The organism is Paenibacillus sp. Y930 (assembly GCF_056786375.1).
In genome coordinates this window covers 57,672-115,342 of record NZ_JBXCIX010000005.1, presented here as the reverse complement: position 1 = coordinate 115,342, position 57,671 = coordinate 57,672, and the positions used below count along the sequence as shown (strand labels likewise).

Here is a 57,671-nt window from a genome sequence, read left to right as displayed (position 1 = left end):
GAGCCTGGCTGCACTTATAGATCATTATATGGAAGTTCAAAAAGCAGACTTTGATAACGAAGCGATGCAGGAAGGTTAATCGGTATCACTATTATGATTTATATGATAGTAAAAACGCTCTAGCGATCAATATCTCGCTAGAGCGTTTTTTTGCTATTTTGAAAAAAAGCGGCAACGCACCGTTACATGCCACGTATATAAGGAGTGGGCGGATCGATATGACCTGTAACTTGCTTGACCGCATGCAATGCCCAATAAGGGTCATTGAGCATGCCACGTCCGATCGCAATTAGATCGGCGTCACCATTAGCGAGTACGGACTCAGCGATTTCAGGCTGTTCGAGATTGCCTACAGCAATAATAGGGATGCTTGGGAAGGCTGCTTTGAAAGCTCGCGCATAAGGGACTTGGTAGGCAGTATCATAGCTCGGCTTAACTACGGATGCTGGACCTTCGCCGCCTGTAGATACGTGGAAGCAATCTACGCCAGCTTCATAGTAACGTTTTGCTAACGCAAGGGAGTGCTCCAACGTATAGCCATTCTTCATATATTCAACTGCTGAAATACGGAATAATAACGGCATACTAGCGGGCATCACTGTTCGCGCAGCTTTTACGATTTGTTCGCCGAATAAAGCGAGATCCAAGCCGTATTGATCTTCACGCTGATTAATATTAGGTGAGTGGAATTGATGAATTAAGTAGCCATGCGCACCATGAATTTCGATACAATCGAAGCCACAAGCTACAGCTCGCTTAATTGCTGCTGCAAATTGTTCAACGATCACTTCTGTTTCCGCAGTAGTTAATGCATGAGGCTTGGGTGAAGTCTCATCATGTGTGACAGAAATAGCTGATGAACTAACTGGATTAGGATCATCCGTTGCTTTTCTGCCAGCATGAGCAATTTGGATACCGATCTTAGCGCCCTGCTGATGTGCAGCATCAACGATTTTTTTGAAGGCAGGGATATGTTCATCGGACCATAGACCAAGGCAACGATCAGAGATTCTACCTCTAGGCTCAACATTCGTCATCTCTACAATTATAAGTGCAGTGCCGCCGACGGCACGAGACGTATAGTGGACATAATGCCACTCATTAGGTATACCATCCTGTTCTTCAACAGCATATTGGCACATCGGAGCCATAACAATGCGATTTTTCAATGTCATATTTTTTATTGAAAGTGGTTGATCTATATAAGTCATCTCTCATCATCCTTTGTTGATTAATGGAATTATTCACAATAGTGACAAATTATTGACAATGGGCTTTGGGCGAGCTCAAAAGCAAGATCAAAAATTTCCAATTAGAAGTTGCAGTTGTTACAATGAAGTTATACATCTGAATGGTTTACTTTGCAAGGAGCTGTTCAAGACTAACGATAAGTAATCTGCAACGTGGATATTTTTTCAGTGTATTCATCATTCCCTTCATTATTGCTTGACTAGGGCTTTCTGTTTGGAGTTGTTCCAGTAAAATGACAAGCGAATCCGTTTCTAGTTGGTCTTCATTTGTACTCAATAATTGATTGATTTTCTCCACAGCTTGTTGCAATGTCATTGTATGTTCAGTCGAAGCACAATGATGATTGAACATCTCTTTAGTTACAAATCCCGTTGTTGCGTTATAAGCAATGGCATTCGTTTTATCAACTAGGCTATGAGATAGTAATGCAATATCGATCGGTAATTTATTCAGAATTAAGAACTCAGAATGACTTTTCATATTGCCTTTAATACATAGTAACAGATCGTATTTTATGGCTTCAATCGATGAACCATATACGTTGTCTATTAACTTTAATAAAGATATTGAAAACTGCGCATCATAAGCAGCCATCTTTGCATATAAATTTTGATTCATTTGATGCATTTGCTCCATAGCAAAGATTAAAGCAAATTTACGATGTTCTTGTAAAAATTCAAAAATAATGGAGTATAGTGAAAATAATTTGTGATCGCCAGGATAATCACTATTGACTACCTGGTCAATATCAGCGGATAATTCTGCCATGAAATGCTCGATTATTGAAATGACTAGCTCGTCTTTGGATTTGAAGCTAAGGTAAAAAGCACCTTTAGAGATTCCGCATTTTTCTGTTATTTCCTGTATAGACGTGGATTCAAAGCCTTTATCTGCGAATAATTCGATGGCGTGCTTTATAATTATCTTTCTTTTTGGCATGAAATAATCCCTCGCTTTTAGATTAGGTTGACATATGACCCATTAGTCATTATTATAAAAAATATAAGATAGAGAGTCAAGGAAGGATAGGTGTGCAAGTGAATTCGATCGTTAATTTTGTATTGAAAAATAAGTTAGCAGTATGGTTACTCACCATAATTATAACGTTTTCTGGTGTGTATTCGGCAACAAAGATGAATATGGAGACAATTCCAGAGATATCCATTCCGTATTTGATGGTTATGGATGTATATCCTGGGGCAACTGCTGAACAGGTAATGGATGAAGTTACCATTCCGTTAGAAAAAGTTCTGGAAAATTTAAGTGGAGTGAAAATGGTTGCGTCTACTTCCTATTCTAGCATGTCTAGTCTTCAAGTGGAGTATGACTATGGAACCGATATGGCTGAGGCAAAGCGTGAAATTCAAGCGGCGCTTGATGGAGTGAAACTGCCAGCTAATGCTCAAGAGCCGATGATTACGGCAATCAGCTTCAATATGATGCCTATTCTAGCACTGAGTGTAAGTAGTGAAACAGAAGACATTGTAAGTTTAACAAGTACAGTTGAAGATATTCTCCTTCCTAAGGTTGAAAAAATTGAAGGTGTAGCTTCGGCAACGATAACTGGTCAACATATTGAAGAAGTAGAACTTACTTATAACACTGACAAAATGGCTAGCTTAGGTGTTACAGAAGAGACGATCTCTAATCTCATCAAAGCAAGCGATATGTATACTTCTCTAGGTATTTTCGAATTTGAAGAGGCTGAACAGGCCATTGCAGTTGATGGTAAATTTATGACAATGGATGAGCTGAGCGATATGCTTATTCCAGTTACACCTACTGAGCAGCAACCATCTCCATTTGTGAAGTTAAGCGAGCTTGCTGAAATTGAGTTATTAGGTAAAGTTCAATCGCTATCGCGTACTAATGGTGAAGATGCTATTGCCATTCAAATTGTAAAGGCGCAAGATGCTAACACGGTAACTGTAGTTAATGAATTAAAAGAGTTAATGAAAGAAGAGCAAGCAAGCATCGAAGGGTTAGTTGTTGAAACAACATTAGACCAAGGTGCACCGATTGAAGAATCTGTACTTACCATGGTAGAAAAAGCAGTATTCGGTGGATTAATCGCCATTCTTATTATTCTATTATTCCTACGTGATTTCAAATCAACAGTTATATCTATCGTATCTATTCCGGTATCATTATTTATGGCATTACTAGTACTGAACTGGCTAGATATTACGTTGAATATTATGACATTAGGTGCAATTACGGTAGCGATTGGTCGTGTTATTGACGACTCCATCGTCGTCGTCGAAAATATATATCGACGATTGCATCTGAAGGATGAGAAGCTGTCAGGTCGTGCGCTTGTTCGTGAAGCAACACTTGAAATGTTCAAGCCAATCTTCTCCTCAACAATAGTAACCGTTGCAGTATTTGCTCCACTTGTGTTTGTAGGTGGAATGATTGGCGAACTATTCTTGCCATTCGCGTTAACGATGAGCTTTGCGTTAATTGCATCATTAATTGTTGCAATTACAATTGTTCCAGCGCTGTCTCATTTCCTATTCAAGAAAAAACTTTATGCTCCGAAAACAGAGAGCAAGCATAAAGAAGTTGGCAAGCTAGCATTGAAATATAGAGGCGTACTAGAATGGACGCTTAAACACAAAGCGATTACGTCTATCATTTCCCTTGTTATATTAGTAGGTAGTTGTTTATTAACTCCATTCATCGGAGTAAGCTTCCTGGGCAGTGAAGAAGAGAAAGTAATGTATATTACGTACTCTCCTAAAGCAGGCGAGCTGAAGGAAGACACGATCAAATACGTAACGGAAGTAGAGCAAAAGCTAATTGCGCGTGATGATGTTGATATCGTTCAACTATCTATTTCTGATAGTGCAGATATGATGTCAATGATGGCAGGCGGAGCAGGTGGATCGTTAATGTATGTGATCTTCGATCCTGATATGAAGAACTTCCCAGAGGTTCGTGAAGAAATTGAAGAGTATGTGAAAGATATTGGTCACCCTGGTCGTTGGGGAAGTCAAAACTTCTCAATGGGTGCGATGTCTAGTAACGAAGTAACTTATACATTGCATAGTGAAGATTTAGATACAATGAACGAAGCAGTTCTAATGGTTGAAGAAGTGTTACAAGGAAGTTCCTTGCTAGCAGATGTTTCCTCAACGAAAGAAGCAAGCTATGAAGCTTATACATTCCATGTTGAGCAATCTACGTTGCTGCAATATGGCTTAACAACGGCACAAATCGTGATGATGCTATATCCTGACACATCGCAGCATGTGTTAACAACGGTTGAAAGTGATGGGAAATCCATTGAAGTCATTGTACAAAAAGAAGCAATAGCTCCAAAATCGTTGGAAGATATGCTGAAATTACCGGTACCAACAGCGCTAGGCACTACTGTTGAACTTGGTGATATTGTGGAGATTGAAGAAGGTTATGCGGTCAATAGTCTAACTCGTAGCCAAGGACAATATACAGCTACAGTATCAGGTACAATTATTGGTGAGGATGTTTCTAAAGCATCTAAAGATGTAGGCAGTAAGGTAGAAGCTCTGAACTTACCTAAAGGTGTTGAGCTAGGTGAGGCAGGAGCAATGGCAGATATTCAAGATGCATTTATGCAGCTAATCGTAGCTATGCTAGCTGCAATTGCTATTGTATACTTCATTCTAGTTGTAACATTTGGTGAAGGACTTGCACCATTCGTTATTCTATTATCATTACCGTTTATCGTTATTGGAGCATTCGCTGGATTATTCATAGCGGGTGAAACCATTTCTGTACCGGTTATGATGGGACTACTGATGCTCATCGGTATCGTCGTCACGAATGCGATCGTATTAGTAGACCGAATTATCCGTATGGAGCGTGAAGGACTTACATTACGTGAAGCAATATTAGAAGCTGGAACAACTCGTCTTCGTCCGATCTTAATGACGGCGATTGCGACGATTGGTGCGATGATTCCGCTAGCAATTGGTGGCGGAGGTGGAGGCTTTATCTCGAAAGGTCTTGCGATTACCGTTATCGGTGGTTTGGCGAGCTCCACAATACTAACACTAATTATCGTTCCTGTTGTATATGAAATGCTATCTAAATTATTGAAGAAAAATCGTCGTGAAGTGTTAGATAACTAAGCGATAAGAAATGAAAAAGCAGTTTGCGCTTGAACGTAATGTTCAGGTGCAAGCTGCTTTTTTATTGAGTGCAAGCTATGCGAAGTATAGCGGTCTGCATCATAATCCGAATGTAATCGTTAACGTAAAGATCGATTATATGACGAGATTAAGCTCACTAGCAACAGAACGGATATAGGTTGCGGCTGCATCATATTGCTCATTAGTAGATAGATGTTCAATCATAATCGGAATATCTCTTTGCAACAAACTTAACTGCTGTAGCAGCACTGCGTAATTAAGCTGTCCTTGTCCAGGGACGACCTCATCAAAGTGTAGCGTTAGATGAGGCTGTAGCACAATATCTTTGGCATGGACATTTTTAATATAAGGACCAAGCTTTTGGATAAAATCAATAATCAGTTGATCGTTATGATAGTAGGTATGAGGCGTATTAATAATATTGACAGGGTCAAAATGAACGGCAAAAGCTTTACGATCAATTGCTTTTACTAGCTGTACATAGCTGTCTACACTATTAGGAAACACCCAAGGCATCATTTCCAAAGCATAGAACGTACGAGTAGGCAAGGCAGCATCAATAATGGTACGAACGGTATCTACAATAAGGGCGAATGTATCGTTAGTTAGATTGTCTCGATGTGGTCCATCCCATTGCTCACCACGTGAACCTGCGATATTCACACATACTCCAGCACCTATTTCATTAGCTAAATTCAACCGTTGTACACAATAATCAATGGCGCTTTTGGCAACTTGCTCATCAGGACTTATTGGATTACTCCATGCTCCAACTTCGGCAATAACAATATCATATTGCTTAGCGACGGCAAGATACTGTGAAGCTAGATTCATATCACTACCGTCAAAGGGACAGGTTGTTGCGCGAAAACGAGCTTTAGATAACGCTTTACCCCAAGCTTCTGGAGTTTCTTGTTCGATAAATACTTGACCACCCAAACGCATAAGTCAGCCTCCTAAAACTTTTCATCAGCTACTTGATATACTTCTCGTTAATGAAAAGTTACTTCGTAAGCAGAAACCAAACTTTTCATCAGCTACTTGATATACTTCTCGTCAATGAAAAGTTACTTCGTAAGCATGAGTTGTGTGCAGCTACAGATAATGATAGAGTATCATGAACACGTGTTTATGTAAACGGGTAACATGAGTAAGAAGTACGCTACTTTATACAGCGATAAATGTTGACAATGGTGGAATTTTCACTATATGATAGACTTGTGAACACGTGTTTACATGGAGGTAGATTAATAAATTGAAAAAATCAGAAATTAACAGTATAGAGGTTGCCCGACTTGCTGGCGTGTCGCGCAGTACAGTAAGTCGGGTTGTCAATAATTATGCGAATGTCCCCTTTGAAACGAAAGAGAAGGTAATGAAGGCGATTAAAGAACTCAATTACTTTCCTAATGTCTCAGCTCAAATGCTAGCAGGGAAAAAATCTCGTACCATCGGATTATTTATGGTGAGTTCAGGCGAAGTTTCTGTAGACGTCCTGACGAATATGATGATTGTAAGTGTAATTGAAAATGCCTCGGATTATGACTATTACGTACTAACATACATCATTCGTGACACAACCGACGTAGCTACGATTAACAATGTGAAAGAGATATTTTACCAGCGAAGAATTGACGGTGGTATTTTTATCGGTACGGAGCATTATGAGCCATTTGTCGAGGAATTGATTCAAGAAGGTTTTATTATTGGTGTATTTGATCAAGAGCATCCGGAGTCTACAACAGGCAATCGGATCGTAGCAAATTTCAATAATGAATCAGGTATGAAGCAAGCGACTGATTATCTTGTAGGCCTTGGACATCGTGAGATCGGCGTTATTAATGGAAACATAAAGCGATTATCCGGTGAACGCAAATACGAGGGTTTCATGCAAGCGATGGAGCTGAATTCATTAGTAGTTAATTCAAGCTGGGTTGTGGCTGCTGATTTTACGGATGAGGCAGGATATAACGCTATGAAACAATTACTTGAACATCAAGAGTCATTACCAACGGCATTCATTGCAGCTAATGATAGTATTGCATTCGGGGCAATTCGCGCGCTTCGTGAACAAAACATTCAAGTGCCAAAGGACATCTCAGTCATGGGCTTTGATGATCATGTATTAAGTGAAAAGCATTCTCCACCACTAACTACTGTTAAAGTAGATTTTAAGCGTCTGTTCAAAGAATTAATGAATGTCTTAATTGCTAAAATTGAAAAACCAACAGATGAGATTAGGCAAGTTAGTGTGGATTGCTCATTAATTATCCGTGAGTCTTGCTTGCGTAAGGAATAATATAACGAATGGGATTTCGATGTGTTTTTCATTGCGAGAAGTATAAGAAGAGGTTAATGAAAAATTTTAGGAGGAATGAACATGGCAAATTTATTAGGCAATAAAGTGATTACGCAAATCGGAATATTAGTTGAAGATATTGAAAAGGTTAGTCAAGCGTATGCTTCCTTTTTTGGCGTAGAAGCACCACCGATTACCGTGACAGATGCCGTAGAGGTGTCACAAACAGAATTTATGGGTCAGCCTAGTGAGGCTCGCGCGAAATTAGCATTTTTTGATATGGGTTCTTTGCAATTGGAGCTGATTGAGCCTGACCATCATGAAAGCACTTGGCGTAATTATTTGAATGAGCATGGTGAAGGGCCGCATCATATTGCTTTTGAGATTGAAGGAATGAAAGAGAAGATTCAGCTGCTGAATGAGCAGGGCTTTGCACTACAGCAAAAGGGTGAATATACAGGTGGTCGTTACGCTTATATGGATACCTTCAAGGAATTGAAAGTGCTTATAGAATTGTTAGAGAATGACAAATAGCGTTAAATCGGCAGTTTTGAATATAAGATAACAAAAAAAGGAATAAGCAGAACGGGGGATGACGTAATGAATATTTTAATAACTGGAGCTAATCGAGGGCTCGGCTATGAAATTTTAGTTGAGGCATTGCAACGTGGGCATCATATTTATGCTGTATTACGTAACGAGCAGGCTGTCAATCAGTTAACCGCGTTGATGGAGCAGCGATTGGATGAAAGTCGAATTACGATATTATTATGTGATGTAACGAATGAGACTGAAATTTCCCAAGTCGCGCTGCAGCTAAAGCGTAATAAAGTAGAACTGCATAGCATTGTTAACAGTGCAGCTATATTAGTTGGTCGTGAGACGGCAATTGTTGATTTGGATATAGATGATGTGGTCAATAGCTTTGATGTAAACTTGTTTGGCCCGATGCGTATTGTGAAGCATATGCTACAGCTACTATCACAGCAAGAAAGCTCAATCATTAATATTTCTTCGGAAGCAGGGAGCATTACGAATGCTTATGCAGGAGATTATCCTTATTCTCTTTCTAAATGTGCGCTGAATTTGTTCTCAGAACAGCTGAAACGATGGCTGCATGCTCATGATACTCATGTATGGAGTATTCATCCAGGCTGGATGCGCACAGATATGGGAGGACCATCCGCGCCATTATCTCCGCAACAAAGTGCACAAGGCATTGTGGACATTATTGAACGTAAAGTTGCGATAGATTCCGCTTTTGCATTTATTAATTATAAAGGTGAAGCTATGCAGCTATAATACTGTAAATATATGATAAAATGATGAAGTTTTATTAAAAACTATCCAGTAGCATAAAATTTTTAGAATTTAGTCAAAAAGAATGCGATTACATTGTGTAATGTTACAATTTATACTCTATTACCATTTGTAATTCTAGTCCAAAATGGATATGATAAATAGGTATAGTTAACGAGATCGTTCTAGATTAACTAGTTATCATTAAGGAGGAATTATAATGGCATTAGAATCAATGAAAGATATGTTAAACAAAGCACTTAAAGAAGGTTATGCTGTTGGTCAATTCAACATCAATAACCTAGAGTGGACTCAAGCTATTTTGGCTGCTGCTCAAGCAGAACAATCTCCGGTAATTTTGGGTGTATCTGAAGGGGCTGCTCGTCACTTTGGCGGTTTCAAAGTTGTAACTGCAATCGTTTCTTCTCTTATCGATGAAATGAAAATTACTGTTCCAGTTGCTACACACTTGGATCACGGTTCTAGCTTTGATAAATGTAAAGAAGCAATTGATGCTGGTTTCACATCAGTAATGATTGACGCTTCTCATCATTCATTTGAAGAGAACGTTGCAATTACTAAATCAGTTGTTGAATATGCACATAGCAAAGGTGTTTCTGTAGAAGCTGAGCTTGGTACTGTTGGCGGACAAGAAGACGATATTATTGCTGAAGGCGTTATCTATGCTGATCCTAAAGAGTGCTTCGAGCTTGTTAAACTTACAGGTATTGATTGCCTAGCTCCTGCTCTTGGTTCTGTTCATGGTCCTTACAAAGGCGAACCAAACCTTGGGTTCAAAGAGATGGAAGAGATTTGCAAAACAATCAGCCTTCCTCTAGTTCTTCACGGTGGTACTGGAATCCCAACTGAGCATATTAAACGTTCTATCTCTCTTGGAACTTCCAAAATCAACGTAAACACTGAGAACCAAATCGAATTCACTAAAGCAGTTCGTGAAGTTCTTAAAAATGATCTTGAAGCTTACGATCCTCGTAAATTCTTGGTTCCTGGTCGTAACGCTATTCAAGCTACGGTTGCTGGAAAAATGCGTGAATTTGGTTCTTCTAACAAAGCATAATATAATATTCAATGATTTCAAAAAAGCCATCTGCATGCAGATGGCTTTTTTGATGTTGTTTAGTTGGTTTTTAGCTTGAAAGTAGCAGTTACAGGATTATGATCACTATGTGCAAATTGTAAATTTTCCGTTGAAACTTTGATGACTTCAACATTCGGTGAAACTAAGAAACCATCAATTACAGCTAAGAAATTAACCCCTGCGCTATAAGGGATATCTAGCGTACGAACCGTTGGAACGTCGCTATTCACTGCCCATTGGAAGCCTTTAGGCGTGAAATCTTTCGGGAATGGCTGCAGCCAATCTGGCCATGCTTGCGTTGTAGGGAATTTGGTTGAATCCGTTCCTGGTAATGCATGATTCCAATCTCCACCAATAATTAAGTAATGTCCAGCGGCTATTTGCTGCTCAATATACTGACTAAGAAAATCTAATTGCTGTTTGCGGATCGTACCATCCTCGTCAAATGCAGACAGATGAAGATTCAATAATATTAACTCTTTTCCGTTGCTAACAGGAAGTCTCATTTCTACGAAAGCGCGATCTAGCTCGACTAACTGAACAGGCCAGCTTTCTTTACCGGGAAGATCATATCTAGTTTGCGAATCGATATGGAATTTACTAAGTGATAACAGACCGCTTTCAGCTTTACCCATTGGTTTCGTAAGCGGAATTGGCACCCAAGGTGTTTTATAATTATAGGCGAACACGCTGCTATACTCTGGCAGCTTGTCGATAAAATAATTGACCTCATTTATATGATAGGATCTCGTAGCTGCAACATCGACCTCTTGCAATAGGTAGATATCTGAATTCAATTGATTCATCGTAGCAGTAATAGCTTCCATATTACGTTCTGTTTGCGTTAAGCTGCTCGATCTTGACATTGTGCCTCCATCCATGAAAAAATCTTGGTTAGCATCTAATCCACCATAGCCAATATTGAACGTCGTTATTGAAAATGGTTTTGCGAAGTTAATCGTTTCAGATACAGGATGACGTATTAATAAGGGCTCAACAGCATTTGGTTTGTAATCCGTAAGCGTGACATATCCAAGAAATCCGCCGATAACAATAATGGCGCTACTTACAATGAACAGTACGATACGCAGAATCAATCTTTTCATAGTCACACTCCTCAAATAGTAAATGTAAAACAAACTGTTGATATTGTAGTGAATAACTGTAAAATATAACTTAACTAAGTGGCGTTCATCGATTAGATGAATCAAATTAATAAAGTGAGGATGATCTAATTGAATTGTGTAAGCTGTGGAACTACAAATTTGGAAGGTGCGGTTCATTGTCATAATTGCGGGGTGAAATTAGCTCCAGCAGAACCTGCAAATCATTCTCAGGAAGTAGCACCAGTTGCTACCAAAGATCAATTGAAGGTAGTCAAAGAATATTTCAAGTATGTATGGGTGATTCTAAAAAAACCACATATCGAAGCCTTTGCAAAAGATAAAACTCATTTATTATTCGGAGCTATTAACATTATAGCATTTGCAATATTGTTTGGGTTAACGACTTGGTTCTTAATGGACAATTTATTAGATATATTCGGTGAATCAGCTTCATTCATATCAGCATTTATCGTACCAGTCATCGGTTCGGCATTTTTCTTAGCAATTGGCGGATGTGTAGCGTTTGGATTGACTAAGCTGAATAAATTAACGACTAATTTTGTCGATGTATTGTCGCAATGGTTTGCTTATATGGCGATACCTGCAGCAATTATGCCATTAATTTTCATAACTGCATTAGTTGGCTTATCGAAATTTTCAATGGTGCTATTAGCTGTTGCATTCATTGCTGTATTTGCAAGTGCAGCGTCTATTGTGAAACATTATAAGCTAGGCGAATCGAATGTCATTGATCCTATGTATTCCACTGCAATATTCTTTGCAGTACAAGGACTTGTATTATACTTTATACTTAACCAATTCGTAGCTTCATTTATAAATGCTATCGGAAGTGGATTCGCGAATATGTTTGGTGGATGGTAGGTTATTCTTCTAATTTGCTTAATATTCGTTCTCACGGCACATTATAAGGTACAATAGGATATAGAAGCATAAAGGAGTGTACGAAATGGCAAATGAAGAAGTTGTACTTACACAAGACGGACATGATCAATTAACGGCCGAAATTGAAGAGTTAAAAGGAACGAAACGCCGTGAAATAGCAGAGCGTTTGAAGCAAGCGATTAGCTATGGTGACTTGAAAGAAAATGGTGAGTATCATGCAGCCAAAAACGATCAAGCATTTATGGAAACACGGATCAAACAAATTGAAGCGATGCTGCGTGTAGCCATTATTGCGAAAGCTGAAAGCACATCAATTGCCTCTATAGGTTCAACCGTTGTCTTATATGATCAGGAATATGATGAAAATGTTGAATATACGATCGTTGGACAGGCAGAAGCAGATGTTATTAACTTCAAAATTTCTTATGAAAGTCCACTTGGCAAAACAATTATCGGTAAAAAGGTCAACGATACTATTAAAGTTGACGCGCCAATGGGAATGATTGAATATAAGCTTTTGGAAATAAAATAATACATTGAAATAACGCTAGTCTGCACGAACTAATCATACCACAACAAAAAAGGGTCATCGATATTTACAGTAGCTGCTGCAAATATCGATGACCCTTTGTAATAACTAAATTACAGTTTAGATGTAAGCATGCGAACCGCTTTGAATAGCTGGGATCGAGAAAATCTAGCCAAAGTACGCATTGATTTGGGAATAACTTTAATCGTTATATGTTCATGTAATGTATTGTGAACTAGTGCTGCAATAATAAGTATAGTACCAATAATTTCAAATGTACTAATCGTGTAGCCTTGAATAGCTATAATAATAAACGTCGTAATTGGCACGAAATTAATAAATAGTACGCCGTGAGTGGAAGAAAGTAACTGTATCCCTTTGTTCCAGCTTAATAAAGCAACAAGTCCAGGTAATAGCACCATAAATGCCATTTCGTATTTAATAGTCGATAGTGTTGCTAGTGTAGGTATTTCTAACATTCCTGTAGCCGTTCCTGATGCGACTACAAGCAATGCTACACCATTACCAAGCAAGCAAGTTAATGTAGAATAGCGAAGAATTGACCAACCTTTAAAGCGAGAACCGCCCAATGAATAGACAACCCATCCAGTAACGGCGATAAAAATTAATAATAAAGGTAGCAGTTGATTACTATTCATGAAGAAGAAGGAAAAGTTACCTTTAGTAATGACAAGCATTGCCCCGACAAAGGCGATAACAATATTACGAGTCGTAGTTGCCGTTGGTTTTTTACGTGTACCTAGCCATACTAAGACGATTGTAATAATTGGCATCAGCACTTCCATAATAGAAGCAATAACTGTTCCGGCTTCACCCATCATCTGCTGCCCAAGAAAAATGCACATATTGTAGACGACAAATGCCATCGTTCCGAAAAAGGCTAAAGCAAGTCCACGTCCCTCAAGCTTGAACGCTTTCCGCCCTTCCTTAGCAAGCAATATGACCGTTAATAATATACTAACAATGAAATATCTAATAAATGAAAAGTAGAACGGATCGATATGCTGTAAAGCCAAATGTGCAACTGGAAACATTGCCCCCCATGAAACGCTTGCAATAAGACATAGTAATGCGCCGAACACTACATTCTTTCTAATCATCTGGTAACTCTCCATTCCAATATTTCTCTATAATGCTACTATAAAATATTTTATACACTATGTAAAATGATTGAAAGTAAACAGTTCCATCATTTATAATGATATTACTAATAGTTATCACTTTGGCATGTTACGAAAGAGGGGTCAATATGGAACTTAATGATCTAATTATATTTCAAAAGGTAGCTGAATGTGGAAGTGTAAGTAAAGCTGCGGAGCAATTGAGCTATGTACAATCCAATGTAACGGCTCGAATTAAAGTGTTAGAGAAGGAATTGCATACGCCATTGTTCAGTCGCCACAAGCGTGGGATGATTATTAACTCAGAAGGTAAACGGCTTTTGGAATATGCGAAAGAGATTACAGCGAAAGTGGAAGAAATGAAGCTGAGCTTTCTAGATCAAGATGGGGCGTCGGGGATGCTGAAGATTGGAATCGTTGAGACTGTTATTGCGCTCCCACATATTCTATCGTCATTCAACGACCAGTATCCAAATGTAGAATTATCGCTAATTGCAGGGGTTACAGATCAACTTGTTCAAGATGTCATTGATATGAAGTTAGATGGAGCTTTTGTAACAGGTCCGATTCGTCATCCGAATGTTGAGCAGTTAGCTGTTATACAAGAAAAGCTTGTCTTAGTATCTAAGCGAGACAGCTTTACGATGGATCAACTGACAACGACTCCATTTCTACTTTATCATAAAGGCTGCGGCTATCGAGGACGATTAGAAAGCTGGATGAAGGTCGAAGGCATTATTCCTCGTAAAATTATGGAGTTTGGTACGTTTGGAACGATTATCGGAAGTGTTGCAGCAGGTATTGGCGTGACTATTATTCCGCAATCTAGTGTTATAGATCTTGTCGCTAGTGAGGTTGTGGAAGAACATCAATTGCCAGATCCTTATTGCGATATTACGACGATTTTTGTATGGCGGAAGGATTCATATATTACGAATACGCTGTCACATTTTATTGATGAAATTCAACGGCATGCGTATTTACTAGAAAAAGTTAATGATAATAATGTGTGATTAATATGTTTATTATCAACATTTACAATAAATAAACAATTGAAAATGAATATTTATTAATTATATGTTGATCTCATCACCTTTCATTCTTATAATAAGTTAATACATTACTATACTAAAGTAATGTATGTCATCTAAGAATTAGGGAGTGTACTTGATGAAGGTTGCGATATTAGGTAGTAGTGGTGGTAATTTGTTCAATTTGGGTGGTCGAGACCCAGAGAAGTTGTTGGGTGAAATTCTCGTGCAATGTCAAAGCGCTGGCATTGAAGTTGCAGCAGTTCAATTTATCGCTGCGCAGGAGTCAATGGATGTAGCGAAGGGTAAAACATTAGCATCTCTATATAGCTGGAACATCGCGGAGCAAACATTCGTGAAAGGCCAACAAAATAATTTAGCTACTATTAATGATCAAGCGAAATCAGCCGACGAAGCGATTGCAGCGCTTATAGATAAAAAAGAAGTTGATGGCATCATTATTATGAGCGGTGATCCTGGAGGAACGAATAATGCGGCAATAACAGCAGCGGCTAAGTTCAAATTGCCGATTGTAGGTACAGGTGGAACGTCGATGGCAATGATTAGTACGAAAGGTGCTAACGTGATCGCTACATCTGGTACGACCGGGACAACGAACCGGACAAGAGCAGTTTCCTTCGTCACTTCATTAAGTAAACAATGGAATATTAAATATATGCCTGTGCTTGGCCATCAAGGCAATAATGGTCAAGGCTCTTCTATAAGTGTATGGAAACGAATTAACTTCAAGGGAATTATGCAAGCCTCTTTACCAGGATTTATTGCAATGGCCATTGTACTGGCTTTGAGTAAAATTCCTGCTTTAGCAGTTATGAGTGATGTGTTTAACGTTATTATTGGTGCATTGCCTATATTAATTGCAGTAATTGCAGCGAAGCAAGTGTCAGAGCTAGATGAGGTTTCGATTGTAGCTGGTGTAATTGCAGGTATACTATCGACTGAAGGCGGCATTATCGGCGGTATGATTGGTGGTATTCTTGCCGGTATATTCGTCCAATGGCTGTTTACCAAATGCGTTCAGTGGCGCTTCCCGATGACAACAGTCAATATTGTTGCTGGCGGTGTCTCGGGTCTTGTTGCAGGTCTACTTATGTACTTCCTTGTATCCCCAATTGCGCTACAGCTTGGTGAATGGGTGAAAATTCTCATTAATGCAGCTATTGACTTCAATCCGATATTAGCAGGTATATTAGCAGGCTTATTGATCTGGCCAGCAATTTTAGCAGGTGTATATCATGCAGCTATTTTACCTATCGTATTACTTGAGATGGAGACAACAGGAAACAGCTTCCTTGGAGCTGTAGATATGGTTGGTCTAGTGATGGTTTCTGCTGGTATTACATTAGCTAACATTATTAGTCCGCGTGACAAAGGAGAAGCAGCGGTTGCAACACCAGGCTTCTTAATTAATATGGGCTTTGGAACATTCGTTGAGGCGGCGTATCCGTTCATGTTCTCTAATAAAATCGTCTTTGCAGGCGCAATTATTGCTTCTGGTATCGGTGGTGGTCTAGTTGGTTTGTTCGCTATTCGTGGTACAGCGTATGTTCCATCCTTTGCGGCTCCATTCTTGTCTGATAATCCATTAGGCTTTGCCATCGCGATGATTGTATCCTTACTCATTGCTTTCGCGATAACGATAGTTGCCAATAGGACTACAAGAGCAAAATAATCAATTCATTCTTATATAGAAGCTATGAAGTAGCTGATGTGAATAGGTGATACACCTTAAGCGAAGTTACTTCATAGCTTTTTAATGTATATACACGTTAAAAACTAAAGTTACTTGCAAATTTAAGGTGTTTTAGGCACAATATAAGTAAGTATATGCAAATTTCCACGAAGTGGGCAAAATAACGTGAGCGAGCTAGATAGTTTAGGAGGGAAATTGAGATGGAATTAGGTATTTCGACGTTTGTAGAATGTAATCCCGATCCGCAGACTGGGGAGCTTATTAGTCATGCTGAGCGTATTCGTCAAGTTGTAGAAGAAATCGTATTGGCCGATCAGGTTGGATTGGATGTATATGGGGTAGGAGAACACCATCGCGCGGATTATGCGGCATCTTCGCCTGCAACAATACTTGCTGCGGGAGCGGCAAGAACGAAAAACATTCGACTGACAAGTGCGGTGACCGTACTATCTTCGGATGATCCTGTTCGCGTATATCAACAATTTGCTACTGTTGATGCGATTTCTAATGGTCGTGCTGAAATTATGGCAGGCAGAGGTTCGTTTATTGAATCATTCCCGTTATTCGGCTATGACTTAGAGGATTATGATGAACTGTTTGATGAAAAATTAGACTTGTTACTTCATCTTACGAAGTCGGAAGAAATCAATTGGAAGGGGAAGCATCGCCCGTCTATCAATGCTAAAGGAATCTACCCGCGTCCTGTTCAAGATCCACTACCCGTATGGATTGGCAGTGGTGGCAATCAACAATCAGTCATTAGAGCTGGTTATCTAGGTTTACCTCTTGTGCTAGCTATTATCGGCGGTAGCCCGTACAACTTCGCACCGCTAGTTGAATTATACAAACAGGCCGCTACAAGATCAGGACATGACATTAGTAAACTACCGATCGCTTCACATTCCCATGGCTTTATTGCCGATACAACGGAACTTGCAGTGGAGCAATTCTTCCCGCCAGCGCAAGCGGTTATGAACATCCTTGGTCGAGAAAGAGGATGGAGTCCTTATACGAAGCAAGCATTTGATCATGCACGTAGTATTGAAGGAGCGCTATATGTCGGCGATTCACAATATGTTGCGCAGAAAATTATCAATCTACGTAAGCATGTAGGTATTACACGCTTTATGCTGCATATGCCATTAGGTACGATGCCACATGATCAAGTCATGCACGGTATTGAGCTGTTTGGCAAGGAAGTTGCACCGATCGTGCGTGAAGAAGTAGCGAAATGGGAGAAGGAACAAGGAATATAATAAAATAATTTTGGGGAAATCCGATATGTCGATGATATATCGGATTTTTTGTATATATCAATAATTCAGATAATAATCTGTTCTATAGAAATTAATGGTATAATTTATGAATAAAACGAATCAGGAATGAGGATTTTCTGTTGCTATACGTTCTGAAATCATTGAAGAAGTATTTATTGAGTCATAAGCTACTACTATGTTTTGTTGTGCTTGCACTCGTATTTGAATTAGCGTTCGAATATTTTACATCGCTGAGTATGAAATATTTGATTGATGAAGCGATATTACCGAAAAATATTACTGTGTTTTTCATTGTGTTAATTATATTTGTTGTAGGAGGCTTGCTCAATCTTATTATTGGTGTAGGTGGAGACTATTCACTAGCGAAATTAAATGAAAAAACATTGCTTGGATTGCGTAGTGATGTGTATAAGCAGCTTCAAACGCTATCTTCTAAAGCTTACCAAAAATATCGTAGTGGCGATTTATTGTCTCGCTTTACGCTTGATGCTCCAGCTATCGAATATGCATTGCAGCAAATTTTTATTATCGGATTATACTCATTTATGAGCGCTATTGTTGGCGTAGCGTTGATGATTACAATTTCATGGAAATTAACAATTGTTGCTGTAGTAGGATCATTACTTGTCATCATGCCACAAGCACTGCTGAGTAAACGTGCGAAAAGATACAATCAAAGCTATGTAGATGGTATGGAGCAATTTTCTAATCATATAGAAGAGGAAGTAAAGGGATTTCGTACGATACAAGCATTCAACTTAAAACGAAGCTTTGAGCAACGCTTTGATAAACAGATGGGCTTGCTCTATTCGTTTGGCGTAAAGAGAAGTTTTATCAATTCGAATTTGGAACGATTACCTGTCCTGATCTTAACGATTGTCAATGTTGCGGTATTAGCAATCGGCGGTTATTTTACGTTTCAAGAACAGATGTCGATTGGAGATTTCACAGCGTTTAACTCTATTTTTCTTACATTTAACTATGGTATAACAGCTTTCATGCGAATCATTCCAGCATTTATCGAGGGCGAAGTGGGTATGAAGCGGGTGAATGAAATTTTAGAGTTGCAGCAGGAAATTGTGGAAGTGGAGCAGCCACTCATCTTATCGAATAAAGGAGCAACTATTGAATTCAAAAATGTTAGCTTCGGATATGATGATCATGAAAAGATTTTGAACCGTATTTCGCTGCTTATTAAGGATGGGCAGTATGTAGCGATCGTTGGGACAAGCGGCTCAGGAAAGAGTACATTAGTCCAATTACTGCTACGCTTTCATCAGGCACAAGAAGGTAGTATTATGATCCAATCACATCAGCTGGAGCAAGTTGAATTAGAGAGCTTGTTCCGTACGATTGGTGTTGTCTTTCAAGAGCCTTATCTGTTCAACACGACATTGCACAATAACTTATTGCTAGGTAATGCCGATGCTACTTCTGAAGAAATTGCACAAGCACTAGATATGGCTGGATTAAGTGAACTGATCGTTAATCTGCCTCAAGGGCTGGACACTATCATTGTTAATGAAGGACACAATTTCTCAGCAGGAGAAAGACAACGGATCGCCATAGCACAGACGGTTTTGCGTAATCCGCACATCTTTATTGCAGATGATATTACGGCGGCACTTGATCCTGCGGCGGAAGCTATTATTAATCAATGTCTAGTCAAATTAAGTCGTAATCGGACGCTTATTCACATTACGCATCGCCTTCATACGATAACGGATGCAGATTACATCTATGTCCTTGATAAAGGGCAACTAGTAGGTTCGGGCAAGCACGATGATTTACTAGTTACATGCGCTCATTATGAGCAAATGTGGACGAGACAGCAAGGCTTCCAATGGAGCCAAGATGGACAGCAAGTACATATTGCGACTGACAGGCTGAAGCAGCTACCGTTCTTTGCTGAGGTGGAAGCTGAAGCGCTACAGCATCTTGCAACGTATTTCTTAACGGAGAAGCGGGTAGCTGGTGAAACGATTATTCGTGAAGGTGAAAAGGGCAATACATTTTATATTATTGTGCGTGGGAAAGTAATGATTACGAAAAATAATACTGATGGTTCAATAACGACGGTTGCTAGTCTTGAAGACGGCGAATACTTTGGTGAAATTGCACTGCTACGTCAAATTCCACGTACAGCCAACGTTATTGCAACAACAGATTCTGTACTGCTAACATTAACAGCTCAGCAACTTATGCCGCTGATGGAGACATATCCTTATATGCGCGAGCAGCTAGAGGCTGTCATCGTGCATCGGATGAAATAAGGTTGAGATTTATAGGGTAAGAATCAAATGCTTTCATCAAATGATACTAGGTTGGTTTATAACGATGGAATATGTAGTACACTTATTGTTAAACGAAGCAATCATAAAGGAGCGTATTCTAATGGCAGATCATCGGATTATTCACTCTGTAATTTTTACACTTAAACATGTAGCAGGATCAAGTGAGGAGCAAGCATTTTTGGAGGATGGACGAGCAATTCTAAGTTCTATTCCAACGGTTCAACAGTTCAAAGTATTTGATCAAGTAAGTCCGAAAAATGACTACCGATTTGGCTTCAGCATGCTGTTCGAGGATGAGCAGGCTTATACAGCCTATAATGAACATCCGCTTCATGTTGCATTTGTAAGCGAACGCTGGGAGAAAGAAGTTACACAGTTTTCGGAGATTGATTATCGCGAGCGGTAGGATGAAGTTTAATGTGAGGATAAGAAAGGAGATGAACCATTGGGGTTCATCTCTTTTTGTTGATAAAATATAGCAAGCTATACATGCTTCACCATATGCCAAAACGGCTTGTGCTGGAGCGTGATTTGTTTGTCGGCAGTATAGCCTTTACGCTTATATACTTCTTCGGCCGCCGTATTATCGAAATCTACGTTTAAGCCGACCTTATGCACACCGTCAGCTACCGCTTTCTGCTGGCTATATTCCATTAAGCGTGAAGCGATACCGCGACCTTGATACGATGGATGAACGGCTATTGCATCGATGTAATATTCATCAGCATCTGCTTCAGGCTCTAGCGCTACTTTTTTATGTGTACGCTGCTCTAACCATGTCTCAATCGGAGTATATAATGCAGCCATGTCTTTGCCGTAGTAGCATAGAATCATCCCGGCAATCTGTCCATCAATCTCTTCAACCATAACTAATACGGAGCTAAAGCGATTACCAGGAGTACAGTAATATTCTGTTAATATTTTGGCAGCGGCATCTTCATCATGTTCTCCTGTGAATGGGATCGTTAGATCATGAATCGCTGAAATAATTAAAGAAATAACTTGAGACGCATCTTCTAACTGTGCTTGTCTAATCATATTGGTGGACTCCTTAAACTATTTTTATTAACTTCAGGATTCAGGATAAGGAAAAAGCTTCGATCAACGTTATTTCGTTGATCGAAGCTTTATATTACCACAAAATAAACGCGGTTGTTCATCCTTAAGTTGCCTCGATAGAGGTTTTCTTATTTTTCAATAGAAACAATAATCATTTCATATGGAGCAAGTGTCCATTGTTGTTCTGCTGCTTCTGCACGAGATCGAGTTACAAAGCTATAACGCGCATCTAATGGAGGAATTGGCTTCGCTTCGTTGGAGAAGTTATGAATGAATACATACTTTGTCGATTCATTTTCACGAGCAACAGCATACACTGCATTTGGCAATTGTACATCAAGCGCAGTTGCCAGATCAAGTTTGCTAGCTATATCATGATAGAAATCATCATAGAAGGAATCTTCGAAATGACTGCCGATATGATAAGCTTCACCATTGCCGAATTGATTACGAGTGACGACAGCACGACCTGCATAGAAGTCATCTTGATACGTCATAATCGCTTGGGCACCTTGCAAATTAACGATGTCACAAAGCATAGAACAGCTATAGCTGCCTTGTAGTTTACCTGCAGCAAGGGATTTCTTAACTTGACCATAGTTCAGTTCATGATCATATAAGCCGTCAATTTCTTCGCTATATAGACCAAGAACATCGGTTAAGTCATGAGGACCATCACCCATGAACATTAGATCGTTTTCGTTAATGACGCCGCTCCAATACGTTGTAATGAGTGTGCCGCCATTTTCAACAAAAGCGCGCATCTTTTTCTCAAATCCAGCACGAAGCATATAAAGCATCGGTGCAACAACAACTTTATATTCATTAATTTCGCATTCCATATCAACAAAATCAACAGAAATACCTTGTTTCGTAAATGCACGGTAGTGAGCTTGTACTTCTTCGATGTAGCCCATATCTTTGTTACGAGGACCTTGAGAATCCTCAACTGCCCATTTGTTCTCCCAGTCATATACGATCGCAACTTCGGCATTCGTATTCGTAGCAGCAACATCAGACAAGCCAGATAGCAAATATCCTAGATGTGAAACTTCTTTGAATACTCGTGCATCAGAGCGATCATTATGGGCAACAACAGCACCATGTAGCTTCTCGCTAGAACCACGACTTTTTCTCCATTGGAAATATTGAACGGAATTGGAGCCGTGAGCGATTGCTTGTAGGGAAGACAATAGATGCATACCAGGCTTTTTCAACTTAGATACGCTTTGCCAGTTCGTGCTTGATGGTGTACTTTCCATCAATAGGAACGGTTGTTTTTTGATAGAGCGCATGAGATCATGCATCATCGCTGTATCTAGACCAACAGAGATATCATCCTTCTTATGCCATAATGGATAGCTATCCCATGATACGATATCTACATCATTTTTGAATTTAAAGTAATTTAGACCATCAAAGTAGTACATAAAGTTTGTTGTTATTGGAAGATCGGGATTGAACGGTTTCACAGCTGCAACTTCATGATTCATGAAGTTTTGAGTCTGATCAGAAACGAAACGTTTCCAGTCAAGATTCATCCCATGAATCGCATTTTCACCATGTGGGGCAGGAGATTCTACTTGCGACCAATCGTCGTACGTATGGCTCCAGAATGTTGTCCACCATTGCATATTAAGCTCTTCAATCGTACCGTATTTATTTTTCAGCCAACCGCGAAATGCATCCTGGCAATAATCACAATGGCATTCACCGCCATATTCATTAGAAAGATGCCATAGCTTTACAGCTGGGTGATGCGCATAACGTTCAGCAAGTTTTTGGTTAATAATTGTAATCTTTTCACGATATGCAGGTGAAGTATAGCAATGGTTGTGACGAGCTCCGAATAGGTTACGTTGGCGATTAGCGCCTACACGTAACACTTCAGGATATTTCTCTGCTAGCCAATTCGGACGAGCGCCTGATGGCGTAGAAAGAAAGATGTTAATACCATTGTTATATAAATTATTAATAACGCTATCCATCCATTCAAAATCAAAAACGCCTTCTTGTGGCTCAAGCTTTGCCCAAGAGAACATACCGATCGACATAATATTGCTGCCGGACGTTTTCATATACTCGATGTCTCTAGCTAATATTTCTGGATCATGAAGCCATTGCTCCGGATTATAATCTGCTCCGTGAAGCAATTTATCTGAGAATAATTGTTTCATTAATATATCCCCTTAAACTTTTTATAGTCCTCCTGATATACTTCTTGAAAGTAAAAAGTATATCGGAAGCATAATCCCTCAAACTTTTTTTTATAGATTAGGCTATACTCGATAATCGTTAAGAATATCGAGTATAGCCTAATGGTAGATAATGATTACTTAACTGAACCAAGCATACCTTGTACAAACTGTTTTTGCAGTAAGAAGAAGATAATAACGGTAGGTATTGTAGTAATTATAATTGCCACCATAATAATACCATAGTCTGGATTATAAGACGATGCCAATGACGATACAACAAGTGGTAATGTTTTTTTCTCTGTCGATTGCAGGGCGATCAATGGCCATAGGAAGTTATTCCAGTTTGCCATGAATGTAATGATAGCCGCTGCTGCATAAGTTGGTTTCATAGTCGGGACATAGATATGTGTGAATAGTTTCAACTCATTCAATCCATCAACCCGGCCAGCCTGAAGTAATTCACGTGGGAATGACTTCGTATTTTGCAGGAAGAAGAAGATCATGAACGCAGTAGTCATACCAGGTAGAATAACTGCTGTCGCAGAGTCCAATAATCCCCAAGAACTGAATAACTTGAACAATGGGATCATAATTGCCGCGAAAGGCATCATCATCGATAACATTAGTAAACCAAATAGACGATCTGTACCTTTCGTGCGATAGACTTCAAAACCATAACCTGCCATAGAACAAAGAACTAAAGTTAATGCTGTAGAAACAAGTGCAATTACCAAAGAGTTCGTAAATGCAGTAGCAACATCTGCTTGATCAAATAATTTAGTAACGTTATTCATAAATTCAGAACCAAAGCTGAACTTACCTTTAACGATATCGCTTGATGTATTTGTCATACCAATAATCATCCATGCGAAGGGAAATAACGAAATGAATGAAGCGATAATAAGAAATGTATGTTTACCGATAGCACCTAAATGTCTCATTTCTTCTCACCTCCGACTTTCAATTGTAGAAGAGCAAGCACTGCAACGATAAATACAATGGCATAAGATACAGTAGCTGCATACCCGAAGTTAGGAGTATATACAAATGATAAGTTGTAAATGTAATGCGAAATTGTCATCGTTGAGTTACCAGGTCCACCATTTGTAATATTTACAACCTCATCGAACAATTGCAATGTACCGTTCGTGGAGATGATCGCTGTAAATAAAATAATTGGTTTAAGCATTGGAATGGTAATAGACACGAATTGACGGAATTTAGATGCGCCATCAATCGATGCCGCTTCATATACGCTTGGATCAACGTTTTGCATAGCTGACAGATAGAAGATCATGTTATAACCTGTCCAACGCCAAGTAATAGCTAATATTATGACCACACGAGCCCAGACAGGATCCATCAACCATGCTACAGGCTCACTGATAATATGCAAATTTAATAACATTTGATTGAAGATACCATCTACCGCAAACATACTTTTGAATAGAATGGAGTAAGATACTAAAGCTGTTACGCAAGGCAAGAAAATTGCTGTACGGTAAAAACCTTTTAACTTCAATTTAGGTGAATTTAACAAATGGGCAATAACTAAGCCCAGTAAAAGCATTATAGGTACTTGAATAACTAAATATAAAAGCGTATTAAATAAAGCTTGTCTGAACATGGGATCCGAGAATAGGCGAGTGTAGTTACCTAAACCGACAAATTGCGACACATTACCTTTGCCTGATTCGAATGACAGGAAAAAGGATTGAATCATTGGATAAAAACTGAACAATAAAATTAATGCGGATGGCAGTAATACAAACTGCCATCCGATTAGAGAGGATTTATTGAACTTGCCCCTCATGAATACCACCCGCTAACTTATAGATTATTGTACTTGTTGTTCAAATAGCTTTTGAATGCTAGTTAGGCTTTTTTCAAGATCTGAACCGTTCAAAATGTTCGGAAGCTCATTTTTCAAAGCATCTTTAGCTTCTTGAGTGTACATACCTAAAGTAATACCAGGAACTTCTGTAGACCATGCTGTGAAATCAGAATAGATTGCTTGGTTACCGAAGAACTCAGAAGTCGTTTGGTAAGCTTCACTAGAGAATGAAGGGATATAAGAACCAACACCACCAGCTTCAGTTAAGAAACGTTCGTAGAATTCACTGCTACCACCAATTGTTGCGCCAAGGAATTGCTTAGCAAGATCTTTGTTTGCTGATTTTTCAAGTACGAACCAGCTAGAACCGCCTTCGTTAGAAGCATTTACGCCACCTTCGATGTCAAGACGAGGAGTAGGCGCTACAGCCCAAAGACCATTTTGATCAGCTGCATCCATAATAGAAGCGACTTGCCATACACCAGATACTACAGTTGCAACGTCACCAGCGTTGAAGCTACCAACGAATTCACTCCAACCAGTTACAGGCTTAGCAATACCAGAATCAGCGATTGCTTTATATACGCGAAGTGTTTCAGTCATCACTGGGTTATTTACAAAATTACCAGTATTTTCCGGAGTGATATACCAGCTACCACCAGATTGAAGAAGGATAGAAGTCCAAGCTTCATCGTTCGGGTTAATTGTAGACATGTATTTGCCTGTTTTTTCTTTTACAACTTTACCAATCTCAATATATTCATTCCATGTGATGTTTTCTAGATCTGCTGCAGAGTAACCAGCTTCAGCTAGAATATCTGTACGGTAGAACATACCCGTAACACCGATATCGAATGGAACACCGTAAACTTTTTCATCAATGGTTAACGCATCAACTTTATATTGAGAAAATTGAGTGAAGTCAACATCGTTTGTGAAATCTGTGAACGTTCCAGGGTACGAATTAACATATTTTTGAATGTTAGGATCATTTACAAGAATAATGTCAGGAAGACCATTAGTAACACCAGCAGCTAAGTTAGTGTTTAATTTTTGCTCAAGGTCAGCTTTCGCCATATCGATTACTTCTAATTCAAATTCAGGATTTTCTTTTTTGAAAATTTCTTCTGCAATTTTTAGTGCTTTACCATTAAAGGAAGGATCCCATGCCCAAGCTACTACCTTTTGTTTGTCCGAAGTAGTGTTATTTGGTTCATTGTTTGAGCTACCACAAGCAGCTAGTAGACCAGTCATTAATGCTGTAAGAAGTAAAACTGTAAGTGCTTTCTTCAATTATTACAACCCCTTGTCTATGTTTTGTGTGTACAAGCTTAGTTTATAAAAAATAAGACTAGCTGTATAATAAGTATTTTGTCTTAAGCTGGAACAAATTATAGATGATTAAGTATTAGTAAAGAGTTAGTAGTATAAATTTTGTATGATAGTAAATTATTTAGAGTGCTTTTCGCGCGAAGATAGTGAATACTTGCTATAGTGACTTGTTATATGATAAAAAGGTGTAATTGAAGAAATGAAGGGGTGATAATGATGACATCCTATCGAGTAATGATCGTAGATGATGAAGCGATATTTAGGACGGGCTTAACCCATCTCCATGATTGGGGTAAGGAAGGGATAGAAGTTGTTGCGCAAGCAGCAAACGGAGTGGAAGCTTTAGAGTTAGTTGATAAAGTACATCCGCATGTTGTTATTACAGATATTATGATGCCGGTTATGGATGGTATCGATCTCGTGAAAAATTTGCGTAAACATCATCCAGCCATCAAAATTATTATTTTAAGCAGCTACAGTGAATTCGAGCTTGTGCGGGAAGTATTCAAGTATGGTGTTGACGACTATCTATTGAAGCCAAAGGTAACGGCAGAGGAATTAGTTACGATCATTCACAACTCCTGCGAGCCAAGTGCGATGAAGCGTGAGCAGATTATTCCACTACTGAAAGAACCGGCCATTATAATTGGGCAGTGGTTTGAACAGGAGGATCAGCTTTCAGCAGAAGATAAGCAGCAGTTGAGTAGTTATTTACCGGGCAGTCAATTTACGATGCTTGTAACGAGTACGGCTGTGTTACAATCACTAACTAATAATAGTCAATATGAGCTTGAACAATTTATTTTGGATAAATGCTATGAGCAATTTCATGACGTTTCCTATGTGTCGATATTCACAAAGCACCATATTACGCTCATTATTAATTATGAGCCTGAGGAAGAATTGGATTTGAAATCATTAATGATTCAATTCGTGAAAAAGGTGCATGAACGTTATTCCGAGTTGAAATTTCTACATTCGAATACCGTTGCTTCGATTGATTTATTGAAAGAGAAATATATATTGCTGCAGGAGCTACTGAGTAAAGTCATCTATTTCAGCTCGCGTAGTATGATGCTAGAAAATGAAATTAAGCAAAATCAGGCGGAAGTAGCTTTTGAACATGAAGCCTTTGTTAATGCACTGAAATGGTTAACGTTCAGCCAAGCGAAAGAGCAGCTTGACCAATATTTTAACGAAGTGAAAAAGACGCAAGCATTAGATGAGTATTCGTTGAAACGGTTTATCCAACATATTATTTATACGGTGATGAGTAATCTAGAACATCTGAAATTACCATTTACTGAGCAAAGTTCAGAAAAGCTTATATGGTTCAAAAAGATTGATCTAGCAACGACAATCGATGAACTTGAGCAAACGATGACGCTATTTATGGGGATGGTACAAGATCAGTTCAACGAACATAATGAGCATAATGAAGTGAATTTGCTTAATCAAATTATTGATTATATCCATGATAATTATGATCAAGATATTTCTTTATCTGAGTTGGCGGAAAAATTTCATATGAATTATAGTTATTTATCATGGTATTTCAAACATCGTACGAACGAGAATATGACGGCTTATATTAATAAATTGCGAATTGAGAAGGCAAAGGAATTACTGAAATATAATGAAGATACAATCTCACACATCAGTATGAAAATCGGTTTCTCTGAACATAATTATTTCTCCAAAGTGTTCAAGAAGTTTACAGGGATGACACCTGTAGAATACCGTAATACCCATTCTAAATAAAGGTGATTATATGCCAAGAAGAAACAGTATTTTTATGAAGTTTCTAGCGATTATGTTAGCGGCCACGTTAATTATTTCTGTCGTACTTACGTTAGCGACTTCGAGCATCTCGGAAAAACTTTTATTGAAGCAAATTACGCAAAATGCGTCAGTCAATATGACGCTTGTGCGCGACGAATTGCTTAAATATAACGAACAAATAGTCAATACGATGATCCGTATTAATAATAGTGATGCGTTTAAGCAATATTTGACGCAGCCAACAAAGTCAACGCTCGATCAACTGAATATTATTATCGATTTAGGCAGATATATTGATACGTATCAGGACTATCTTAGCCCCGACCAAACTCATTTTATCGTTGCAGGTATCGGTGAGAACAAAGATCGTAATTACTCAAGTAATGCATTGAAATGGGATCGTGTTCCTTCAAATATTATTGAGGATTATATGGTTCAAGAAGGCCTAGTGCAGCAAAGAATACTGTATCATGGTAGTCAAAATCTCTTTGCTGATTCGGTGCCATATGAGCGATATATATTTGCAACGAAGCCGTTGATGGACACGTTTCAAAGACAAATGTACGGCTACGCTATCGTTATTATGAATGAACAGACGATTTTTGAACGATACAGCCCCTATCTATCGGATGGTGCAGAAATTTCACTAGTAACTTCTGCTGGGAATGTGATGTCGAGTAGCGTGCGGGATACTACGAATGTGTATCGTCCAGAGTTGCTTGAATATGCGAAAATCGGCGGAGAGCGTGAGGATTATGGATTAATGACCAAGGATGATACGACTTATATTTCATTCTATATCCCTGAATTTGATGCTTATTTGCTACAAGAAATTGATGGGAATATCGCTTTTGCGCCATTGAAAAAGATTGCTTATCGTATTGCTGAAGTGGTTATAATTGTATTATTGTTAATTATTATATCGGTCTATTTTTTAACGCGTAAAATTACGAAGCCACTATATGAGCTTGTGGACACAATGCAAAATGCAAAGGTAGATTCCTTGCAGAGCCATCCGCTCCAGGAAAGTGTAAGCTATGAGATTAAAGTCGTAACGAAAACGTACAACCATCTAGTGAAGGAAATTGATCTCTATACGAATCGCTTAATAGTCGAACAGAATGAGCGTCGCAAGGCAGATCTTAGTGCATTGCAGATGCAAATTAATCCTCATTTCCTATATAATACGTTAACCTCGATTAAATATTTGGCGAAGATGAACCGAATTGATGATGTGGATCGGACGATTACGAGCTTAAGTACAATGCTACAAAATACGATTGGCTCGACGGAAGATATCGTAACCGTAGAGCATGAAATCGAAAATTTGAAGCATTATGTGTATATCAATAAGATTCGTTATGGCGAGCAAGTTGACGTACTGTTTGATATACGTCAAGATTGCATGGATTTGTATATTCCCAAATTAATTATTCAGCCCTTTGTTGAAAATGCGTTTTTCCACGCCTTCCCTAGTATGCGAAAAGGTACGATTCATATTTTCATTAGACAGCAGGCGGATCGTCTATTAATTGAAGTGCTAGATGATGGTGTTGGTGCCCAAGAAAACAAAGAGCGCATCAAGAAACGTTCCGTGTCTGGTATAGGCATTGATAATGTTCATCATCGTATTGGATTGTTGTATGGATCGAAATACGGCGTTGAATTAGAAAGTGCAAGTGGCTATGGGACAGCGGTCAAGATTAGTTTACCAATCGTGCAAAACATTAGCGTCGAACAATAAATATTTTTAGTATATAATGATTGTTGTTATTACCTATTACAACGATTATTCGTAAATTAGAACTTATACAATGCGGAGGGAATTATGAATCCTAGAACAGAGCAATTTTCAATGCCGGCGGAGTGGACAAGCCACGAGCGCACATTTATTTCATGGCCGATTCAATCATCGATGGTATATCCTGAAACGTACGCTGACGTTTGTACAGCCTACGCTGAAATTATTATAGCAATGGCAGAATTCGAGCCTGTAACAGTTATTGTAAATGGTGCAGATGAAGCTGCAGTACAAGCTCAAGTAGGAAGCAATCATAATTTTGCAGTAGATTGCTTAGTTATTGAGCATAATGATGCTTGGTTACGTGATAATGGCCCAACTTTTGTTACAACAACGGACGGCAAGCTTGCTGGTGTCAACTGGGGCTTTAATGCATGGGGTGGCAAATATACACCTTGGGATCTTGATGATGCTGTAGCACCGCAAATTATTGGGCATATTGGTGCAACGCAATTTGATGCTCCGCTTGTGATGGAGGGCGGCTCGATTCATGTTGATGGTGAAGGTACGTTGCTAACAACGGAAGAATGCTTGTTGAATGTGAATCGTAATCCTGATCTATCTCGTGAGCAAATCGTTGAGCTGTTGAAGCAATATGTGAATATAGAAGAAGTTATTTGGTTGAAAAATGGATTAAGTGGCGATGAAACAGATGGTCATATTGATAATATCGCATGCTTCGCTGCGCCAGGGAAAGTCATTATGCAAGTTTGTTATGATCCAAGTGATGATAACTACGCGATTACTCAAGAAAACCTACAAATACTACGCGATACGGTAGATGCGCAAGGTCGTCAATTAGAAATTATTGAAATTGAGCAACCACCTGCTGTTTATTTGGAGGACTCTCGATTGACATTAAGTTATTTGAATTTCTATTTCGTAAATGGCGGTATTATTTTACCTATATTCGGTGGTACAGCTGAAGAGACAGATCATAAAGCGATAGAAGTGCTAGCGGGATTATACCCAGAACGTCGAATTCGTACGGTCAATGGGATGGGGGTTGTGGGTGAGGGTGGCAATGTGCACTGCACAACTCAACAACTCCCTTCCGTGAGGTAGCTCAAATAAGCCACTCGTGATCACGATGTGTATGCTGAAGTAGCGTATTCGACGGCGAATATGCCCTCCATCAAAAGCCTGTGTGTGCTCGTGTACCAATAACGTACACTGTGCTACTCGTTTTTGCTGAAGTGCATCTTCTTGGTGCTGACAAGCGACAAATTTGAGCTTTTATTGAAAAGGTAGCTCAAATAATTGCTACCGAACACTCGAGGAGTATTTTTGGAAGATTAAGCTGTGGTGTAAATATAAATTCATTAAAAAGGAGTTTTTGTTATGAGAAATGTGAAGGTTGCAGCTACGCAGATGAGCTGTGAGGCTACTCGCGAAGAGAATATTGCGAAGGCGGATCGCTTTGTGCGTGAAGCAGCGGCGCAAGGTGCGCAAATTATTTTACTACAAGAATTATTTGAAACTTATTATTTCTGTCAGAAGGAAAAGGCGGATTATTACGCTTATGCAACGGAGCTAGCGAAAAATCCTGCAATCCTACATTTCCAACAAGTAGCGAAAGAGCTGCAAGTGGTATTGCCAATTAGCTATTACGAGAAGAAAAACAATGCTCGTTATAATTCTGTTGTCATTATTGATGCTGACGGAGAGATTCTTGGTCAATATCGTAAAAGTCATATTCCAGATGGTCCAGGCTATGAAGAGAAGTTTTATTTCAATCCGGGCGATACGGGATTTAAGGTATGGGATACGAAATATGCGAAGATTGGTGTCGGCATTTGCTGGGATCAATGGTACCCAGAAGCAGCGCGTTGTATGGCTTTGATGGGGGCAGAGATTCTGTTCTACCCTACAGCGATTGGCTCTGAGCCGCAAGATGGCGACATTGATTCGAAGGATCACTGGCAAGTATGCATGCTTGGACATGCAGGCTCTAATCTTGTTCCTGTCGTAGCCTCCAATCGTGTCGGAGTGGAAAGTGATGAGGATTCCTCTATTACGTTCTATGGTGCTTCATTTATTGCAGGTCCGCAAGGAAATAAAGTAGCAGAAGCGGGTCGCTCTGAGGAAACGGTACTTGTGGCTGAGTTTGATCTTGATCAAATCGAAACGATGCGGATTGAATGGGGAGTTTTCCGTGATCGTAGACCGGATTTGTATAAAATTCTAGGTACTTACGACGGGGAACAAACATTTTTGAAATAAGATGAATATAAAGAGCAGCCTCCAAGTATCACACATAACTACTTGAAGGCTGCTTTTTTTTGTTCGATCAGATTAAGCACGCACCATATTGAAATAACGATAAATTTTCTGTTGTTTTTGTACATGTTTACCTTTTGGGCTTTCGGAGAAGCCGAATTCAAAAAACTTTACATGACGAATACCGACGAAATTAAATAATGCTTTTCTCATTAATATTTTATGAGCATTATTCAACCATACTAGCGGATAGAAAGTCGGTCCCTTCATCGTTGAGATGCAAACGACCGATTTCCCTTTTAGCAGCCCTTTTGGCAATAATCCCAACGCATCGCGATAGGCAAACTCTGAAGCAAACAATTGATCAATATACCCTAGCAGCATTGCTGGAGGTCTCCCCCACCAAATCGGATATACCATTACAATTTTATCAGCCCATAATAGCTGCTCTCTATACTTTTCAAGCTGAGGATCTTTGTGCATATCTCTGCGGCGATGCTCGGTGTCAAAAAATAGGACAGGGTTAAAATTTTCTTCATAAAGATCTAGCACACGAATATCTTGAATGAGCTTATTTTCCTTAGCGCCCTTTATAACGGCTTCGAATAGTGAATAATTATAGCTTTGATGATTAGGATGGGTATAGATAACGAGCATGTTCATCGGGATACATCTCCTTTAGTTATCAATTGATAACTAAAATGTAGCATACCGTTAAATTAGTTGTCAATTAATAATTGTTTTTCGATAATTAATTTGCTATGTTGTCATAAGAGGTGATCCTTTGGACAAGTACGCATTATTTCAACAATTTATTCCTTTCATATCTTCGGTTCATCAAATTTCACATGATATGGCCAAAGATGTGAAGGTTGATCATATTACACCGGTTCAATATAAAATTATGGAGTATTTAGCGGTGAGTCCGCCTGCATTGCTCAGTGATATTAGTGATTGCATGAAGATGTCGATGCCAAATACGAGCCGTGAGTTGAAAAAGCTCACAGAGCAGCAGCTTGTTCAAAAAATCGTTGATGTCAGCGACCGGCGTAAATATTATATCCATCTTACGCAGCAAGGGAAGATGATGATGAATGAAGCCTTTGCTCAAATATATACCCAATTTATTGCGAGGATTGAAGATCTTTCTGATGCAGAATTAATAGAGGTGGAGACTGCGCTTCATACGCTTCATTCTAAAGTTTTTTATACTCAATAATGGAGTGACAATGGAATTTAATCATTAATAATAAACATGCAAAAAAAGAGATTTCTACGAGGGCTAATTCCCTCATAGAAATCTCTTGCGTCAATGCATCTAGCGAGATGCATTTCATTTACTAAAATGATTAGGCATCGATCGCAGCTTCGCTACCCTCTTCAGCTTTTTTCTTTTTTCCAGACCATGGCGTACCTAGTAAAGGAAGTGCCCAACGGTCAAGACCATACCAACCAGCGTTTTTCCATGCTAATACTAACCAAGTTGCTAGAATGAATAATACAGGGTTAGAGCTTACTGTTCCTGCTAATAGGAAGCTTACGTTCATTAGACCACCAAAGAATGCGGCAATACCAGTAAGTAAACCAACGATTAGACCAAGACCGATAAGAACTTCACCGAAAGCTACGAAATAAGAAAATACTTTTGCATTCGGAATGACAAAGTTTTCAATGAACGTAGCATACCAAGACGTTACGTCTTTACCTTCGGCTGCTTTAGCAAGTGCGCCGCCCATAAATCCTTTAATGGCAGCACCAGCGTTTTCTCCAACCCATGCATCATTATTAATTTTGCCCCAGCCTGCAGTAATCCAAGCATAACCAACGTAAAGGCGAACAGCTAGCCAAAACCAAGCCGCTTGTGTACTACTGAATAAAAAGCGAGATACTGGGTTTTCAGGTATGATAACAGCTTTACTCATTATAATCTCCTCCAAAAAAATGAATGTTATTGTTTTCTTAATAGCTTAAGTATAAAGGAGTAACCATTATAGTGGAAGTGACTTTTCTCACAATCATGGAAAAAACATGGAAAAGAGGATATTAGGATAAGTGAAAAGTATAAGCGCATTTGTGGTATAATTTCTATATCATCAATCGGATGGAAGGTTAATATTATGGTTGAAACAAGTAAGAAGTATTGTATAAGCTGTGGTCAAGAGAAACCGATTAGTGAATTTTTAAGGCGGACAGGTCGTCGTGAAAGTCAAAATAGTCGTCGCGGAACGTGTAAGCGCTGCAGACAAGCGGGAACTTCGATATCCACTCGTGGACAAGTTACTGAAACATTATCGTGCTCAGCTCCTCATAATACGGGAAGAGCCAAATGGACAAGAAAGAAAAGACAGCCTACCTCTTACCATCGGCAATCACCAAACAATGAAAATAGTATTGTTCGTGCTGATGATATTAGACCAACCGCACGCGGTGTTGTAAGGATGCGTGGGCGATCAGATACAGGTCGTAGATGGTATGAAGAGATCGATCCTCCGCAAGCTAAAGTACTTGTTAAGGAAGGTGCCGCGATTATTATTAATCCATACACGATTCGTATGGTCTATAGTAGTAAAGAGTTTCGACGATTTATTCTTATGCGAGATCATCATACTTGCCATTATTGTGGTGAAAGCGGAGATACGATTGATCATTTATTACCACGTGCCAAGGGTGGTTATACGACTCCTGCCAATTGCGTATGTGCATGCTTAACTTGCAATCAGCAAAAAGGAAATCTTACAACTGAGCAATTTATGAAATACTTATTTATGCAATCGCAAGATATTGTGGGAGTATGACTCTACTAACATTTGTTGAACAACAATGTAGTGTAGAGTCTTTTTTTATGGTGTGAACCATATCTATGTATTGATAATAATTATCAATATCGTTATAATTGAATGGATGGCTCACTTGTAGCTGGAAATAATAATGAAGCAATAGATTATGCTTATGAAGTAACTTTTCATTGAAGAGAAGTGTATCGAGAAGTCCGTGAAAAGTTTTAGGAGGTGCACAGGTAGTGTTTGAGGGATCGACAAGAAAGAAGTCAGCTATGATTGGAATTGCAGGCATCGTACTGGTCCTCTCTGCACTTTTTGCTATTGGTATAGGCAGTGTAAGCGTTAATCCTATTGTTACCCTGCAAACCTTGCTTGGAAACGGTGACGATACTAGTTCCGTTATATTATGGGACATTCGTATGCCGCGAGTTATACTAGCATTAATTGTGGGAGCAAATCTAGCAATTTCAGGTGCACTTTTGCAAGCTGTTGTCCAGAATCCATTAGCAGATCCAGGAGTTACTGGCGTATCAAGTGGTGCGGCAACGGCAGCACTATTCATTATGCTCGTTATGCCGCAATCAAGTTTCTTTGTTCCAGTAGCTGCTATTGGTGGCGGATTGATTGCTGCGGCTATGGTATATACTATGGCATGGCAACGTTCTATCGGCTTTCAGCCCGTAAGAATTATATTATCAGGAGTTGCAGTTAATGCGATATTTGGTGGGCTAATGGGTTTACTACAATTGCTTTATAGTGATCGTCTACCTGCTGCTGTTCAATGGATGAATGGTAGTTTGGCAGGAATCGACATGAGTGATGTATCGTTTATTTTACCTTATTCCATTGTAGGATGGATTGTTGCATTATTGTGTATACGCAAAATTAATATATTACGTCTTGGTGAACAGACAGCGCATAATTTGGGACAGAATATGAATCGCGTTCGGTTAATGTTATCGATACTAGCTGTATTCCTCGCAGCGATTTCCGTATCAATGGTAGGGTTAGTAGGATTTGTCGGTCTAGTCGTACCCCATATATCTCGTATGCTTATTGGTTCAGACTTTAGATTTAGCTTACCATTTAGCATTTTGCTAGGTGCAATCATGCTCCTTATTGCTGACATGATCGGTCGTTCTTTGTTTGGAGCGATTCAGATTCCTGCTGGTATCGTCATGGCAATGATTGGCGGTCCATACTTCTTGTATCTTATGCGGAAGGGCGGAGCATAGTCATGCTATCGATTAAAGATATTGCCATTAATTATTCGGATAAACAGATTATTAGAAATGTATCATTACAAGTGAACGATGGGGAAATTGTGTCCATTATTGGTCCCAATGGAACCGGTAAGTCGACCATTCTTAAAGCGATCTCCAAGCGAATTAACGTAGCAAGTGGCGAGATTTCGTTCGATCATCAAGCATTAACAGATATGTCGATTAAAGATATATCCAAATTAATGTGTATGGTATCGCAATCGAACACAAGTCCACATGATATGACCGTAGGTGAGTTAGTTAGCTATGGACGTTTGCCCTATAAGAAATGGTATGAACGGATGACGGCAGAGGATGCTGAAATTGTACAGTGGGCGCTAGAGCAGACACATATGGCAGAGTATCGCGATCGGTTAGTTTATAAATTATCTGGCGGTGAGGCACAGCGAGCTTGGCTTGCAATGGCTTTAGCACAAAAGCCGCGGATGCTATTGCTGGATGAGCCGACAACCTATCTAGATATTGCACATCAGCTTGAAGTGCTTGAATTAGTGAAACGATTGAATTCCGAATTAGGAATTACGGTCGTTATGGTGTTACATGATCTGAATCATGCCGCTTTGTATAGTGATCAAATTTGTGTGATCAACGATGGCGTAGTTAGAGCGTATGGTACGCCAAGTGAAATTATCACAACAGAATTAATTCGAGATGTATATGGCGTGGAAGCTGAAATTAATTTGAATAATGAGGTACCACGCATTCATATAATAAAAAAAGTAACGTGAGGAAGAGTGATGAAGAGATGATGAATATTAAACCGATGGATTTGAATGTGTTGAAGGAGAACTATCAGCAATTAGTAGGTGGCATGAAATCTATTTTTCTAGGAACAATCGATGCAGGAGGCAACCCGTTCTTATCTTATGCGCCATTTGTTGAGCATGAAGGAAAAGTGTATGTCTACCTTAGTCGTATTGCTGAGCATTATCAAAACATGGAAAACAATGCAGCAGTTGACGTAATGTTAATTGCTGATGAATCAGCATCGAAAAACATTTTTGCTCGTGAGCGTGCACGCTTTAAGGGGCAAGCTGCCAACGTTGGTAACGAAGGCTACGAAGCTGTATTCGAGAAGTTTGCGCAAAGATTTGGTGCTCCGACATTCAATATGTTACGTACACTTGATTTCTCACTATTCGAACTTACACTAGCTAATGGTCGTTATGTTATTGGTTTTGGTCAAGCGTTTGATGTTGATTTTGCTGGCGAGCATTTCGATCATATTAACCGTGACGCACATGGTCTAGATGGAAAACCAGAAAGTAAATAGTTGATTTTGGAGGTATAGCGTTATGAACACAGAAACAATTATCGCAATGTGGGAGTCCTTACAAGGTCGTTTCCACAAGCTGGTCAAGGAATTACCACAGGAAGCACTGAACCTTGCTATTGGTCCTGCTTCGGTCGGTCATATGATCAGACATAGCGCTGAAGTTGAATTTGTTTATGCAGAATGGGTTTTCGGAGTTCCGAAGCCTGCTGATCTGGAGTATCATACGCTACGAGGTCCAGGTAACTCAGCTGTCGAATTCAATAATGTAGATGAGCTAGTAGCTTTGCTTGAAGCTTCTAATGCAATGATCATTGCTGCTATGAAGGCTTTGCCAGAAGAAGATTGGAACAAAGAAGTGAAAACGCCGCGTGGCATATTTTCTCCACTAGATGCAATCTCGCAGTTGATGTACCATACTGGGATTCATGCAGGACAGATTTCATTAATGCAAAAGCACGCACAATAAGAACTTATACATAATTGAATACAGGAGCGATCTAGGTTATCATTTTTTCGGAAATGACTACTTTGATCGCTCTTTTTTATTATCTGGAAAATTAGCATCCGTATATGGGCGTAGTTAGAATGGTACATAAGTGTGTTTGTCATATTTGAAATGATCAAATTTCATTGTGTGGGCATAAAGTAAGTAAGGGAGGGAAGTCGGGTGGAAAAGAAAAAAAATAATAACAGTGAACAAAATAGTGATGCAGAAGACAGATACATTGCGAAACTTGCATTTTGGGGTGGAGCACTTGCTACAATAGCTGATGGAATTGCCGCTGTTTCTGCGGGTTTGGCACTTCAACAATTTGACAAAAAAAAGAATCAAAGTTCCGATGATCAATCTGATTTAGAACAACAAATTGAACAAATGCAAAAGCAAATTGATCAACTAACATATAAAATAGAAAAGATGGAGCGTAAGAAAAGATGAACCCTCAAAAAAGAGATAATATTAACAGCAAACATTGTAATCCACTCTCATTTGGAGTGGATTTTTTATCTTCTTTGCAGTTAGATGGATATAGATGAAAAAAATTACAGTCAATTGAACGAAATGAACGTGTGGAAAGTCTAATGCATATAGCGACCAAACCAAAGGGATGGGGTGATGACAATATGACGAATGATAAGCTTGAGCTTGTGAAATATGCTATAGCAGGTAATGAAGCTGCTTTTGTTCAGTTAATGCAGCAATATGAACATTCTCTCTATAGGGTTGCCTATAGCTATATGCGTAACGAGCATGATGCGATCGAAGCGATGCAGGAGCTTACTTATCGTAGCTATCGGAATATAAGCTCACTGAAGGAGCCGCAATATATTCGGACGTGGCTAACTAGAATACTAATTAATATTTGTCATGATATGTTACGCAAGCAGAAGCGGGAAATACCGAGTGATCTAGTAGTTGATCAATGCACGGAGCATCATGCGGACCATCGATCGGAGCAAAATACAGAAATAGAACTGTTAGATACACTGTCGAATTTAAATGATGAGCAAAGAGAGCTTATTGTGATGAAATATATCGAGGATCGCACGAATACAGATATTGCTCAGTCACTCAATATTCCAGAAGGAACAGTGAAATCTAGATTGCATTATGCACTTCGTAAATTACGATTATTGTTCAAGGAGGAGGGGATATAATGGAGAAGGAAGTCGTGGATCACTATGAACGCTATGCTGAAGAGCTTGACAGCATTGTTGTGCCTACAGAGCAATTAGCAGAGGCTAGAATGAATGGAATGAATCAAGTGAAGAGGGAGCGTGCTAGAGCAAAACAGCACATATGGATACGTAATACTAGTATCGTAATGGGAATACTGATTATTTTCTTCACAAGTATACGGATCTCACCTGTATTTGCTAGTACAGTAGCGAAAATACCTGGGATGGATCGAGTGGTCGATCTTATTACATGGGATAAAGGTATTGAAGATATTATGGATCAGCAATATTATGAACCATTGAATATTAAAGTAACGAATAATGATTTTACGCTAACGTTAGATGGTATTATCGCTGATGAATCTGGGATGATCGTGTTCTATACGCTAGAAGCACCGTACGATATTTCGAGATTGGATACTAATAATGTTCAAATAATGCAAAATGGAGAAGGTATCCAGGCAGGATATTCTTATTCATGGCATGGATTGGATCCGACAAATATTATAAAAGATAAAATCGTACTAGATACGCCGGATCCGATCAGCTATGAGAACATGAGCTTTAGCCTAGAGCTGGACTTTAAGGATGAGCATAATACAAGCTTCTCTATTCCATTTACATTACAACTACCAATTGCTGCTACTAAGCATTATGAATTGAACAAGGAGATTATCATTGATGGACAGCGATTAACGGTACAATCGTTAAGTATTTCACCGTTACGTGCACAGGTTGAGCTAGCGCTTGATGAGCACAATACGATGCAATTACTTAACATTCGAGATATTAAGTTAGTCGATGAGCATGGTGAAGAGTGGGGCGGAATTCGTAATGGAACTACTGTATGGGGGTCAATGCGTAATGGTAAAGTTGTATATAATATTCAAAGTAACTACTTCCGTGAACCAGAGCAATTAACATTGCATTTAGGAGGTATTGAAGCGTTACTTAAAGGTCAGGATTATATTGAGGTGGATTTTGAGCGTAATGAATTGCTATATGTACCTGAGCTGCTTGATGTTGACTTAGAAGTAATTAACTCTCGTTCATTACGTTGGAAGCTTGATGTAGTGGGTGACTCACCGAAAAACGTGTCATTCTTCCCAGCGATTGACGCAGAAGGAACACTAATTCACTCTAATTCAGGTAGTAGTCACTCTACAGATGAATATAAAGAATCTGTAAACAATTATGATTTGAGTGAGGTCGTCAATCCTGTTCGAATTTATGTTAATTCCTATCCATCATACCTTGATGGTAGTGTTGAAATAGCCATTCCTCTACAATAGTTATAGGGGTCATCACTTGCCTTGAACTTACTACTTGTATTGTGGTGATAATTTTGGGAAAATAGAAAGCAGAATATATACGACAATAGAGGAGCTTATCATAACACCATGAGCAGTAACGTATTGCCGCATAGATCATGTGATAAGTGAAAAGAGGATATAGTGAGATGAAAGAATCAATATATGGGTTAACATTTGAGCAATTAGTGGAGTGGCTTGAGGAACGTGGTCAGAAGCGTTCTCGTGCCCTTCATGTATGGCGTGCAATGTATCGTAATCGCGTCCGTTCATTTGCAGAAATGTCTGAGGTGAATAGTGCGACGGTAGAGATTCTAGAAGAGCATTTTATTCTAGAAACGTTATCAGAGCATACACGTCAGCAATCACAGGATGGTACGGTGAAATTTTTATTCCAGCTTGCTGATGGTAATCTGATCGAGACGGTGTTGATGCGCCATAAGTTTGGACTATCGGTTTGTGTTACGACACAAGTGGGCTGTAATATCGGTTGTAGCTTCTGTGCAAGTGGATTGATTGCGAAGAGCCGTGATCTAACGAGTGCGGAAGTTACTGAGCAAATTATGCAGGTACAATTTTTCTTAGACGGTCATAACAAGAACGAAAAAGTAAGTCACATCGTTGTGATGGGTATTGGTGAACCATTCGATAACTTTGTGCATATGTCTAATTTTATCCGTACAGTGAAGGATCATAATGGTCTTGCGATTGGTCCGCGTCATATTACTGTATCGACGAGTGGGATTGTTAATATGTTCAAACCATTTACCGATAGCGATCTTGGTGTTAACTTAGCCATTTCTCTACATGCGCCAAACAATGAGCTTCGCTCACGCATTATGAAGATCAATAAAGCTTACCCGCTAGAGAAGCTTATGCCTGCGATTGATTATTACTTGAATAACTCTAATCGTCGTGCAACGATTGAATATATACTATTGAAGCATGTCAATGATCAGCCGGAGCATGCGCTTGAGCTTGCTGAATTAATGATGCCACGTAAAGACCTCGTGAACGTCAACTTAATTCCGTATAACCCGGTAGATGAGCATAGCCAGTATCAGCGAAGTGAGCAAGATGATATTCGTGCTTTCTATGATGTGTTGAAAAAGCAAGGGATTAGCGTAAGTGTGCGTCTGGAGCATGGTGCTGATATCGATGCAGCATGTGGACAATTACGCAGTAAACAGCTAGATAAAGCATCGAATAATTAATGGTGGAATAACTTAATAGGCTCTCTCGAAAGTAACTAACTTTCGAGAGAGCCTATTTATGATGTGGAAGTATGGTTATCCCAAAGTGAGCTCAGTTGTGATAAACAGTGCAAAATGTTTCGTTGATCAGTTTCAAATACCCCTAATGGTGCTAAACAGCACAAAAAGTTTCATTAATTAGCTCGATTGGAGCCTCAAATCCAAAAATAACGAAAGAAGTTTCATTAATTGGTGGCGCCAAGAAGTTATTTGCAACTGTGTCGGTGCAGGCACTATTAAATTCTCTATTACAATACAAGCAACCCCATGTTTTGCTTCGCTTTCGTCAGTGTATCATTTGCTACAGCTGCAGCACGCTCTGCTCCATCACGAAGAATAGCATCTAGCTCAGAGGAGTTGACGATATCATGGAATTTTTGTTGAATCGGCTCAAGCTTAGTAATGACAACTTCAGCAATTTCCTTCTTAAAGTTACCGTAGCCTTGACCTTCAAAATGCTTCTCAACCGCTGGAATATCCATATCAGCGAATACAGAATAAATCTCAATGAGGTTACTAACAGCAGGCTTATTCTCCCAATCATAGCGTACAGACATATCAGAATCTGTTACAGCTCGCGAGAATTTTTTGCGGATAACAGCAGGCTCATCCAGCATTAGAATATAGCTGCTTATATTGGGATTAGATTTGCTCATTTTGCTCGATGGATCATCAAGTCCCATAATACGAGCGCCAGTTTCTTGAATAATTGGCTCAGGTACTTTAAACGTCTCACCATAGCGATTGTTAAAGCGATTAGCTAAGTCACGAGTAAGCTCAACATGCTGCTTCTGGTCATCACCTACAGGAACATGTGTCGCTTGATATAGTAAAATATCGGCAGCCATTAATGCAGGGTAAGTGAATAGTGCGGAGCTTACTACATCTTTACCATCGGATTTGTCTTTGAATTGCGTCATACGACTTAGCTCGCCGAAATGTGCCTGTGTTTCCATAATCCAACCTAGCTCAGCATGGGCAGAAACTTGTGATTGTAGAAAGATTGCCGAACGTTTCGGATCAATGCCAGCAGCGACATATAGAGCAGCCAATTCACGTGAACGTTGATGAAGCTCCTTCGGATCTTGATATACGGTTAAAGCATGTAGATCAGGGATGAAATAGAAGCATTCAAATAGCTCCTGATTACGCACAAATTGACTTAATGCTCCTGAGTACCCACCAATATTAAGTTCTCCACTTGGTTTAATGCCTGATAGTATACGTTTCATGTACGAACACCTTACTTTCTTTTAATTTAAATACAAAAAAGCTCCGCCCCTAAAAACATAAGGGACGAAGCATTATACTCCGCGGTACCACCCAAATTCGATTATTCAATCGCACTTGATCGCTCAATAACGGTGAGCTCCGTCAATGCCTACTAATGACAGTTATTGCATTGGCAATATACATGAACATGTTCAGGTTGAGGCGAAAAGATCCATTCATCTACAGGCATGTGCCGAACTTCTCACCAGTTATCGGCTCGCTTATGACATGCATCATTAGACTACTATTTCTCTTCATTGCTGTTTCCTATATAATTGTTAATAGCATACTTATTAATGAGAAATTAGTCAAGTTAGCAAATTGGGGAGATTGACATGATATCATCAACATGTTATCTTAATATTAAGATAAAAGAAAAAGGGGCATAACGATGAGCGAAACAAAGCGTTATGAACAAGTGGAAGATGCATTAGAATTATATATTGCATTATCGCGTGCTAACCAATGGGTAAGCTCACATGGAGATCGGGATATTCGTGCGCATGGCTTGAATCGTACAGAATTTGGCGTACTTGAATTACTATATCATAAAGGGCCGCAGCCATTACAACAAATTGGCAATAAGGTGCTAATGAGTAGCGGTAATATTACGTATGTAATTGACAAATTAGAAAAAAAACAGCTCGTAAGACGGAGAGTGTCTACGGAAGACCGTCGCTTAATCTATGCTGAAGTAACGGATGCTGGTTCGGAGTTTATAGAGCGGGTATTTCCTACTCATGGCTGTGTGATCCGTGACGCTGTAGCCGGTCTTACGCTAGAGGAGCAGCATCAAGCAACGATACTACTGAAGAAGCTTGGAAAGTTTGCAGAAGAAAGCTATAAGGGCTAGAAGCCCTAGAAGCCCTAGGTAGCTTTCTGTCACATATCTTAATATTGAGATAGTGCGGTGATGATCACGCTTGTTATTTAATTCGATTATTGAATTATACCTTTAGAATGCAATCGGTAATTTAAAGGGACAATGAATGTAAGAATATGAATTGGAGGGAATTAAAGATGAAACATATTTATGAAGCGGGAACAACGCAGGATAGCCAAGTGCTATTACTATTGCATGGTACTGGTGGCAATGAGAATGATCTAATACCTCTGGCACGTATTGTTGATCCGGATGCGGCAATTTTAAGTGTGAAAGGTAATATTGAGGAAAATGGAATGCCACGTTTCTTCCGCCGACTTGCTGAGGGAGTGTTTGATGAGGCAGATTTGATCTTCCGTACACAGGAGCTTAAGCAGTTCGTGGACGATGCTGCTATCCAATATGGATTTAACCGTAATAAAGTTGTTGCACTAGGATATTCTAATGGTGCTAATATTGCTGCAAGTATGCTATTCCATTATGCAGATGCACTTCAAGGAGCGATGATGCATCATCCAATGGTGCCGCTTCGCAATATAGTGCTACCACAGTTAAGCGTCGTCGGTTGCTTTATTGCAGCTGGAGAGAATGACCCGATCTGTACTTCAGCAGAATCGAATGAGCTAGCGGCATTGTTACAAGGAGCTGGTGCAGATGTTCAACTGCATTGGGAGCGCCATGGTCATCAGTTAACTCGTACAGAAGTAGATGCTGCAAAAGTATGGTATGAAGCGCGATTCAAGTCGTAATACTTCATTTCATCGGCGGGACGATAGAGCTTTAGATTATGTGTTCGAACGAAAATGTACATTTTGAACATGCCATACAATTATAGTCCACAGTCCGAAATTTCGAGTAAAAAGTCTGCATAGACCATAAAATTAAAGTCCATGCATCACGTAGCGATCAATGAAGCGGCATGGTTGAATAATAAATTATTCAACTATGTGCTCGCAAAAGCATGCCTACTCGTTTTGTAACATATGATGTGTTAACAAGGATTAGGATGTGATCGGGATGATATGTGCCGTTATTGGTGGTGGGCCAGCTGGATTGAATGCTGCGCTGTTGCTTGCTCGGTCTAGACATAAAGTATTTCTTTTTGATAATGCAAAACCTCGTAATGCTGTCACTGAAGCGATGCATGGCTTTATAACGCGCGAAGGGACTTCACCCCTCAAATTTCGCAAATTAGCTCAGCAGGAGTTGGCGCAGTTTAAGCATGTGAAGCAATATCAGTCCACGATTACAGACATTAAGCGCGGCAACAATGGAATATTTACAATAACGACAGCTCAAGGTAAAAAGATCCAAGTAAATAAAGTATTACTTGCCACGGGATTACAGGAATCGTTACCATCCATTCGCAACATTGCTCACTACTACGGACGCTCCGTATTCAGTTGTCCTTATTGTGATGGCTATGAGCTGCGAGATCGAGCGCTAGCTATATTTACAGAGGCTAACAATGTCGTATCTCTTGCATCTCTCCTGCAGCAGTGGAGTAAGCGTTTATTTGTATTTACGAACGGGAAATACAAACTAACGACTTCGGAGAAAGAACTGTTGAAGGCGATGAATATTGCGATCTATGAACAACCAATCGCTCAATTAGTTGGGCAAAAGGGGCAGCTACAAGGAGTATTACTGAAGGACGGTAGCAAAGTTAATTGTACGGGTGGATTTGTCTCTACATATTGGAGACATGCTGGAGCATTAGCTACTGAATTAGGTTGTAGGCTAACAGAACAAGGCGGAATTTGGCAGGATGGTAAAGGGAGAACGAGTATTCAAGGTGTTTATGTGGCAGGAGATATGGCCCATGTATCGCCTGCCCAAGCTGTAATTGCGGCAGGTGATGGTGTGAAGGCTGCCATAAGTATGAATCAGGATGCAGCTCAGCAGCGCTTAACGAAAGTTCAGGCGATCATTCGCCAGCAATAAACATAACAAGGCATTTTCATGTAAACCAGGAGATAAGCTACACCTGATAAACATAAAAATGCCTCTTTGTTATACTAATTTATTTATTCACGATAATCTTCTACTAATAATTCAAGCTCGCCTGTCTCTGGATCCATAATAAAGCCATGAACAGGGATAGCTTTCGGAAATAATGGATGATTGCGAATCATTTTGACGCTATGCATGACACCATGCTCAGGGGCTGTAAAGCCACGCAGAAATTTCTCCATACGAATACCTGAACGTTCCAGCGTTTCGATAACTAACGGATCGACTCCACCTTTTTCAATCATTTTATTAACTAGGCCATCACTATCAAGGTTTGTCATACCGCAGCCGTGGTGTCCGATAACAATAACTTCTTCTGCATTTAATTCGTATATAGCAACCAGAATACTACGCATTGCAGATCCGAATGGCTGAGTCAATACTGCGCCGGCATTTTTAATGAATTTAACATCGCCATTGCGTAGATTTAATGCTTTTGGTAATAACTCCATTAGTCTTGTATCCATACAAGTTAAAATCGCAATTTTTTTCTCTGGATATTTATCAGTTAAATACTTTTCATATTCTTTTTCTTCTACAAAGGTCTTATTGAATTCCATTAAATTTTTCACGATACTCATCTGTAATCCTCCTAAAACTATTCGTGCTTTCGTATACTGCGTTTGATTTCGATAACTACTATTATTCTCTTCTTTTCTGAACAAGTCAAATGTTCCTATATAGAGAAAAAGTAAAGAGATAAGCAGAAAAACTCAAATATCCTCACTTCATAAACCAATTATATGGTGTATGTTGGAAAGTCTGGTGCTGGTAATACAATAGTTACGGTAGTGCCAAAACCTAATTTACTCGAAAAGTTAATCGTACCCTGATGATTAGCAATAATTTGCTGTGAGACAAGCAGTCCTAAGCCATTTCCGTCTTGTTTATTCGTATAGAAAGGCTCGAAAAGATGCATCAATGACTCTTCAGATATACCTACCCCGTTATCAAATATCGTAATTTCGACATACTGGTCTAGTTTGTAAATTCCAATTTCTAGAATGCCATCCTCATTCATCGCCTCTACACTATTTTTAATAAGATTGACGAACATTTGCTTCAAGTTACTTTCTACACCATTAATAAGTGGAACGTCTTCGTCAATGTGCGTAATTACTGAAATTTGTCCCATAGCTCCTGATGTTTTCATTAGTAGCACGATATCGTTAATGAGAGTCACAATATTAGTAGGCAGCAAATTCGCTACTTGAGGCTTTGACATAACGAGAAACTGTCCAACAATTAGATCCATATGGTCAATTTCTTTCATAACTAGCTTCATATGATGTTCAGGCATAAGCCCATTTCGAGAGTTAAGCTTCAAAAATCCTTGAATAGTAGTAAGCGGATTACGAATTTCATGAGCAATACTTGCTGCAAGCTGTCCAATAGCAGAAAGCTTCTCATTTTTCACAAGTAACTCTTCCGTATGTTTACGGGCAGTGATATTTCGTGTAATCATTGCGATAGCTACAATCAGTCCTTGCTCATCTCGAATACCAGATAAAGTCATACTTACGTCAATGGGATGGTTAGATTTCGTATACATAATGGTTTCATAGCTCGTTATCGCATGACCTCTAATGACCTGTTCGATTAACTGTTCATAGCTTGCTCTATCTGTATCAGAGAAGTTACAAAGCGGTTCTCCAACAAGCTCGACGCTATCCCATTCAAACATACTTTCAAAGGCATCGTTAACTTGCATAATTTTATAGTTGAAATCGACAATATGAACAGCATCAGTTGTATGCTTGAAAAATGATTCAAGATATTGTTTCATATTTCTTAATTCAATATTCGTTTGTTTTAATTCATTCGTATATCGTGACAAGTTATTACCCATCGTATTCACTTGACTAGCTAATAATCCGAACTCATCAGAGCTTGTATGAACAAGCGACGTATGGAACTGGTTCATGGAAATTGCATTTACTTTGTACATTATTTTAGTTAGCGGAGAAGTTAGTAGTTCCGCGATAAAATAACTACCGACAATAGTAACGAGCAATAGTATTATGGCGATAATAATATGATCAACGAATTGCCTATGCGTGTCTTCCATTAATATATGTTTGTCAATAACAATACCAATGACATACGGTTCATGATCTTCTATTGGAATAAATGTTCGAGTTAATGAAGTATCACTAACATTAAATTCAGTCGTAACTGCCTGATTTTCTTCCAAAGCAAGATGGACGGAATGAATGTCAGATTCTAAATTTTTATAATGATATGACCCAAATGAAATATCACGGACATCTAAATTATAAACAGGTTTACCTTGTTTTAACTTAATAATTTTTTCTTTCCCGAAAAAGGTAGGGTTAAAAGCAGTAATTTCCAGCAACGCATCATTCTCAGCAAGTAACTGGGAAATAATCCGATCGTTTCCGTCAATATAGCCATCAGAAAAAGATCTATCTGTATTGAGTGCTGTGTTAATCATATAATTTGTTTTGCCAGTATAATAATATCCCCATTTATTAATTTTTGAAGGGTCTGTTACCGCAAAGTTAAAAGGTCCTGCATAAAAGTTGGTAGAATGTTCCCCTTGCTCCACCGTTACAGGACGTAAATTCATTACGTCTTTTAATGCTATATCCCAATAATCCCACGATTTGGAACGTAAATTCACCTCATTAGGATTGGATGAAAGTACGGATACTAATTCGTCTTCTTGCATAACCCAAAGTGTAATATCATCAAGGTCTAGTCGTAATTTTAATGCTTCTAGTTGTTCTGTCGTTACATTAGCAATATCAGGATCCAATATTTCCTCTACGGTTTGTGCTGAGGCCTTCAACCGCCTTGCAAGCTCGTTCTCAATATTACGATTGGTAGACTCAATTAATGTAATTGTAATGGCAAGCTGTTTGGCGACGGTTGCTACTTGTAATTCAACGTTATTTTCTTGAACACGAATAGCATTAATTTGTGAAAATACAACGTTTAATACAAGGATTAAAAGCACAATAAGAGATATGGATAGTGACAGCTTAGAACGAATAGACATACATATCCCTCCATGCGCAAGTTTCTATTCTATACTTAATTAGACAAAAATCGACAAAATCCTTCTTAATCCCCAGTAAATAAGTATAAATTAAAACTTATTGCGTTGACAACAGTTAAATGTCGATAAATCTACCTAATTTTCGAAAAAGTATTTATTATTGTTATCAATAGGCGGGGTTTCCTGTTTTTTCTAGTTATTCAGTAATAAAAGTCAAGAAAGTTATCATTAAAGTAAAGAAATTGATACTAAAATATATTGTATTGGTTTTCTCTGGAATGATGTAAAGAAAACAAAAAAAGAGGTAAAGAATGGATATGTTGATTGGCTTATCTATCTAGTATTCTAATTAGGATAAAGAAATATTTTCAATTATAAGGAGGCTATCGGTTACAATGAGACATTTATCAAAGCGAATTATTGCGACAGTACTGGCGTTACTATTGTTGCTTCCCACAACGGTTTGGGGAAGTTCACCGGCTGCAATGAATGATGATACAGAAGTAATTCCGGTTTACAATTGGGATTTTGAAAGCGATCACATTTTTACTGGAACAGAACAGGAAAGTTATATTGTGAGTAATGGTAGTACTACAGGTGAACCAAGTTATGCTGAACTTAAAGGTACAGCTACTATCGAAAATGATAGTGAAAGAGGAAATGTGCTATCACTTAAAGGTGGAGCAAATGGCAATAGTTATCTTACACTTCCAGATGATCTATATGGTGAGGTTACAGATGAGCTGACATTTGCAGTCTGGGCTAATATTGACCAGGATGCGGATCCGTATATGCGTCTATTATCCTCCACTATTACCGAAAAAGGGCTTACATATAATGGAGTGAATGGATGGTGGCAAGATCCAGAATTTATTGTCATTGCCGGTGGAGGAACATTTAATAACCGCTTTTTTATTGGTACAGATTCGAATGTGGTTGCCAGCTACAAAGGGGATGTCGTTTGGAATACAAATCCTACTAAAGGCAAGTGGCAGCATATTGCCATTACTCTGAAGAATGATGGTGCTTATGATGTTTATTTGGATGGGAAATTGATTGGTGTGAGTAGTTTGTCCGCGAACAATAGTTCGCCTGAGGCTACAATGACCACAGTTCTCGAAGAATTCTTCACTAGTGACTACCTGGATGCTTTGACATTCAATGATTTTGGTAAATCCCTTTATACATCCGATAATGATAGTCGCGGAAAGTTTGACGATATTCGAATATACAATACCAAATTGACCGCCGATCAAGTTAGTGCTTTGTATGAGGAGACAAAACATGAGGAAACCGATTTGGTGAAGCCTGCAAAAATATCTGTCGATTTGGCAGATCGATCGCTGGGAGAAGTATTCCATGGTGCAGCTGGTGCTCTTTATGCGATCAGTGAGCCAAACGTACCGGACATCAATACGTTGATTCCGATTAAGCCCTCACATATTACTCAGAAACCGCCAAATGGCATTCAGCACCCAACGGGTGATGCTCTGAGAGTTGCCGACTATTTCTTCGAAGCTGGAGGGGAAGCTGTTAATATCGTCATGCAGGATTATTATCAGCAATGGTACTACCCCTCTAGGACAGCAGAGGAATATATTGAAGAAGCTGTCATCCCAATTACAGAAGAAATCAAAGCATACAAGGTAAAATGGGCTGCTGAGAATCCTGGCCAGGATCCAGATGGAAAGTTCATTTATATTCCATTTAATGAGCCTGAACAAAATTACACTCGCTATCCACAGTTACTGAATAACACCTCAACAGGAGAAAATTCAAGAGCAGTGTTTAATAGTGATTGGTTAGCTGTAACGAATAAGATCAAGGAAATTGACCCTGGTGCGATCATCTCAGGTGTGAATTTAACACAGTATGGAGCAAAAGTGTTTGAAGATTTCATTCCCTTCTGCATTGAAAATGATTGTTTGCCTGAGATTATCAGTTGGCATATGCTGTGGGACAAAGCTTTTGACGCTGCAGCATCGAGCGAGGGTACCTACCGGTCTGTTGAAGCGAATAATAGACAGAAGTATGTAGATAAGTATCCGGATCGCGAAGTTCCATTCCCAATTAAAGTCGATATTAATGAATATGCTGCGACGTCAGAGATTGCAGTGGGCGGATCTCTTGTTCATTATATAGCGCGCTACGATGAACTGAAGATGAACAGTATGTTGCCTTATTGGAATACTGCCAATTCTTATGGTTCCTTGCTTGCTGGACAGAATGAGCCGAATGGCGCATGGTGGTTGTATAAGTGGTATGCGGACATGATGGGCGGAGACATGGCGAAGATCAGCGTCATTGATAAGAGAAACGAAAAGGACTTGTTTGGTCCTGGTTTATACGGTTTATCCTCAATTCAAGATGATAAAGAACAAGTAAGTATAGCTTTTGGTGGCACACAAGGAGATAGCAAGATCGTGTTCAACAATGTGTCGGGCAATGCAAATAGCCCAGCTTTCCTTACAGAGGCAGAGGAAGTACGAATCACAGTATGGCATGCAGGATATACTGGTCTGACTGGCTTCCTTGTAGAGCCGACACAAATCATAGATCGCAATTATCCGGTTGAGAATGGCGCGGTAACGTTGGATGTGAACTTAGATGATTATACATCCGCATATTTCGCAGTTATTACTCCAGCGGTAAATAATGATTCAAACGAAGTATGGTTCAGCCGCTTCGAAGCAGAAACGGCGGAGGTGCAGACAAATGTTAGTACGACGGATCATTATCCGCGTAAGAGCACTGGTCGCTCAGCATCCAATGGGCAGTACATCGGAGGTATCAATAGTCCGGACAGTTTAGTACAGTGGAACAATATTACAGTTCCAGCTGATGGTAATTATAGATTGGACATGATCGGTGGAAGCGGCGCGACGACAGACATGCGTAATCAATCCAATACAGGGAATAGCAAGCAACGTATCAATTCGGAATGGTTCATCAAGATTGATGATCAGCCTTCAATCAAAGTTGTCCTACGTGCGGATTATAGTATGGAGTTAATAGGAGGTAACACGATATTTGTTGATCTGGAAGAAGGCAAGCATTCCATTAGTATTAGTAAATTCGATATAGAGACGGGAGAAGAAGGTCAAGGCGAATCCACACTTGATGCAATCGAATTAACATATAACGGTGAGTTGGGCGAACTTCCGAATTATCGTGTACAGGCAGAATTTGCCGAGTACGATACCGCGAAGGGGTTGTCGAGAGATAGTAGCTCCGGAGACTTCGAAGGTGCTGGATATGTGACCGGGTATGGCTCTGATCCCGAAGCGAATACTCGTTTCGTCGTAAGTGTGCTTAATGACGGTATGTATGACGTGAAGATTCGATATATGTCGTCCAACGATGGCGCCATCATAATCAATCATGACCGCAAACATGTCGTAGACGTTCCTGTTGAAGATACGAACGATGAATGGCAAGAAGCTACGCTACGTATGTTCTTGCGTCTAGGTATCAATTTAATTGATGTACAATCAAACACAGCACTAAGTTTGGATTACATTAATGCAGCTTTTGTTGACCAAGCTTCATTGTTTTCGATTGAAGCTGAAGAAGCAATTATCGTAGGAACTCCGTACGAAGCCGAGTTGCCACTCGTTCGGGATGACTCCTTCGCGAAATATGCTTCGGGCGGTAAGTATGTGAATGGGATTACATCATACGACGACGAGGAACGGTATCTTGAAATCAAAGATATCTCCGTACCGAAAGATGGAATTTACAAGCTGGTTGTCACATACTCAAACGGTGAAAGTACGGGTACGCACTCCTATAATAATGACATTGTTGAAAGATATGCACAGATCAGTATAAATAGTGGTCAACCGCAAACGGTATACTTTAAAAACACGATTTCGTGGCAGCAATTCACCACACAAACAATCGATGTTGAGCTGAAGAAAGGCGACAATACGATTCGTTTCTCTAATAATGGCACTTATAACGGTGGCTCCAATGCATATGGTGGGATTGGTGCAAATGGTATATTTAATGACTACACATCTGTACCAATTCAGTATACGCCTGCATTTGATAGATTCGATATCTATCCGCAAAAACCATATGACGGAAGTGGCGATGGCGACGGCGACGGAAGTGGCAATGGAAACGGCAATGGCAATGGTAGCGGTGGAACAGGTAATGTTACCCTTCCCAATGAGGAAACAGCAAGCGGCGTTGTTGAGCCGATTGTCAATGGATCAGGAGTAGCACTGATCGAGCTTACTGGCAACGACGATACGGTACGTTTGTTAGCAGGTTCGACGCAATGGGATAAAGTTAAGCAGCTCATTGTAAGTAGAAATGGAGTCCAAGTAGATATTACAGCAGCTATTATTGAGCAGCTCCGTTCTCTTGTTGATGAGCAAGGACTGAAGGACGCTGAAATTATTGTGGGGCTTCAACCATGGTCTGCAGATGCGGTCGAACAATGGGTTAGCGATACAGAAAAGAAATCTGGAGCTTCGATTACTGCAGCGGGCAGCTTCGTAAATATTTCATTATCGTTATTGCTTGCAGATGGCAGTATGCGATCATTGGATAATTGGTCAGATGAGGTCGTATTGACTTGGACTAATGAAGCATTAATTAGTACTAGTAAATTTGCAATCTATCGCTTGAATGAAGATGGTACAATGGTCTATATCGAGCAAAAACGTAATGAGCTCGATCAAATCATTATTTCCGCTAATCAAGCAGGATCATATATTGCGATTGCTTATAGTAAGCAATTTGATGATGTAGCTAGTACGTATTGGGCAAGTGAAGTTATTAATGAATTAGTGATGAGACAAATTATTAATGGAGTTAATCAGAATAACTTTGCACCTAATGCAGCAATAACGCGAGCAGAATTTGCAGCGTTGCTGGTGAGGGCAATTGGACTAGAAATGAAGCTAGGAGCTAGCTTTGAGGATGTTAGTCCAAACCAATGGTACGCTTCAGCAATCTCGACAGCATATCAAGCTGGGATTATTACCGGCAAAGGAAATGGTCAATTTGCACCAAATGCTGAGATTTCCCGAGAGGAAATTGCTGTAATGACGATGAGAGCATATGAAGTGCTTTATGGAAAAGTAGAAGGTTCTCAAGGGGCTAAAAACTTTGCCGATCAAGCAGCCATTAGTACGTGGGCACAAGATGCAATAGGAGCAGCTGTTGAACTCGGATTAGTGCAAGGACGTGGGAATAATATTTTTGCGCCTAAGTATAATGCGACTCGGGCAGAAGGAGCTCAACTAATTTATCGTTTGTTAGGGTTATAATATAGTAGATTCATATGATAACGTATGAGTGATATGGTTGGTTATAGGCAGTCTTGTCCTTGAGGGATGAGGCTGTCTATGCCATTTTTGTGATGTGTCGATTGTGATCACGATGTATTGCTCCGGAGAATATACGAGGAAGACTTTGATTGGAAGTGGTGATGAAGTAATGATTAAGAGGTTTCGATTTATTAGTATTAAGAAAAAGATGCAAGTAATGTTTCTACTAGTTATATCGGTGCCTATTTTTACGATGTTTTTGAACTCTTATTTATCATCACAACAGATGCTAGAACGAAAATACACCGATCTATTGAGTGATGTATCAAAGCAATCGAATATTCGTATTGAAGAGTTTTTGGAAGACACAAGAAAAATTTCACTAATATCAAGCTATGGTATTAATAGCTATGTATCTGCTGTATCTCAAGAGAACTATCCTATGCAAAATTATTTGCTTGATGATTCTAAGCGCAATGAAAATCAAGCTATTCAGTTATTAAATAACTATATAACAATGAAAGATAATGCCTTCTCCGTATATGTATATAATTTGAATGGCGGAAAGGATCTCTATATAAGTACGGATAAAACGATAGACTTTACATATCATCCTAAGAATGAAGTGTGGTTTCAACAATTTCTAGCATCGGATGATATTACCAGAGACGTACCAACATTATTGGATAAGCAGACAAAGTGGGAAGAAAACTGGGCAATTCTTAATTTGCGAAAAATTTTTGATATGAACAATGGAAACTTAATAGGAGTCATGGTTATTAGTATTGACATTGATTTTGTAGATAAGCTGAATCAACGACTTCAGGAGGATAGTCGTTCAGCCTTCACGATTGTAGATGAGAACGACAAAGTAATATTCAATAGTAACTATGAATGGCTAGGTCAGTCCTTTACCGAGTTATTTCCACTAGATACGAAGCAGATGGCCAAAGATTCTAATCGAGAGATTGTGTCCGCGGATGGCGAAGATTATATATTAATCCGAACGCCATTTGAAGCTCACAGGTGGACCAGTTATTTGTACATGCCAGTTGATGAATTGGCTGTAGAAGGAGATATCTTAAAGCGTAATTTAATCTATGTTGTCATTGGATTGCTATTGTTTACATTAATAAGCTCCTTATATCTTTCTAATTTAATTACACGTCCTATTAAAAGTTTAATGAATAATATGCTTCTCGTTGAAAAAGGTAAATTTGATAATTTACCAAAGGTAAGATCCAATGATGAAATAGGTTTATTAGCCAATCGCTTTGAACAAATGTCTGGAGAGCTGAAGCGGCTTGTTGAGAGGATCTATCTGGAGGAACAGGAAAAGACGGAGGCGGAGATTCGGGCATTGCAGGCTCAGATCAATCCCCATTTCCTGTACAATACATTAAATTCATTGAAGTGGATTGCTACTATGCAACGTTCGGATAAGATCGTTGATATGACCGAGGCGTTGATTTCTATCTTACGTTATTCATCTAAAAATGATAGTAGACTCGTTACCATTCGCGAAGAGTTACTATATATCGAACACTATTTTACGATTCAAAAAGTTCGCTATTTCAATAAAATTACAGTACATTATGAAATAGATGAAACATTACTAGATACACTCTTACCTAAGTTAACGATACAGCCAATCGTGGAAAATGCTATTTTTCATGGTATTGCAGATATTGAGGATGAAGGGATCATTACGATAAAGGTATGCCCTGTTAACGAGCAAATTACAGCTATTATTGTAGTTGATAATGGTTGCGGCATGGACGAGCAGACTTCTATGAAGCTATTACGACAATTACAAGGAAAAGACAAGGAAGATGAAGGTATTGGTGTTCGCAATGTGCATTATCGAATCCAGCACCGCTTTGGAATGCAGCATGGACTACAGTTTAATAGTAAGTTAGGTGAAGGAAGTCAGTTTACTATTACAATTCCGAGAAATCAGTGAGGAAAAAACTATGATGAATATCATAATTGCCGATGATGAGCTTCTTATGCGAATTGGTCTGAAATCGATGATTAATTGGGAAGAGCATGGCTGTCAAATTGTTGGCGAAGCGGCAAATGGCAAGGAAGCACTTGATATGGCACTAAGGCTTAAGCCAGATCTTATCATTACAGATATTAAGATGCCGATCATGGATGGACTCACCTTAATTAGAGAAATGCTTCATGATAAAGTAGATTGTCAGTTTATCATTCTTAGCTGTATGGATGAATTTCAATATGCGAAAGAAGCATTGCGGCTAGGAGCTGTTGATTATCTCATCAAAAGTGATTTGAAACAACAGCAGTTATTAGAAGTGTTAGAAGTAGTGAAGCATAATGCTCGTCAGCGCGCCATACAAGGTGGCAATATCATGCTTAAAGAGCAATATAAAGATAGTATTTCATACTTGAAGGAAACGCTATTCAAAGATCTGTTTAGTGGCTTTCGAAGCGAAGAAGAAATGCTTGAACGTATTGAGACGCTTCAAATTGGTGTAAAGCAAGGAAAGCTAGTATTGGTGAAGCTGCGCATCAATGATTTTGAAAGCATTAGACAAAAATATGTTGAGCAGGATGAGAAGCTACTTCGCTATGCCGTTATGAATATTATGGAGGAAATTATTCCCCGTAAATGGCAGAAGGAAATTATTGTGGAGACTTCATCAGAATATTTGTTAATTATGAATATCGATGACATGCTAGAACAAATCCCAAGACAACAACTCAATTCTTTATTTGAAAAAGTTGAAATGACGATGAAGGACTTTTTGAACATTGGAATATCTATAGGTGTAAGTAGTCTTGCCAATGGTTTTATAGGATTGAGGGCAGCTTATCGTGAAGCGGATACTGCTATGGAGCAACATTTTTTTGAAACGAATAACGATGTGCAGTATGTGGACTCTTTGGGTATGTGCATGGAACGTAGGTGTGAAAGCTTTTCTTTAACCTTAGATGAGGAAACAGCGTTTCGGCAGATCGTCGAAGATCAAGAGGCTGTAGGGACTGAATTTCTAGCAAAGCTGAAAAAACGATTGTATGAGGAAGGGATTTCTGAGCAAGGCGTGAGAAAAGCGTATATTAGAATGATTTCACTTATTTCCTCTTGCTTCCCTATCGTGCCTGATTTGCTTATAGAGGGTCTAACGCCGTACGAACAGATGATGAAGGAAGAAAAGCTAGAAGGAATTCATGCTGTTACGGTTGGTTTCTTGCAGCATTGCCAGCAACATAATTCGGAACAGCAACTGGGCATGCATAGCTATGGAGAACAAGCACGCCTCATCATTATAGAACACCATGCAGAAGAT

48 protein-coding genes and 1 other annotated feature (2 of these 49 cut by a window edge) are annotated in these 57,671 nt (G+C 39.2%); of the genes, 33 read left to right on the top strand and 15 right to left on the bottom strand.

What is annotated here, in order from left to right; translation table 11 throughout:
* On the top strand, positions 1 to 79 hold the 3' end of the coding sequence (locus AC1TO5_RS15540; RefSeq protein WP_482063747.1) for an HAD-IIA family hydrolase. 755 nt of this gene lie to the left of the window's left edge; the window shows 79 of its 834 coding nt (coding positions 756–834); its start codon lies off the left edge, out of view; it ends in the stop codon at positions 77 to 79.
* Between the two features lie 103 nt (positions 80 to 182).
* Here AC1TO5_RS15540 and AC1TO5_RS15535 read toward each other — a convergent pair whose 3' ends face one another.
* On the bottom strand, positions 183 to 1,211 hold the full coding sequence (locus tag AC1TO5_RS15535; protein ID WP_482063746.1) for an NADH:flavin oxidoreductase/NADH oxidase: 1,029 nt from the start codon (positions 1,209 to 1,211) through the stop codon (positions 183 to 185).
* Positions 1,212 to 1,356: 145 nt separating this feature from the next.
* Positions 1,357 to 2,190 carry a TetR/AcrR family transcriptional regulator gene (locus AC1TO5_RS15530; protein WP_482063745.1) on the bottom strand — a complete coding sequence of 278 codons (834 nt, stop codon included), beginning with the start codon at positions 2,188 to 2,190 and terminating at the stop codon, positions 1,357 to 1,359.
* A 98-nt stretch (positions 2,191 to 2,288) separates the two neighbouring features.
* Here AC1TO5_RS15530 and AC1TO5_RS15525 point away from each other — a divergent pair, with 98 nt between their 5' ends.
* Positions 2,289 to 5,366, top strand: a complete 3,078-nt coding sequence (locus AC1TO5_RS15525) for an efflux RND transporter permease subunit (protein WP_482063972.1) — start codon at positions 2,289 to 2,291, stop codon at positions 5,364 to 5,366.
* A 135-nt stretch (positions 5,367 to 5,501) separates the two neighbouring features.
* On the opposite strand, the gene AC1TO5_RS15520 is transcribed toward AC1TO5_RS15525, so the two are convergent.
* Positions 5,502 to 6,332, bottom strand: a complete 831-nt coding sequence (locus AC1TO5_RS15520; protein WP_482063744.1) for a sugar phosphate isomerase/epimerase family protein — start codon at positions 6,330 to 6,332, stop codon at positions 5,502 to 5,504.
* 310 nt (positions 6,333 to 6,642) lie between these two features.
* Here AC1TO5_RS15520 and AC1TO5_RS15515 point away from each other — a divergent pair, with 310 nt between their 5' ends.
* The 4 genes from AC1TO5_RS15515 to fba all read left to right on the top strand — a co-directional run bounded on the left by AC1TO5_RS15515 (position 6,643) and on the right by fba (position 10,063).
* Positions 6,643 to 7,686, top strand: coding sequence for a LacI family DNA-binding transcriptional regulator (locus AC1TO5_RS15515; RefSeq protein WP_482063743.1), 1,044 nt, complete (start codon positions 6,643 to 6,645; stop codon positions 7,684 to 7,686).
* Positions 7,687 to 7,767: 81 nt separating this feature from the next.
* Entirely contained in the window at positions 7,768 to 8,220 is a 453-nt protein-coding gene (locus AC1TO5_RS15510; RefSeq protein ID WP_482063742.1) for a VOC family protein, read from the top strand.
* A gap of 66 nt (positions 8,221 to 8,286) precedes the next feature.
* Entirely contained in the window at positions 8,287 to 8,988 is a 702-nt protein-coding gene (locus tag AC1TO5_RS15505) for an SDR family NAD(P)-dependent oxidoreductase (protein ID WP_482063741.1), read from the top strand.
* 217 nt (positions 8,989 to 9,205) lie between these two features.
* The gene (fba, locus tag AC1TO5_RS15500; protein WP_482063740.1) at positions 9,206 to 10,063 is read left to right on the top strand and encodes a class II fructose-1,6-bisphosphate aldolase; all 858 of its coding nucleotides are present in this window, start codon (positions 9,206 to 9,208) and stop codon (positions 10,061 to 10,063) included.
* 59 nt (positions 10,064 to 10,122) lie between these two features.
* Here fba and AC1TO5_RS15495 read toward each other — a convergent pair whose 3' ends face one another.
* Positions 10,123 to 11,190, bottom strand: coding sequence for an endonuclease/exonuclease/phosphatase family protein (locus AC1TO5_RS15495; protein ID WP_482063739.1), 1,068 nt, complete (start codon positions 11,188 to 11,190; stop codon positions 10,123 to 10,125).
* Between the two features lie 129 nt (positions 11,191 to 11,319).
* On the opposite strand from AC1TO5_RS15495, the gene AC1TO5_RS15490 reads away from it, so the two are divergent.
* On the top strand, positions 11,320 to 12,072 hold the full coding sequence (locus tag AC1TO5_RS15490; protein WP_482063738.1) for a hypothetical protein: 753 nt from the start codon (positions 11,320 to 11,322) through the stop codon (positions 12,070 to 12,072).
* An 85-nt stretch (positions 12,073 to 12,157) separates the two neighbouring features.
* On the top strand, positions 12,158 to 12,625 hold the full coding sequence (gene greA, locus AC1TO5_RS15485; RefSeq protein ID WP_482063737.1) for a transcription elongation factor GreA: 468 nt from the start codon (positions 12,158 to 12,160) through the stop codon (positions 12,623 to 12,625).
* A 110-nt stretch (positions 12,626 to 12,735) separates the two neighbouring features.
* Here the strand turns inward: greA and AC1TO5_RS15480 are convergent, their stop codons facing one another.
* A complete protein-coding gene (locus AC1TO5_RS15480; RefSeq protein WP_482063971.1) occupies positions 12,736 to 13,740 on the bottom strand; it encodes a DMT family transporter in 1,005 nt (334 codons plus the stop codon).
* 152 nt (positions 13,741 to 13,892) lie between these two features.
* Here AC1TO5_RS15480 and AC1TO5_RS15475 point away from each other — a divergent pair, with 152 nt between their 5' ends.
* The 5 genes from AC1TO5_RS15475 to AC1TO5_RS15455 all read left to right on the top strand — a co-directional run bounded on the left by AC1TO5_RS15475 (position 13,893) and on the right by AC1TO5_RS15455 (position 20,486).
* Complete coding sequence (locus AC1TO5_RS15475) at positions 13,893 to 14,777, top strand: LysR family transcriptional regulator (RefSeq protein ID WP_482063736.1); 885 nt, start codon at positions 13,893 to 13,895, stop codon at positions 14,775 to 14,777.
* 157 nt (positions 14,778 to 14,934) lie between these two features.
* Complete coding sequence (locus AC1TO5_RS15470; protein WP_482063735.1) at positions 14,935 to 16,488, top strand: PTS sugar transporter; 1,554 nt, start codon at positions 14,935 to 14,937, stop codon at positions 16,486 to 16,488.
* A gap of 221 nt (positions 16,489 to 16,709) precedes the next feature.
* Positions 16,710 to 17,765: an LLM class flavin-dependent oxidoreductase gene (locus tag AC1TO5_RS15465; protein WP_482063734.1), complete on the top strand. Its 1,056-nt coding sequence runs from the start codon at positions 16,710 to 16,712 to the stop codon at positions 17,763 to 17,765.
* 140 nt (positions 17,766 to 17,905) lie between these two features.
* A complete protein-coding gene (locus tag AC1TO5_RS15460; protein ID WP_482063733.1) occupies positions 17,906 to 20,059 on the top strand; it encodes an ABC transporter transmembrane domain-containing protein in 2,154 nt (717 codons plus the stop codon).
* A 121-nt stretch (positions 20,060 to 20,180) separates the two neighbouring features.
* The gene (locus AC1TO5_RS15455; protein WP_482063732.1) at positions 20,181 to 20,486 is read left to right on the top strand and encodes a Dabb family protein; all 306 of its coding nucleotides are present in this window, start codon (positions 20,181 to 20,183) and stop codon (positions 20,484 to 20,486) included.
* A 77-nt stretch (positions 20,487 to 20,563) separates the two neighbouring features.
* Here AC1TO5_RS15455 and AC1TO5_RS15450 read toward each other — a convergent pair whose 3' ends face one another.
* From AC1TO5_RS15450 to AC1TO5_RS15430, 5 genes are all read right to left on the bottom strand, one after another.
* Positions 20,564 to 21,118: a GNAT family N-acetyltransferase gene (locus AC1TO5_RS15450; RefSeq protein ID WP_482063731.1), complete on the bottom strand. Its 555-nt coding sequence runs from the start codon at positions 21,116 to 21,118 to the stop codon at positions 20,564 to 20,566.
* Between the two features lie 149 nt (positions 21,119 to 21,267).
* A complete protein-coding gene (locus AC1TO5_RS15445; RefSeq protein WP_482063730.1) occupies positions 21,268 to 23,316 on the bottom strand; it encodes a beta-galactosidase in 2,049 nt (682 codons plus the stop codon).
* 155 nt (positions 23,317 to 23,471) lie between these two features.
* Positions 23,472 to 24,278 carry a carbohydrate ABC transporter permease gene (locus AC1TO5_RS15440; protein ID WP_482063729.1) on the bottom strand — a complete coding sequence of 269 codons (807 nt, stop codon included), beginning with the start codon at positions 24,276 to 24,278 and terminating at the stop codon, positions 23,472 to 23,474.
* Positions 24,275 to 25,150, bottom strand: a complete 876-nt coding sequence (locus AC1TO5_RS15435) for a carbohydrate ABC transporter permease (RefSeq protein ID WP_482063728.1) — start codon at positions 25,148 to 25,150, stop codon at positions 24,275 to 24,277. Before AC1TO5_RS15435 ends, AC1TO5_RS15440 begins: the two co-directional genes overlap by 4 nt.
* A 24-nt stretch (positions 25,151 to 25,174) precedes the next feature.
* Positions 25,175 to 26,464 carry an ABC transporter substrate-binding protein gene (locus AC1TO5_RS15430; RefSeq protein ID WP_482063727.1) on the bottom strand — a complete coding sequence of 430 codons (1,290 nt, stop codon included), beginning with the start codon at positions 26,462 to 26,464 and terminating at the stop codon, positions 25,175 to 25,177.
* A 252-nt stretch (positions 26,465 to 26,716) separates the two neighbouring features.
* Here AC1TO5_RS15430 and AC1TO5_RS15425 point away from each other — a divergent pair, with 252 nt between their 5' ends.
* The 4 genes from AC1TO5_RS15425 (at position 26,717) to aguB (ending at position 32,309) form a co-directional block, all read left to right on the top strand.
* Positions 26,717 to 28,264, top strand: coding sequence for a response regulator transcription factor (locus tag AC1TO5_RS15425; RefSeq protein ID WP_482063726.1), 1,548 nt, complete (start codon positions 26,717 to 26,719; stop codon positions 28,262 to 28,264).
* A 10-nt stretch (positions 28,265 to 28,274) separates the two neighbouring features.
* The gene (locus tag AC1TO5_RS15420; RefSeq protein WP_482063725.1) at positions 28,275 to 30,029 is read left to right on the top strand and encodes a sensor histidine kinase; all 1,755 of its coding nucleotides are present in this window, start codon (positions 28,275 to 28,277) and stop codon (positions 30,027 to 30,029) included.
* A gap of 84 nt (positions 30,030 to 30,113) precedes the next feature.
* Positions 30,114 to 31,151, top strand: coding sequence for an agmatine deiminase family protein (locus AC1TO5_RS15415; protein ID WP_482063724.1), 1,038 nt, complete (start codon positions 30,114 to 30,116; stop codon positions 31,149 to 31,151).
* A gap of 276 nt (positions 31,152 to 31,427) precedes the next feature.
* Positions 31,428 to 32,309 carry an N-carbamoylputrescine amidase gene (aguB, locus tag AC1TO5_RS15410; RefSeq protein ID WP_482063723.1) on the top strand — a complete coding sequence of 294 codons (882 nt, stop codon included), beginning with the start codon at positions 31,428 to 31,430 and terminating at the stop codon, positions 32,307 to 32,309.
* A 72-nt stretch (positions 32,310 to 32,381) separates the two neighbouring features.
* Here aguB and AC1TO5_RS15405 read toward each other — a convergent pair whose 3' ends face one another.
* A complete protein-coding gene (locus AC1TO5_RS15405) occupies positions 32,382 to 32,969 on the bottom strand; it encodes an NAD(P)H-dependent oxidoreductase (protein WP_482063722.1) in 588 nt (195 codons plus the stop codon).
* Positions 32,970 to 33,090: 121 nt separating this feature from the next.
* Here AC1TO5_RS15405 and AC1TO5_RS15400 point away from each other — a divergent pair, with 121 nt between their 5' ends.
* The gene (locus AC1TO5_RS15400) at positions 33,091 to 33,525 is read left to right on the top strand and encodes a MarR family winged helix-turn-helix transcriptional regulator (protein ID WP_482063721.1); all 435 of its coding nucleotides are present in this window, start codon (positions 33,091 to 33,093) and stop codon (positions 33,523 to 33,525) included.
* 130 nt (positions 33,526 to 33,655) lie between these two features.
* Here AC1TO5_RS15400 and AC1TO5_RS15395 read toward each other — a convergent pair whose 3' ends face one another.
* Entirely contained in the window at positions 33,656 to 34,228 is a 573-nt protein-coding gene (locus AC1TO5_RS15395) for a DoxX family protein (RefSeq protein ID WP_482063720.1), read from the bottom strand.
* 195 nt (positions 34,229 to 34,423) lie between these two features.
* On the opposite strand from AC1TO5_RS15395, the gene AC1TO5_RS15390 reads away from it, so the two are divergent.
* From AC1TO5_RS15390 to rlmN, 9 genes are all read left to right on the top strand, one after another.
* Complete coding sequence (locus tag AC1TO5_RS15390; RefSeq protein WP_482063719.1) at positions 34,424 to 35,101, top strand: HNH endonuclease; 678 nt, start codon at positions 34,424 to 34,426, stop codon at positions 35,099 to 35,101.
* Between the two features lie 224 nt (positions 35,102 to 35,325).
* A complete protein-coding gene (locus tag AC1TO5_RS15385) occupies positions 35,326 to 36,321 on the top strand; it encodes a FecCD family ABC transporter permease (RefSeq protein ID WP_482063718.1) in 996 nt (331 codons plus the stop codon).
* Positions 36,322 to 36,323: 2 nt separating this feature from the next.
* Complete coding sequence (locus AC1TO5_RS15380; RefSeq protein WP_482063717.1) at positions 36,324 to 37,097, top strand: ABC transporter ATP-binding protein; 774 nt, start codon at positions 36,324 to 36,326, stop codon at positions 37,095 to 37,097.
* 17 nt (positions 37,098 to 37,114) lie between these two features.
* Positions 37,115 to 37,642: a HugZ family pyridoxamine 5'-phosphate oxidase gene (locus AC1TO5_RS15375; RefSeq protein ID WP_482063716.1), complete on the top strand. Its 528-nt coding sequence runs from the start codon at positions 37,115 to 37,117 to the stop codon at positions 37,640 to 37,642.
* A gap of 22 nt (positions 37,643 to 37,664) precedes the next feature.
* On the top strand, positions 37,665 to 38,111 hold the full coding sequence (locus AC1TO5_RS15370) for a DinB family protein (RefSeq protein WP_482063715.1): 447 nt from the start codon (positions 37,665 to 37,667) through the stop codon (positions 38,109 to 38,111).
* 201 nt (positions 38,112 to 38,312) lie between these two features.
* Positions 38,313 to 38,582, top strand: a complete 270-nt coding sequence (locus tag AC1TO5_RS15365) for a translation initiation factor 2 (RefSeq protein ID WP_482063714.1) — start codon at positions 38,313 to 38,315, stop codon at positions 38,580 to 38,582.
* A gap of 143 nt (positions 38,583 to 38,725) precedes the next feature.
* Positions 38,726 to 39,301 (top strand): sigma-70 family RNA polymerase sigma factor, encoded by a 576-nt coding sequence (locus AC1TO5_RS15360; protein ID WP_482063713.1) that lies wholly within the window; start codon positions 38,726 to 38,728, stop codon positions 39,299 to 39,301.
* Complete coding sequence (locus AC1TO5_RS15355; RefSeq protein ID WP_482063712.1) at positions 39,301 to 40,614, top strand: DUF4179 domain-containing protein; 1,314 nt, start codon at positions 39,301 to 39,303, stop codon at positions 40,612 to 40,614. Before AC1TO5_RS15360 ends, AC1TO5_RS15355 begins: the two co-directional genes overlap by 1 nt.
* 167 nt (positions 40,615 to 40,781) lie before the next feature.
* Positions 40,782 to 41,846: a dual-specificity RNA methyltransferase RlmN gene (gene rlmN / locus AC1TO5_RS15350; RefSeq protein WP_482063711.1), complete on the top strand. Its 1,065-nt coding sequence runs from the start codon at positions 40,782 to 40,784 to the stop codon at positions 41,844 to 41,846.
* A 287-nt stretch (positions 41,847 to 42,133) separates the two neighbouring features.
* On the opposite strand, the gene trpS is transcribed toward rlmN, so the two are convergent.
* Positions 42,134 to 43,117, bottom strand: a complete 984-nt coding sequence (gene trpS, locus AC1TO5_RS15345; RefSeq protein WP_482063710.1) for a tryptophan--tRNA ligase — start codon at positions 43,115 to 43,117, stop codon at positions 42,134 to 42,136.
* Between the two features lie 57 nt (positions 43,118 to 43,174).
* Positions 43,175 to 43,424, bottom strand: a binding site (T-box leader).
* 124 nt (positions 43,425 to 43,548) lie between these two features.
* Here trpS and AC1TO5_RS15340 point away from each other — a divergent pair.
* From AC1TO5_RS15340 to AC1TO5_RS15330, 3 genes are all read left to right on the top strand, one after another.
* Positions 43,549 to 44,010 (top strand): MarR family winged helix-turn-helix transcriptional regulator, encoded by a 462-nt coding sequence (locus AC1TO5_RS15340; RefSeq protein WP_482063709.1) that lies wholly within the window; start codon positions 43,549 to 43,551, stop codon positions 44,008 to 44,010.
* 167 nt (positions 44,011 to 44,177) lie between these two features.
* Positions 44,178 to 44,789: an alpha/beta hydrolase gene (locus tag AC1TO5_RS15335; protein ID WP_482063708.1), complete on the top strand. Its 612-nt coding sequence runs from the start codon at positions 44,178 to 44,180 to the stop codon at positions 44,787 to 44,789.
* Between the two features lie 268 nt (positions 44,790 to 45,057).
* The gene (locus tag AC1TO5_RS15330) at positions 45,058 to 45,984 is read left to right on the top strand and encodes an NAD(P)/FAD-dependent oxidoreductase (protein ID WP_482063707.1); all 927 of its coding nucleotides are present in this window, start codon (positions 45,058 to 45,060) and stop codon (positions 45,982 to 45,984) included.
* An 83-nt stretch (positions 45,985 to 46,067) separates the two neighbouring features.
* On the opposite strand, the gene AC1TO5_RS15325 is transcribed toward AC1TO5_RS15330, so the two are convergent.
* Entirely contained in the window at positions 46,068 to 46,634 is a 567-nt protein-coding gene (locus AC1TO5_RS15325) for a beta-class carbonic anhydrase (RefSeq protein WP_482063706.1), read from the bottom strand.
* A 158-nt stretch (positions 46,635 to 46,792) separates the two neighbouring features.
* On the bottom strand, positions 46,793 to 49,075 hold the full coding sequence (locus AC1TO5_RS15320; protein WP_482063705.1) for an ATP-binding protein: 2,283 nt from the start codon (positions 49,073 to 49,075) through the stop codon (positions 46,793 to 46,795).
* 395 nt (positions 49,076 to 49,470) lie between these two features.
* Here AC1TO5_RS15320 and AC1TO5_RS15315 point away from each other — a divergent pair, with 395 nt between their 5' ends.
* The 3 genes from AC1TO5_RS15315 to AC1TO5_RS15305 all read left to right on the top strand — a co-directional run.
* A complete protein-coding gene (locus AC1TO5_RS15315; RefSeq protein ID WP_482063704.1) occupies positions 49,471 to 54,357 on the top strand; it encodes an S-layer homology domain-containing protein in 4,887 nt (1,628 codons plus the stop codon).
* Positions 54,358 to 54,502: 145 nt separating this feature from the next.
* Complete coding sequence (locus AC1TO5_RS15310) at positions 54,503 to 56,320, top strand: sensor histidine kinase (RefSeq protein WP_482063703.1); 1,818 nt, start codon at positions 54,503 to 54,505, stop codon at positions 56,318 to 56,320.
* Between the two features lie 10 nt (positions 56,321 to 56,330).
* A protein-coding gene (locus AC1TO5_RS15305) for a response regulator (RefSeq protein ID WP_482063702.1) crosses the window boundary here: on the top strand, positions 56,331 to 57,671 show its 5' portion. Its footprint extends 261 nt past the window's final position; 1,341 of the gene's 1,602 nt are visible here — the first part of the coding sequence; the start codon lies at positions 56,331 to 56,333; its stop codon lies beyond the right edge, outside the window.

What these genes read in the sequence shown, in the direction of transcription:
- AC1TO5_RS15415 (WP_482063724.1), top strand. Translation starts at nt 30,114, where the DNA reads ATGAATCCTAGAACAGAGCAATTTTCAATGCCGGCGGAGTGGACAAGC.
- AC1TO5_RS15405 (WP_482063722.1), bottom strand. Translation starts at nt 32,969, where the DNA reads ATGAACATGCTCGTTATCTATACCCATCCTAATCATCAAAGCTATAAT.
- AC1TO5_RS15505 (WP_482063741.1), top strand. Translation starts at nt 8,287, where the DNA reads ATGAATATTTTAATAACTGGAGCTAATCGAGGGCTCGGCTATGAAATT.
- AC1TO5_RS15420 (WP_482063725.1), top strand. Translation starts at nt 28,275, where the DNA reads ATGCCAAGAAGAAACAGTATTTTTATGAAGTTTCTAGCGATTATGTTA.
- AC1TO5_RS15380 (WP_482063717.1), top strand. Translation starts at nt 36,324, where the DNA reads ATGCTATCGATTAAAGATATTGCCATTAATTATTCGGATAAACAGATT.
- AC1TO5_RS15390 (WP_482063719.1), top strand. Translation starts at nt 34,424, where the DNA reads ATGGTTGAAACAAGTAAGAAGTATTGTATAAGCTGTGGTCAAGAGAAA.
- AC1TO5_RS15455 (WP_482063732.1), top strand. Translation starts at nt 20,181, where the DNA reads ATGGCAGATCATCGGATTATTCACTCTGTAATTTTTACACTTAAACAT.
- AC1TO5_RS15435 (WP_482063728.1), bottom strand. Translation starts at nt 25,150, where the DNA reads ATGAGGGGCAAGTTCAATAAATCCTCTCTAATCGGATGGCAGTTTGTA.
- AC1TO5_RS15320 (WP_482063705.1), bottom strand. Translation starts at nt 49,075, where the DNA reads ATGTCTATTCGTTCTAAGCTGTCACTATCCATATCTCTTATTGTGCTT.
- AC1TO5_RS15395 (WP_482063720.1), bottom strand. Translation starts at nt 34,228, where the DNA reads ATGAGTAAAGCTGTTATCATACCTGAAAACCCAGTATCTCGCTTTTTA.
- AC1TO5_RS15370 (WP_482063715.1), top strand. Translation starts at nt 37,665, where the DNA reads ATGAACACAGAAACAATTATCGCAATGTGGGAGTCCTTACAAGGTCGT.
- AC1TO5_RS15340 (WP_482063709.1), top strand. Translation starts at nt 43,549, where the DNA reads ATGAGCGAAACAAAGCGTTATGAACAAGTGGAAGATGCATTAGAATTA.
- trpS (WP_482063710.1), bottom strand. Translation starts at nt 43,117, where the DNA reads ATGAAACGTATACTATCAGGCATTAAACCAAGTGGAGAACTTAATATT.
- aguB (WP_482063723.1), top strand. Translation starts at nt 31,428, where the DNA reads ATGAGAAATGTGAAGGTTGCAGCTACGCAGATGAGCTGTGAGGCTACT.
- AC1TO5_RS15530 (WP_482063745.1), bottom strand. Translation starts at nt 2,190, where the DNA reads ATGCCAAAAAGAAAGATAATTATAAAGCACGCCATCGAATTATTCGCA.
- AC1TO5_RS15475 (WP_482063736.1), top strand. Translation starts at nt 13,893, where the DNA reads ATGGAACTTAATGATCTAATTATATTTCAAAAGGTAGCTGAATGTGGA.
- AC1TO5_RS15465 (WP_482063734.1), top strand. Translation starts at nt 16,710, where the DNA reads ATGGAATTAGGTATTTCGACGTTTGTAGAATGTAATCCCGATCCGCAG.
- AC1TO5_RS15355 (WP_482063712.1), top strand. Translation starts at nt 39,301, where the DNA reads ATGGAGAAGGAAGTCGTGGATCACTATGAACGCTATGCTGAAGAGCTT.
- rlmN (WP_482063711.1), top strand. Translation starts at nt 40,782, where the DNA reads ATGAAAGAATCAATATATGGGTTAACATTTGAGCAATTAGTGGAGTGG.
- AC1TO5_RS15440 (WP_482063729.1), bottom strand. Translation starts at nt 24,278, where the DNA reads ATGAGACATTTAGGTGCTATCGGTAAACATACATTTCTTATTATCGCT.
- AC1TO5_RS15335 (WP_482063708.1), top strand. Translation starts at nt 44,178, where the DNA reads ATGAAACATATTTATGAAGCGGGAACAACGCAGGATAGCCAAGTGCTA.
- AC1TO5_RS15510 (WP_482063742.1), top strand. Translation starts at nt 7,768, where the DNA reads ATGGCAAATTTATTAGGCAATAAAGTGATTACGCAAATCGGAATATTA.
- fba (WP_482063740.1), top strand. Translation starts at nt 9,206, where the DNA reads ATGGCATTAGAATCAATGAAAGATATGTTAAACAAAGCACTTAAAGAA.
- AC1TO5_RS15330 (WP_482063707.1), top strand. Translation starts at nt 45,058, where the DNA reads ATGATATGTGCCGTTATTGGTGGTGGGCCAGCTGGATTGAATGCTGCG.
- AC1TO5_RS15315 (WP_482063704.1), top strand. Translation starts at nt 49,471, where the DNA reads ATGAGACATTTATCAAAGCGAATTATTGCGACAGTACTGGCGTTACTA.
- AC1TO5_RS15495 (WP_482063739.1), bottom strand. Translation starts at nt 11,190, where the DNA reads ATGAAAAGATTGATTCTGCGTATCGTACTGTTCATTGTAAGTAGCGCC.
- AC1TO5_RS15470 (WP_482063735.1), top strand. Translation starts at nt 14,935, where the DNA reads ATGAAGGTTGCGATATTAGGTAGTAGTGGTGGTAATTTGTTCAATTTG.
- AC1TO5_RS15375 (WP_482063716.1), top strand. Translation starts at nt 37,115, where the DNA reads ATGATGAATATTAAACCGATGGATTTGAATGTGTTGAAGGAGAACTAT.
- AC1TO5_RS15360 (WP_482063713.1), top strand. Translation starts at nt 38,726, where the DNA reads ATGCATATAGCGACCAAACCAAAGGGATGGGGTGATGACAATATGACG.
- AC1TO5_RS15535 (WP_482063746.1), bottom strand. Translation starts at nt 1,211, where the DNA reads ATGACTTATATAGATCAACCACTTTCAATAAAAAATATGACATTGAAA.
- greA (WP_482063737.1), top strand. Translation starts at nt 12,158, where the DNA reads ATGGCAAATGAAGAAGTTGTACTTACACAAGACGGACATGATCAATTA.
- AC1TO5_RS15450 (WP_482063731.1), bottom strand. Translation starts at nt 21,118, where the DNA reads ATGATTAGACAAGCACAGTTAGAAGATGCGTCTCAAGTTATTTCTTTA.
- AC1TO5_RS15445 (WP_482063730.1), bottom strand. Translation starts at nt 23,316, where the DNA reads ATGAAACAATTATTCTCAGATAAATTGCTTCACGGAGCAGATTATAAT.
- AC1TO5_RS15425 (WP_482063726.1), top strand. Translation starts at nt 26,717, where the DNA reads ATGATGACATCCTATCGAGTAATGATCGTAGATGATGAAGCGATATTT.
- AC1TO5_RS15325 (WP_482063706.1), bottom strand. Translation starts at nt 46,634, where the DNA reads ATGAGTATCGTGAAAAATTTAATGGAATTCAATAAGACCTTTGTAGAA.
- AC1TO5_RS15520 (WP_482063744.1), bottom strand. Translation starts at nt 6,332, where the DNA reads ATGCGTTTGGGTGGTCAAGTATTTATCGAACAAGAAACTCCAGAAGCT.